At 51.4% G+C, this 57,671-nt stretch carries 47 protein-coding genes and 2 tRNA genes (2 of these 49 cut by a window edge); 32 read left to right on the top strand and 17 right to left on the bottom strand.

Features of this window, described 5'->3' with window-relative positions; genetic code table 11:
• Position 1, top strand: a tRNA-Arg gene (locus EHW56_RS07960) (it extends 76 nt beyond the left edge of the window).
• 26 nt (positions 2 to 27) lie between these two features.
• Positions 28 to 104, top strand: a tRNA-Arg gene (locus EHW56_RS07955).
• A 100-nt stretch (positions 105 to 204) separates the two neighbouring features.
• Here the strand turns inward: EHW56_RS07955 and EHW56_RS07950 are convergent.
• Positions 205 to 405: a hypothetical protein gene (locus tag EHW56_RS07950; RefSeq protein WP_077578931.1), complete on the bottom strand. Its 201-nt coding sequence runs from the start codon at positions 403 to 405 to the stop codon at positions 205 to 207.
• Between the two features lie 210 nt (positions 406 to 615).
• On the opposite strand from EHW56_RS07950, the gene EHW56_RS07945 reads away from it, so the two are divergent.
• From EHW56_RS07945 to EHW56_RS07895, 11 genes are all read left to right on the top strand, one after another.
• Positions 616 to 870 carry an OadG family transporter subunit gene (locus EHW56_RS07945; protein WP_077666525.1) on the top strand — a complete coding sequence of 85 codons (255 nt, stop codon included), beginning with the start codon at positions 616 to 618 and terminating at the stop codon, positions 868 to 870.
• A 32-nt stretch (positions 871 to 902) separates the two neighbouring features.
• A complete protein-coding gene (gene oadA, locus EHW56_RS07940) occupies positions 903 to 2,693 on the top strand; it encodes a sodium-extruding oxaloacetate decarboxylase subunit alpha (RefSeq protein WP_046074110.1) in 1,791 nt (596 codons plus the stop codon).
• Between the two features lie 9 nt (positions 2,694 to 2,702).
• Positions 2,703 to 3,833, top strand: a complete 1,131-nt coding sequence (locus EHW56_RS07935; RefSeq protein ID WP_152794928.1) for a sodium ion-translocating decarboxylase subunit beta — start codon at positions 2,703 to 2,705, stop codon at positions 3,831 to 3,833.
• A gap of 183 nt (positions 3,834 to 4,016) precedes the next feature.
• A complete protein-coding gene (locus tag EHW56_RS07930; RefSeq protein WP_077606151.1) occupies positions 4,017 to 4,973 on the top strand; it encodes an NADP-dependent oxidoreductase in 957 nt (318 codons plus the stop codon).
• 93 nt (positions 4,974 to 5,066) lie between these two features.
• Complete coding sequence (locus EHW56_RS07925) at positions 5,067 to 5,489, top strand: YqaA family protein (protein ID WP_152794926.1); 423 nt, start codon at positions 5,067 to 5,069, stop codon at positions 5,487 to 5,489.
• Between the two features lie 10 nt (positions 5,490 to 5,499).
• Positions 5,500 to 8,349 (top strand): pitrilysin family protein, encoded by a 2,850-nt coding sequence (locus EHW56_RS07920; protein ID WP_152799498.1) that lies wholly within the window; start codon positions 5,500 to 5,502, stop codon positions 8,347 to 8,349.
• A gap of 97 nt (positions 8,350 to 8,446) precedes the next feature.
• Positions 8,447 to 10,024, top strand: coding sequence for a glutamate--cysteine ligase (gene gshA, locus EHW56_RS07915; protein WP_152799497.1), 1,578 nt, complete (start codon positions 8,447 to 8,449; stop codon positions 10,022 to 10,024).
• Between the two features lie 14 nt (positions 10,025 to 10,038).
• Entirely contained in the window at positions 10,039 to 10,656 is a 618-nt protein-coding gene (locus EHW56_RS07910) for a hypothetical protein (protein WP_046074116.1), read from the top strand.
• Positions 10,657 to 10,685: 29 nt separating this feature from the next.
• Positions 10,686 to 11,204: an S-ribosylhomocysteine lyase gene (gene luxS, locus EHW56_RS07905; protein ID WP_046074117.1), complete on the top strand. Its 519-nt coding sequence runs from the start codon at positions 10,686 to 10,688 to the stop codon at positions 11,202 to 11,204.
• Positions 11,205 to 11,507: 303 nt separating this feature from the next.
• On the top strand, positions 11,508 to 12,554 hold the full coding sequence (locus EHW56_RS07900) for a substrate-binding domain-containing protein (protein ID WP_152795094.1): 1,047 nt from the start codon (positions 11,508 to 11,510) through the stop codon (positions 12,552 to 12,554).
• A gap of 3 nt (positions 12,555 to 12,557) precedes the next feature.
• Entirely contained in the window at positions 12,558 to 15,113 is a 2,556-nt protein-coding gene (locus EHW56_RS07895; protein ID WP_152799496.1) for a LuxQ periplasmic sensor domain-containing protein, read from the top strand.
• Between the two features lie 149 nt (positions 15,114 to 15,262).
• On the opposite strand, the gene EHW56_RS07890 is transcribed toward EHW56_RS07895, so the two are convergent.
• Together EHW56_RS07890 and EHW56_RS07885 are read right to left on the bottom strand one after the other, a co-directional pair.
• The gene (locus EHW56_RS07890) at positions 15,263 to 16,549 is read right to left on the bottom strand and encodes an HlyC/CorC family transporter (protein WP_046074119.1); all 1,287 of its coding nucleotides are present in this window, start codon (positions 16,547 to 16,549) and stop codon (positions 15,263 to 15,265) included.
• A gap of 101 nt (positions 16,550 to 16,650) precedes the next feature.
• Complete coding sequence (locus EHW56_RS07885; protein WP_152794917.1) at positions 16,651 to 17,448, bottom strand: inner membrane protein YpjD; 798 nt, start codon at positions 17,446 to 17,448, stop codon at positions 16,651 to 16,653.
• Between the two features lie 181 nt (positions 17,449 to 17,629).
• On the opposite strand from EHW56_RS07885, the gene ffh reads away from it, so the two are divergent.
• From ffh to EHW56_RS07850, 7 genes are all read left to right on the top strand, one after another.
• Positions 17,630 to 19,012, top strand: a complete 1,383-nt coding sequence (ffh, locus tag EHW56_RS07880) for a signal recognition particle protein (RefSeq protein WP_046074121.1) — start codon at positions 17,630 to 17,632, stop codon at positions 19,010 to 19,012.
• 205 nt (positions 19,013 to 19,217) lie between these two features.
• Positions 19,218 to 19,466: a 30S ribosomal protein S16 gene (gene rpsP / locus EHW56_RS07875; RefSeq protein WP_046074122.1), complete on the top strand. Its 249-nt coding sequence runs from the start codon at positions 19,218 to 19,220 to the stop codon at positions 19,464 to 19,466.
• A gap of 28 nt (positions 19,467 to 19,494) precedes the next feature.
• Positions 19,495 to 20,022, top strand: coding sequence for a ribosome maturation factor RimM (rimM, locus tag EHW56_RS07870; RefSeq protein WP_077666533.1), 528 nt, complete (start codon positions 19,495 to 19,497; stop codon positions 20,020 to 20,022).
• A 25-nt stretch (positions 20,023 to 20,047) separates the two neighbouring features.
• The gene (gene trmD / locus EHW56_RS07865; protein WP_046074124.1) at positions 20,048 to 20,803 is read left to right on the top strand and encodes a tRNA (guanosine(37)-N1)-methyltransferase TrmD; all 756 of its coding nucleotides are present in this window, start codon (positions 20,048 to 20,050) and stop codon (positions 20,801 to 20,803) included.
• Between the two features lie 28 nt (positions 20,804 to 20,831).
• A complete protein-coding gene (rplS, locus tag EHW56_RS07860; protein WP_046074125.1) occupies positions 20,832 to 21,185 on the top strand; it encodes a 50S ribosomal protein L19 in 354 nt (117 codons plus the stop codon).
• 214 nt (positions 21,186 to 21,399) lie between these two features.
• Complete coding sequence (locus EHW56_RS07855; RefSeq protein WP_046074126.1) at positions 21,400 to 22,824, top strand: carbon starvation protein A; 1,425 nt, start codon at positions 21,400 to 21,402, stop codon at positions 22,822 to 22,824.
• A gap of 150 nt (positions 22,825 to 22,974) precedes the next feature.
• Positions 22,975 to 23,361 carry a DUF2799 domain-containing protein gene (locus EHW56_RS07850; RefSeq protein WP_077650551.1) on the top strand — a complete coding sequence of 129 codons (387 nt, stop codon included), beginning with the start codon at positions 22,975 to 22,977 and terminating at the stop codon, positions 23,359 to 23,361.
• A gap of 13 nt (positions 23,362 to 23,374) precedes the next feature.
• Here EHW56_RS07850 and btsR read toward each other — a convergent pair whose 3' ends face one another.
• Positions 23,375 to 24,091 carry a two-component system response regulator BtsR gene (btsR, locus tag EHW56_RS07845; protein ID WP_152794915.1) on the bottom strand — a complete coding sequence of 239 codons (717 nt, stop codon included), beginning with the start codon at positions 24,089 to 24,091 and terminating at the stop codon, positions 23,375 to 23,377.
• Positions 24,088 to 25,785 carry a sensor histidine kinase gene (locus EHW56_RS07840; RefSeq protein ID WP_152794913.1) on the bottom strand — a complete coding sequence of 566 codons (1,698 nt, stop codon included), beginning with the start codon at positions 25,783 to 25,785 and terminating at the stop codon, positions 24,088 to 24,090. The genes btsR and EHW56_RS07840 overlap by 4 nt, the downstream gene beginning before the upstream one ends.
• 180 nt (positions 25,786 to 25,965) lie before the next feature.
• Here EHW56_RS07840 and EHW56_RS07835 point away from each other — a divergent pair, with 180 nt between their 5' ends.
• The 3 genes from EHW56_RS07835 (at position 25,966) to EHW56_RS07825 (ending at position 29,287) form a co-directional block, all read left to right on the top strand.
• On the top strand, positions 25,966 to 27,042 hold the full coding sequence (locus EHW56_RS07835; RefSeq protein ID WP_046074130.1) for a 3-deoxy-7-phosphoheptulonate synthase: 1,077 nt from the start codon (positions 25,966 to 25,968) through the stop codon (positions 27,040 to 27,042).
• 3 nt (positions 27,043 to 27,045) lie between these two features.
• Positions 27,046 to 28,179, top strand: a complete 1,134-nt coding sequence (tyrA, locus tag EHW56_RS07830; RefSeq protein WP_152794911.1) for a bifunctional chorismate mutase/prephenate dehydrogenase — start codon at positions 27,046 to 27,048, stop codon at positions 28,177 to 28,179.
• A 418-nt stretch (positions 28,180 to 28,597) separates the two neighbouring features.
• Positions 28,598 to 29,287, top strand: coding sequence for a DUF3800 domain-containing protein (locus tag EHW56_RS07825; RefSeq protein ID WP_152794909.1), 690 nt, complete (start codon positions 28,598 to 28,600; stop codon positions 29,285 to 29,287).
• A gap of 69 nt (positions 29,288 to 29,356) precedes the next feature.
• On the opposite strand, the gene pheA is transcribed toward EHW56_RS07825, so the two are convergent.
• The 4 genes from pheA to EHW56_RS07805 all read right to left on the bottom strand — a co-directional run bounded on the left by pheA (position 29,357) and on the right by EHW56_RS07805 (position 33,109).
• Positions 29,357 to 30,541 (bottom strand): prephenate dehydratase, encoded by a 1,185-nt coding sequence (gene pheA, locus EHW56_RS07820; protein WP_152794907.1) that lies wholly within the window; start codon positions 30,539 to 30,541, stop codon positions 29,357 to 29,359.
• Between the two features lie 259 nt (positions 30,542 to 30,800).
• Entirely contained in the window at positions 30,801 to 31,151 is a 351-nt protein-coding gene (hpf, locus tag EHW56_RS07815; protein ID WP_046074133.1) for a ribosome hibernation-promoting factor, HPF/YfiA family, read from the bottom strand.
• Positions 31,152 to 31,545: 394 nt separating this feature from the next.
• Positions 31,546 to 32,577 (bottom strand): 2,3,4,5-tetrahydropyridine-2,6-dicarboxylate N-succinyltransferase, encoded by a 1,032-nt coding sequence (gene dapD, locus EHW56_RS07810; RefSeq protein ID WP_074213325.1) that lies wholly within the window; start codon positions 32,575 to 32,577, stop codon positions 31,546 to 31,548.
• A gap of 223 nt (positions 32,578 to 32,800) precedes the next feature.
• Entirely contained in the window at positions 32,801 to 33,109 is a 309-nt protein-coding gene (locus EHW56_RS07805; protein ID WP_046074135.1) for a YebG family protein, read from the bottom strand.
• An 83-nt stretch (positions 33,110 to 33,192) separates the two neighbouring features.
• Between EHW56_RS07805 and EHW56_RS07800 the strand changes: the two genes are divergently transcribed.
• The 3 genes from EHW56_RS07800 (at position 33,193) to EHW56_RS07790 (ending at position 40,162) form a co-directional block, all read left to right on the top strand.
• Positions 33,193 to 33,876, top strand: a complete 684-nt coding sequence (locus EHW56_RS07800; protein ID WP_152794905.1) for a DNA-3-methyladenine glycosylase I — start codon at positions 33,193 to 33,195, stop codon at positions 33,874 to 33,876.
• Positions 33,877 to 34,010: 134 nt separating this feature from the next.
• Positions 34,011 to 37,391 carry an exodeoxyribonuclease V subunit gamma gene (gene recC, locus EHW56_RS07795; protein WP_172970001.1) on the top strand — a complete coding sequence of 1,127 codons (3,381 nt, stop codon included), beginning with the start codon at positions 34,011 to 34,013 and terminating at the stop codon, positions 37,389 to 37,391.
• Positions 37,392 to 37,915: 524 nt separating this feature from the next.
• Complete coding sequence (locus tag EHW56_RS07790; protein ID WP_152799495.1) at positions 37,916 to 40,162, top strand: CehA/McbA family metallohydrolase; 2,247 nt, start codon at positions 37,916 to 37,918, stop codon at positions 40,160 to 40,162.
• A 131-nt stretch (positions 40,163 to 40,293) separates the two neighbouring features.
• Here EHW56_RS07790 and EHW56_RS07785 read toward each other — a convergent pair whose 3' ends face one another.
• Positions 40,294 to 41,904 carry a methyl-accepting chemotaxis protein gene (locus EHW56_RS07785; protein WP_152799494.1) on the bottom strand — a complete coding sequence of 537 codons (1,611 nt, stop codon included), beginning with the start codon at positions 41,902 to 41,904 and terminating at the stop codon, positions 40,294 to 40,296.
• A 247-nt stretch (positions 41,905 to 42,151) separates the two neighbouring features.
• Between EHW56_RS07785 and recB the strand changes: the two genes are divergently transcribed.
• Both recB and recD read left to right on the top strand, forming a co-directional pair.
• Positions 42,152 to 45,733 (top strand): exodeoxyribonuclease V subunit beta, encoded by a 3,582-nt coding sequence (gene recB, locus EHW56_RS07780; RefSeq protein WP_152799492.1) that lies wholly within the window; start codon positions 42,152 to 42,154, stop codon positions 45,731 to 45,733.
• Positions 45,730 to 47,568: an exodeoxyribonuclease V subunit alpha gene (gene recD / locus EHW56_RS07775; RefSeq protein WP_152799490.1), complete on the top strand. Its 1,839-nt coding sequence runs from the start codon at positions 45,730 to 45,732 to the stop codon at positions 47,566 to 47,568. Before recB ends, recD begins: the two co-directional genes overlap by 4 nt.
• A gap of 15 nt (positions 47,569 to 47,583) precedes the next feature.
• On the opposite strand, the gene argA is transcribed toward recD, so the two are convergent.
• Entirely contained in the window at positions 47,584 to 48,909 is a 1,326-nt protein-coding gene (gene argA / locus EHW56_RS07770) for an amino-acid N-acetyltransferase (protein ID WP_172970000.1), read from the bottom strand.
• A 252-nt stretch (positions 48,910 to 49,161) separates the two neighbouring features.
• On the opposite strand from argA, the gene EHW56_RS07765 reads away from it, so the two are divergent.
• Positions 49,162 to 49,518: a DUF2850 domain-containing protein gene (locus EHW56_RS07765; protein WP_046074143.1), complete on the top strand. Its 357-nt coding sequence runs from the start codon at positions 49,162 to 49,164 to the stop codon at positions 49,516 to 49,518.
• A gap of 30 nt (positions 49,519 to 49,548) precedes the next feature.
• On the opposite strand, the gene EHW56_RS07760 is transcribed toward EHW56_RS07765, so the two are convergent.
• Positions 49,549 to 49,773, bottom strand: coding sequence for a hypothetical protein (locus EHW56_RS07760; RefSeq protein ID WP_046074144.1), 225 nt, complete (start codon positions 49,771 to 49,773; stop codon positions 49,549 to 49,551).
• A 235-nt stretch (positions 49,774 to 50,008) separates the two neighbouring features.
• Between EHW56_RS07760 and mltA the strand changes: the two genes are divergently transcribed.
• A complete protein-coding gene (mltA, locus tag EHW56_RS07755) occupies positions 50,009 to 51,088 on the top strand; it encodes a murein transglycosylase A (protein WP_172969999.1) in 1,080 nt (359 codons plus the stop codon).
• Between the two features lie 75 nt (positions 51,089 to 51,163).
• On the opposite strand, the gene EHW56_RS07750 is transcribed toward mltA, so the two are convergent.
• The 3 genes from EHW56_RS07750 to EHW56_RS07740 form a co-directional block, all read right to left on the bottom strand.
• Positions 51,164 to 52,135: a TAXI family TRAP transporter solute-binding subunit gene (locus EHW56_RS07750; protein ID WP_046074145.1), complete on the bottom strand. Its 972-nt coding sequence runs from the start codon at positions 52,133 to 52,135 to the stop codon at positions 51,164 to 51,166.
• Between the two features lie 142 nt (positions 52,136 to 52,277).
• Positions 52,278 to 53,105, bottom strand: a complete 828-nt coding sequence (locus tag EHW56_RS07745) for a 3-keto-5-aminohexanoate cleavage protein (RefSeq protein ID WP_152799488.1) — start codon at positions 53,103 to 53,105, stop codon at positions 52,278 to 52,280.
• A 40-nt stretch (positions 53,106 to 53,145) separates the two neighbouring features.
• Positions 53,146 to 54,471, bottom strand: a complete 1,326-nt coding sequence (locus tag EHW56_RS07740) for an aspartate aminotransferase family protein (protein WP_152799486.1) — start codon at positions 54,469 to 54,471, stop codon at positions 53,146 to 53,148.
• A gap of 99 nt (positions 54,472 to 54,570) precedes the next feature.
• Here EHW56_RS07740 and EHW56_RS07735 point away from each other — a divergent pair, with 99 nt between their 5' ends.
• Both EHW56_RS07735 and tcdA read left to right on the top strand, forming a co-directional pair.
• Positions 54,571 to 55,488: a LysR family transcriptional regulator gene (locus tag EHW56_RS07735; RefSeq protein WP_172969998.1), complete on the top strand. Its 918-nt coding sequence runs from the start codon at positions 54,571 to 54,573 to the stop codon at positions 55,486 to 55,488.
• Positions 55,489 to 55,520: 32 nt separating this feature from the next.
• Positions 55,521 to 56,336 (top strand): tRNA cyclic N6-threonylcarbamoyladenosine(37) synthase TcdA, encoded by an 816-nt coding sequence (tcdA, locus tag EHW56_RS07730; protein ID WP_077666548.1) that lies wholly within the window; start codon positions 55,521 to 55,523, stop codon positions 56,334 to 56,336.
• Positions 56,337 to 56,343: 7 nt separating this feature from the next.
• Here the strand turns inward: tcdA and EHW56_RS07725 are convergent, their stop codons facing one another.
• Positions 56,344 to 57,123 (bottom strand): ABC transporter substrate-binding protein, encoded by a 780-nt coding sequence (locus EHW56_RS07725; RefSeq protein ID WP_152799468.1) that lies wholly within the window; start codon positions 57,121 to 57,123, stop codon positions 56,344 to 56,346.
• 38 nt (positions 57,124 to 57,161) lie between these two features.
• Positions 57,162 to 57,671, bottom strand: the 3' portion of a protein-coding gene (locus tag EHW56_RS07720) for an ABC transporter substrate-binding protein (protein WP_172969997.1). It continues 207 nt past the right edge of the window; 510 of the gene's 717 nt are visible here — the last part of the coding sequence; its start codon lies off the right edge, out of view; it ends in the stop codon at positions 57,162 to 57,164.

Genomic DNA, 57,671 nt, shown 5'->3' with positions numbered 1-57,671 from the left:
ATCTTCAATCTTAGCCAATCAATCAGCGCGTCCGTAGCTCAGCTGGATAGAGTACCTGGCTACGAACCAGGCGGTCGGAGGTTCGAATCCTCCCGGACGCGCCATTTTGGCTCCCCTTCGCACATCGCCTCGCGACATGACTTGTCGCCAATCGGGCAAAACCGACCGTTTTCGCGTCTTCATCCTCGTTTCTGTGACGTCCTCTTATTTAAACACGTTTACCTTCTTGCTGTTTATCATCCCGGAATGTTTGTCGTGCCCGGCTTTCAACGATCTTGGTCGCTTTCGGAAAAACGCTTTTTCCATAAGTGCCACAGTCGTGAAGCTGGCATTGCTTTTCTTTACAGTCGCGCGCTGTCGCTCGCCGTTGTTATTCGCCTGCTGACCGTGAGTTTGCATAAACATCCCGTTGATCCGTCTTTTTTAATCAGTGAGTGAAAATGCCCATTAACGGACGTTATGAGGTAACAAAAACGCAATAGTCAGATTGTCATTTATGCGAATTGTTAGTATTTTGAACGCCGATGATGAATTTGCCACCAAGATAAACGGATAATAACGGGGGCAATCACTGCTTCGATGTAAGCAATAGTGAGTGTGACAAGGAAGAAAATCATGGATTTAGGCCCGCTTTTAGAACAGGCAATGATGCTGATGTTAACTGGCATGGTTGTTGTGTTTGTATTTCTCTCGATATTAATTTTTTTGGTCCGCCAACTGGAACGTTTTGGCGACCCTATCCCACCTGCCGCGGCGAACGCGGCCGCTCAGCCCAAAGCCCAAGCTGCACCTGACGCATCACAGCCGTCATCGGATGTGATTGCCGCGATTACTGTGGCTGTTCAGCAGTACCGCCAACGTCACCGTTGAGTGGTCAGGCACATATAAAAAAGGAGTTTGTTATGTCTACGCCGTTAGCTATTACCGATGTGGTATTGCGCGATGCCCATCAGTCGTTGTTTGCCACACGTCTGCGTTTGGACGATATGTTGCCAATTGCTGCCGAGCTGGATCAAATTGGTTTTTGGTCATTGGAAACCTGGGGTGGGGCGACCTTTGATGCTTGTATTCGCTATCTGGGTGAAGATCCTTGGGTACGCTTGCGAGAGCTCAAAAAAGCGATGCCAAATACCCCGATGCAGATGCTGCTACGTGGTCAGAACCTGTTAGGTTATCGCCACTACGCTGATGATGTGGTGCACAAATTTGTCGAGCGCGCACATGCAAATGGCATGGATGTGTTCCGAATTTTTGATGCCATGAATGATGTCCGTAACTTCCAAGCAGCAGTGGGGGCGGCGGTGGATGTCGGTGCGCATGCGCAAGGCACGATCTCCTACACCACCAGCCCAGTGCACACCATGGACACTTGGACAGATTTGGCCAAACAGTTGGAAGATCTTGGCTGTCACTCGTTATGCATTAAAGACATGTCTGGTTTATTAAAACCTTATGAAGCGCACGAGCTTGTAAGCCGCATCAAAGCAGCCTGTGATATCCCCTTATCCTTGCACTGTCACGCGACGACGGGGCTATCGACGGCCACGGCCGTCAAGGCGGTTGAAGCAGGCTTGGATGTACTCGATACTGCCATTTCTTCAATGAGCCAGACATACGGACACACGCCGACGGAAACCGTGGTGGCGATGCTCGAAGGCACTGAGCGTGACACGCAGCTTGATCTGAACAAGCTAGAGTCGATTGCGGCTTATTTCCGTACTGTGCGCAAAAAGTACGCGCAATTTGAAGGGCAGCTCAAAGGGGTCGACTCACGTATTTTGATAGCACAAGTGCCCGGTGGCATGCTGACCAATATGGAGAGCCAGCTCAAAGAGCAGGGGGCGGCCGACAAAATGGACGAGGTGTTAGAGGAAATTCCTCGGGTTCGTGAAGATTTAGGCTATATCCCCTTAGTCACCCCGACCTCGCAAATTGTCGGCTCTCAGTCGGTCATTAACGTGCTAACCGGTGAGCGCTACAAGAGCATTACCAAAGAAACGGCGGCCCTTTTGAAAGGGGAGTATGGGAAAGCCCCCGCGCCGGTTAATGCCACCCTCCAGGCTCGCGTGTTAGACGGCGAAGAGGCGATCACTTGTCGTCCTGCCGATAAACTGGCACCGGAAATGGATGCCCTGACCCAAACACTGACCGACAAAGCCGCGGCCGAGAATGTCACCTTGGCGGAGCAGACCATTGATGATGTGCTGACTTACGCCCTGTTCCCGCAGGTGGGATGGAAGTTCTTACAAAACCGAGGTAACCCTGAAGCATTTGAACCGGCACCAACCGGGGAGCCAGCCTCTGCGTCCGCCGCTCCTCAGCCATCAGGCAGTGGCGACGTGGAAACCTATAGTGTGCGTGTTAACGGCCAGGTCTATCAGGTAGATGTAGGGCCAGATGGGGCGCTGGGTGACATTCAGCCAGTGAGTCAGGTGTCAGCGTCGGCGAGTGCGCCAGCCCCTCAAGCCGCACCAAGCAACCTTGAGCCGGTAACGGCACCTTTGGCAGGCAACATCTTTAAAGTGATGGTGACCCCTGGTGAGCACGTGCAGGAAGGTGATGTCCTAATCATTTTGGAAGCGATGAAGATGGAAACCGAGGTGCGGGCAGCCCATGCGGGCACTGTCCAAGATGTACAAGTGAAAGAAGGCGATGCCGTGACCGTTGGCATGCCGTTATTGCACTTAGGATAAGAGGGCAGCATGGAAGGATTAATGATCCTGTGGTCGGAAACTGGACTGGCAAACTTCCAGTGGCCACAGCTTGTAATGATTGCCGTGGGCTGCCTATTACTCTTTTTAGCGATTCGGCGCGGCTTTGAGCCCTTGCTTTTGTTACCTATCGGTTTTGGGGCGATATTAGCGAATATTCCCAATGCGGGCTTTAACGAGCCGGGCGGCCTGCTTTACTACGTCTATCATGTCGGGATTGATACTGGCGTGTTCCCCCTCCTGATCTTTATGGGGGTGGGGGCGATGACCGATTTTGGCGCGCTGATTGCTAACCCGCGCACCTTGTTGCTAGGTGCGGCGGCACAGTTTGGTATTTTTGCCACTTTGTTTGGTGCCATTTTTCTTAACTTGGTGCCAGGCATGGCGTTTAGCCTGCAAGATGCGGCCTCCATCGCGATCATTGGTGGTGCGGATGGGCCGACGGCTATCTTCCTCGCCAGTCGATTATCGCCGGACTTGCTCGGGGCCATTGCCGTGGCGGCGTACAGCTATATGGCATTGGTACCGATTATTCAGCCCCCGATCATGAAGTTGTTCACCTCTGCAAGTGAACGCAAGATTGAGATGAAGCAACTTCGTCATGTGTCGAAAACCGAGAAAGTGCTGTTTCCGTTGGCGGTACTGATGATGACCATCTTATTTTTGCCCTCGGCAACGCCACTGGTTGGTATGTTCTGCCTCGGTAACTTGATGCGAGAGTGTGGCGTGGTGGATCGCTTATCGAGCACTGCCCAGAATGAGCTGATCAACATTGTTACCATTTTTCTCGGTCTGGCTGTGGGCTCCAAATTGGAAGCCGACAAGTTCCTCCAGTTTGAAACCCTAGGCATCTTGGTATTGGGCGCAGTCGCGTTCAGCATCGGGACGGGAACAGGTGTACTGATGGCTAAACTCCTTAATCGCTTTAGCCGCGACCCTATCAATCCATTGATTGGTGCGGCTGGGGTGTCGGCGGTTCCCATGGCGGCCCGTGTAGTTAACAAGGTCGGATTGGATGCTAACCCGCATAACTTCTTACTAATGCATGCGATGGGGCCAAATGTGGCTGGTGTCCTGGGGTCTGCGGTGGCGGCCGGTATTTTGTTGGCGCTGGTTGGCTAACCGTCAGTGATTTGACACCAAGCAGATAAAAAGAAAATAGCGGTAGGCATTGAGTCTGCCGCTTTTTTTGTTAAGACTAGAGGTTTACGCTTTGCAATGGCTCTGTGCTTAATCTCTTCGTTAAGGCAAATACCATTACTGTATACGCCAGCATAAGCACAATGGCATGCGAAAGGAGTCAATATGTCGAACAATCTCTCTCTTGCAATCACTGAATTTGGCGCACCAGAGGTACTTACCCCGGTCAACCGTTCGATTCCTTCTCCCTCTGAAGAACAGGTGCTGATTCAAGTGAAGGCTGCAGGCGTTAACCCCATTGATGCGAAAACGCGTGCCGGACTCGGCTGGGCCGCTGAGCATAATCGCGATCATTTGCCTTGGGTGCCTGGCTATGATGTTGCAGGTGTTGTGGTGGCGAATGGCACCAATGAAAGCAAGTTTGATGTTGGGGATCGTGTCGCTGGGATGATTGGCTTTCCGACCGAAGGCGGGGGATACAGCCAATATGTGGTCGCTGATGCCGGGTTATTATCAACAGTACCGCCAAGTGTGCCAATGGTGGATGCCGCTGCAGTGCCATTGGCTGGGCTGACGGCTTGGCAAGCGCTTGAGCATGGCAAACTGGTGCGTGATGAAAAAGTATTGATTTTAGCGGGCGCCGGCGGCGTCGGGCACCTTGCGGTGCAGTTGGCCGTGCGTCTCGGGGCGCAGGTTTATGCCACTGCCTCTGAAAACAATCATGCCTTTCTACGTCAACTGGATGCGACCCCGATCGATTACCATCAAGCGCATTGGGCCACCGGCAATGGTGAATTTGATCTGGTGATTGATTTGGTGGGAGGAGACACCGCCATTGATGCATTAGCAAGCCTAAAAACAGGTGGGCGTATCGTCACAGTCCCCACCAATACGCGCGATACCATTACCTCCGCCGCTGCCGAGCGAGGGCTGAAGGCGACAGGTATGTTGGTTGATCCAAATACTTGGCAGACCCAGCGATTGCTCGATATGCTGGACCAAGGTGAACTTAAGATCGATATCGCTGCGGTCTACCCGCTTGAGCAGGGCGCGCAGGCACATTACGCACTCGAGGCAGGCCATACTCGCGGTAAACGTGTGTTGGAAATGCCTTCGTCTTAACCTCAGGGCTTCGTCTTCCGGCTCTCGTCGAGTTGATGAGGCCGTGGCGTCGTAGAGAGTTCGCGCTGAACCAATGATAATACATGGGGTCGAATGGACGATTGGGTGCTGCTGGCAACGCTGTTTGCCACCAGCTTTTTAGGTGCGACCTTATTGCCAGGTGGCTCTGAGGCCAACTTGGTGTATTTATTAACTCAGCACTCATTCGCGGATGGGATCGTTGTGGCGATTGCCACGGTAGGCAACACACTCGGTGGCATGACCAATTACGCCATCGGGCGTTGGCTGCCTGATTATCAACCGCATCAATCATGGCACCGCCGAGCGCTCGCTGGGCTGCAACGCTATGGTTATGCTGCCTTGCTATTAAGCTGGGTACCGATTGTTGGTGATCCGCTTTGCGTGGTTGCCGGTTGGCTGCGCCTTCGACAATCTTGGTGCTGGCTGATTATCTTTGTTGCAAAAGCATCGCGCTACCTAGTGATTGTCATCTCAATCCGTTGGGTAGCGGGTTAGGAACTATCATATGCCACGTTTATTGCTTGCCACGTTTTTCTTTCTATCTGTGTTGTCTGGATGCCAGTTGACTGGCTCAGCCCCAACCCAAACACCTGAGGGCGTCACTTGGATTAAAACCGTCGCGCCTCCGCCAGGGAGTGCGCAAGTCCCGTATCAGCAATTTGAATTAGATAATGGACTGACGGTGTTGTTGCATGAGGATCACTCCGACCCTCTTGTCAACGTTGATGTACGTTACCATGTGGGCTCTGCCCGAGAAGAGCCGGGAAAATCAGGCTTTGCGCATTTTTTTGAACATATGATGTTTGAAGGCTCTGAGCACGTAGATGATCACGGAAAACGTATTAAAGAGGTGGGGGGCTATAACAATGGCTCGACCAATCGCGACACCACCCAGTATTACCAGACCGTACCGGCCAACGAGCTTGAGCGTGTCCTTTGGCTTGAATCTGATCGCATGGGCTTTTTGCTGGATGCGGTCTCTCAGCGCAAATTTGAAGTGCAGCGTGACACGGTGAAAAACGAACGGGCATTTCGGATAGACAATGTCCCGTATGGCCGCGTTAACGAGACCATTAATCAAGCACTCTACCCTGAGGGTCACCCATACTCATGGCCGGTGATTGGTTATGTTGAGGACCTTAACCGTGTCGATGTTGGCGATCTCAAGCAATTCTTCCTGCGCTGGTATGGGCCGAATAATGCCACCTTGACCATTGGTGGCGACATTGATGTTCAGACAACCTTAGCGTGGGTGAAAAAATACTTTGGTGATATTCCTCAAGGCCCATCAATACCCGAGGCGAAACCGCAACCGGTCACGCTGGACGGCTCTCGCTTTGTGACATTGGAAGATAAGGTATCGCAACCGGTATTGGTGATGACCTTTCCTACCAGTGTGCCTGAGACGGACACCACGACGCGCCTAGGGGTACTGGCCAATGTATTGGGGCAAGGGCGTGACAGTGTCCTTTATCAATCCCTCGTACAAACGGGGCAGCTGTTAAGTGCAGGCGCATCGCACCAGTGTGGTGAGCTAGCTTGTACGTTTGAAGTCTACGGTGTCGGTCGCCAAGGTCAATCTCTGTCTGAGATCCGTACCTTGTTAGCGAAAACCATGACGCAGTTTGAGGCAAAAGGCGTCAGTGACGAGGATATCAACCAAATCCAATCCATGGTGGAAGCCGATAATATCTTTGCGCTACAAAGTGTCGACGGTAAGGTCTCACAGCTGTCCAGTGATTATACGCTCTACGGTGATGCAAACCGTATGAATCAGCGCCTTTCACGCCTGAATGCGGTGACCCCTGACAAGGTGATGGAAAGCTATCGGCAGTGGATAAAAGATCAGCCCGCAGTAAATACCAGCGTGGTCCCTATTGGACGGACGGACTTGGTCGCTGCGCCCGCGAATTTTATCTATCAACGTCCAGAATATGAACAGGCACAGACGCAAAGCCAGCACGACACGTTAGCACGACGTGAACCCCCAGAAAATTTCGATCGCACCCAGATCCCGGCTCCTAATGGGAGTGTCACGGTGAATGTGCCACGCATTTATCGGGCCAACTTGGACAATGGGATGCATCTGGCAGGCACAGTGAGTCGCGAGACACCCACGGTCACTTTGCAGCTTCGTTTACCTGCCGGCACCTTGATGGAGCCTAACGATCAGCGAGGTATCGCTAACTTAACGGCAACCATGGTGACCGAGGGCGCGGCAGGTATGTCGGCCGCTGAGCTCACTCGAGCCCTAGACAAGCTGGGCAGTCAAGTCAATATCGACGCGGACAGTTACCATACACAAATCACGGTAACATCACTGAAAAAGCACCTGGGTGAGACCCTGAAACTCGTGAATAAAACCTTGCGCGCGCCGACCTTTGCAGAAGAAGATTTTGACCGTGTTAAAGCCCAGTTGTTGGAGGGGCTGGCATCTCGCGCCGATGATGCAGGCTGGCTAGCCAGCCAAGCGACAAACCAGCTGTTATATCAAGATGCCACCTTCCGAGCGCCCGAGGGCGGCGTCGCGGAAGATATTGCAGCGATGACACTTGACGATGTTAAACACTTCTATCGCCAGCACTACGTATTGCGAGGCAGCCAATTGATTGTGGTGGGCGACCTTTCTCGTGAACATGCGATCAATCTCGCTAACCGGATCACACCGTGGCAAGCGCAAACGCAGCCTACGGCTCAGGTGGCGCGTGCTGTCCCGAAAGACTACGACCAGGCACAAATTTGGCTGGTAGATAAACCGCAAGCCCCACAAACCAGTATTCGTATGGTGCGCCATGGTATGCCATACGATGCCACCGGCCCGATGTTTAAAACCCGCTTGGCCAACTTTAATTTAGGGGGCAATTTTAATGCGCGCCTGAATCAAAACTTGCGTCAAGATAAAGGTTATACCTATGGCGCGCACAGTGGTGTTTATGGAGGCCGGCAGACAGGCACCATAGAAGTCAGTACCGATGTACGTGCTGATGCGACGCACGATGCGATTAAAGCGCTATGGCAAGAGATGGCGCATGCACAAGAAAATGGCTTTTCGGCACAAGAATTGGCCTATCTGCGTCAATCGAGTGGTCAGCGTGATGCGCTGAGTTATGAAACGCCATGGGAAAAAGCAGGCTTGATAGCACATATTGAAGCCTTTGATTTAGACGACAACTACCGAGAGGCACAAAAAGCCTTATTGCAATCAATCTCATTGCAACAGCTGAATGCCCAGGCGGCACGTTGGTTTGATCCTAACGACTATCAAATTATTGTGGTCGGGGATGCCTCTCGTCTTGGTGATAGCTTACGTCAACTTGGCTTGCCAGTGCGCACGTTAGCGCTCGATTACCGATAAGCCTATTTGGATAAACTTACTCCGCTGCGTGATGGCTTTTGAGTAATAGCTTGTTTATATTGACCGCCACGCAGCTTAAAAAAATAAGAGATACATTTTGACTGACTTTACCCAACGGTTAGCGCGTTTAGCGCAAAACCCAGATGCATTAAAGGGGATTGGCCGCGGATTAGAGCGCGAGGCATTACGCATTACGCCAGCAGGCCATTTAGCGCAAACGGCGCATCCAGAGACACTTGGATCCGCGCTGACACACCGTTGGATCACGACGGATTTTGCTGAATCACTGTTGGAGTTTATTACGCCGGTTAACACGTCGGTGAAAGGGATGCTGGATGAGTTGCAGGATATCCATCGCTTTACCTATCAGCAAATGAGCGACGAACAGTTGTGGCCTATGTCAATGCCGTGCGTGGTGGCATCCGAAGATGATATCACCTTAGCGCAATACGGCAGCTCAAATATTGGGCGGATGAAGACCTTGTATCGCCAAGGGCTCAAGCATCGCTATGGCAGTGTGATGCAAGTGATCTCAGGGGTGCATTTTAACATCTCTTTGCCTGAGACATTTTGGCAGCATCTGTACCACTCAGACACGGTAAGCCAAGCGTCAGTCACCCAAGGTTACTTTGATCTTATTCGTAATTATTATCGCCATGGTTGGATGATCCCTTATCTATTTGGTGCGTCACCTGCGTTATGTGGCTCGTTTATCAAGCATGCGCAAAGCCAGTTGCCCTTTGAGCATATGCCGTCAGGTACGTGTTACTTACCCTATGCAACGTCGCTGCGCTTGAGTGATTTAGGGTATACCAATAATGCGCAAGCGGATCTGAAAATTGGTTTTAACACCCTAGAACAATACCTTGAAGGTTTAAGAAGCGCGATTCGTACTCCCTCAAAGGCGTTTGCCAAGCTAGGTATTCGTGATGGCGAGACGTATCGTCAGCTCAACACCAATGTGCTGCAAATTGAAAACGAGCTCTATGCGCCTATACGCCCCAAACGGAATGCCGACAGCGGTGAAAAGCCGACCGAAGCGCTTGAGCGAGGAGGTGTCGAGTACATTGAGGTGCGCTCTTTGGACGTCAACCCATACAGCCCGGTGGGGATTGAAGAGGATCAGATCCATTTTCTTGATCTCTTTGTCTCCTGGTGTGCGTTATCGCCTTCTGAGCCGATGACCGACCCTGAACTTAATTGCTGGCGTGATAATTGGAACAAGATTGTACTCGAAGGCCGCAAACCAGGATTAACCCTAACAACAGGATGTGAGGGCGAGACCCTGACGCAAGCAGAGTGGGGGTTACAAGTGATGGGTGAGCTTAAGCAGTTGGCGAAAGTCATGGATCGCGCGGTCGACGACCATCGCTATGAAACCGTATGTGATAAAATGATCGCCTGTTTTGATAACCCAGAACTCACGCTATCTGGTCGTGTTCTGGCAGACGTTATCGCGCAAGGCGGTATCGGCGGCCTAGGGCTAGGCCTTGCCCGTGACCATAAAGCGGCGCTAGCGGATGTGCCTTACAAGATCCATAGTGATGCCGAGTTTTTACAAGAAGCCAAAGAGAGCGTTGCGCGTCAAAAAGCGGTCGAAGAAAGCGATACACAAAGCTTTGAAGCTTTTTTGAATGCTTATTTTAAAGACGTGCCCATGGCCGAAAGCTGGTAATTGGACGGACGACGATGAGCAGGAAGCGCTTTTTCCGTCATATTGGCGCATTCTTCACCGTGGTGATGGTATCAGGATGTGCCACGCCACCACCGGATAATCCCAATAACCTCTGTGAGATATTCGACCAACACCCAGATTGGTTTGAAGCAGCGGTTGAGATGGAAGCGGATTGGGGAACGCCCATCCAAGTGGCCATGGCGTTCGTCAAGCAAGAGAGCGCGTTTGTGCATGATGCCCTGCCACCCCGTGATTATGTGTTAGGCATCTTGCCGTGGGGGCGTGTTAGTAGTGCCTATGGCTATGCGCAGGCGCAAGACCCGGCTTGGTCTGATTATCAAAAAGCCACAGACAATGGCGGCTCCCGCACTGACTTTGCCGATGCGTTGCAGTTTATTGGTTGGTATACCGATGCAACCTACCGCCAACTCGGGGTGTCTAAATGGGATGTGTATCGCCAGTATTTGGCTTACCATGAAGGTAGAGGTGGATTTCAGCGCGGCTCGTTTGAGGGGAAACCCGGGTTAAAACGCGTGGCGCGTAAAGTCGAACAACAAGCAAAGGACTACGGTTGGCAGCTAAAAGGTTGCCGACAACGACTCGAGGATAATCTGAGCTGGTGGCCATTTTAAGGGGCACTGCGAGGAATAAAGGAGGTAAGATGCCACTACTAGATAGTTTTACGGTTGATCATACACGTATGCATGCGCCAGCAGTGCGGATCGCCAAAACGATGCAAACACCCAGCGGTGATACGATTACCGTTTTTGATCTTCGTTTTTGTCGCCCTAACGAAGAGCACTTGACGGAAAAAGGGATCCACACGCTCGAGCACCTGTTTGCCGGCTTTATGCGTAAGCACCTTAACAGCGATAAGGTCGAGATCATTGATATCTCTCCTATGGGGTGTCGTACTGGCTTCTACATGAGCCTGATTGGGGAGCCCCAAGAGCCTGAGGTGGCGAAAGCATGGGAACTGGCGATGGAAGATGTGCTGGTTGTGCCATCGCAAGACAAGATCCCTGAGCTCAACGAGTATCAATGCGGGACGTATGAGATGCACTCACTCAGCGAGGCAAAAGATATCGCGCGAGCCATCATAGATGCAGGGGTGACCGTGAATAAAAACGATGATCTTTCCTTACCTGAGTCCATGCTACAAACGTTGCGCGTTGACTAGTGCGCCACTGTCTTGAACGTTAACGGCAGTCCTTATTGGGCTGCCGTTTTTCTTGGTATTCATGGCTTTCTCCCTTTTTTGTCTTGATTGCTAGATAAATGCCTGGGAAGTGTAGGCTTTGTTGCATCTTTTTTGCCTCATCAAGCACGCTTCTCGCTTTTCTCGCTGCGTCCGTGCACGGGTTTCGCTAAGCTGACACTGACTTGGAAACAAAAAGGCTGTGGGATAAAAGTGAGTTTACGCACCAGACACCTAAATGACGCGATCCGTTTTTTCCGTTGGTTGACTGGGCTCACCTTGCTGATGGTGATGTCCAGTGCCCACGGATCACTCAATGGCTTTTGGTCTTACGATGAGTACCTTGCCCTGCACCCTGAGCAAAAAAGCTTAACCACCGAATTGGACGCTCAGGTACAAGCAGAGCCGGTGCCTTTTTTAGGTGCCATGGAGCCAATAAAAATCTCTGTGGTGGTGCCAGGCGAGCAAATATCCGATTACTGGCAACGTAACGTACGTGCCTTCGAGCGGCGGCTGAATGCACTTAATATCCCTTACCAGCTCCAACAAGTCACGACGCGCCCCAATACCGATATTCGTGAACAAAGTGCCTCGTTGTATGCGGCGCTGCGTGATGGGGCCGATTACCTCATTTTTACCTTGAACAGTGTGCGCCATCGTAAGTTTATTAACCATGTGTTATCCCAGAACAAAACCAAGCTTATTTTGCAAAACATCACCACGCCCGTAAAAGCGTGGCAAGATAATCAACCATTCTTATATGTGGGGTTTGATCACCAACGTGGTAGCCGTGCATTGGCAACCTATTACCAAGAGCGATATCCTGAAGGCGTGAATTATTCGGTGCTTTATTTTTCGCAAGGTTATGTCAGTGATGCACGGGGAGATACCTTTATTGAAGCCATGAGCTCGCACGCTGATAGCAACTTGCTGTCTGCCTATTACACCAAGGGTGACCGAGAGTCGGGTTACCAGGCGGCCAAAGCGATGCTAAACAATAATCCAACGCTCGACTTTATTTATGCGTGTGCAACCGACGTCGCGTTTGGCGCTGTCCAGGCCCTCGATGAGCTAGGCCGTGACACGGTTGGACTCAATGGCTGGGGAGGTGGCTCAGCAGAGCTTGACGCGATTGCCGCCGGTCAACTTGATGTGACTGTGATGAGAATGAATGATGATACAGGTATCGCCATGGCCGAGGCGATCAAACGTGACATTGAGCATCAACCTGTGCCTGTGGTCTATTCTGGGCGGTTTGAAGTGGTCACTCGCTACGATGATCCCAAGCGAATAGAGGCACTTAAGAAAAAAGCATTTAGGTATTCGGACTAAAAAATGGCCATATCGGGATCGCCGAAGCTGTCACTGTCTCAATTACTGACCCGTTTGATTGTGGTCTTCTTCCTCTTTGTGACGGCCGGGGTGTATATACAGAGTTATCAGCTGACGTTGGCGGGGATTAATCAAGAAATCACCCGCACGCTGACGCAGACGTCTCGCCTGTTGCAAAATGTGTTTGATAGTCGCCTGACCTCGTTGCAAATTCATCAAAATACCAATGCGGCGAGTGTGACACTGCAGTCAATGGTGGCGAATGAGAACAGCGCGGCGTTGGATGACTATTTTATCGAACAAGAGCAACAAGACGTGGCCAACACCCCCGATTTCCGCTTTATCGCCAAAGACGATCGGGTGCTGTGGCATGACGGTAGCAGCCTCTTTCATGGTATTGATCGTGAGCAGTTAGAGCAGCTACGCCTCCAGTTAAGGGGGATTAATCGGTGGGCGTTAACCACCATCACCACAGAGATGGAGCAGAGCTACCTGTTAATGCGACGCACACCGATTGTGTTTCAATCTAACGGCAAGTTGGGGGGCTACTTATATGTGGTGGTGATGCTTAATGGCAACTTCTCGTTTGTCAAAAGTTTGCAGCGCGCCAGTGGCACGCAAGCGGTGTGGTTGTCTGCAGATAATGTCACTCTCGCTTCGACGCTGAGCAGCAACGATGAGATTGGTCGCGACCTTACGCTGCCCTCGCCAGGAGAGAGCCAGGCGTTTCGCCACTATTTGGTGAGCCAAGCCAAGTTACGCATCGCCGGTGAGCCTTCAAAAATTGCTCTGTTGTCGGCACAGCAAAATGACAATGTGGTGGCACTGCAACGGCAAATGGGGATTAACCTGCTGCTGACCACGATGGTGATTATCGTGGCAGCGATCTGGGTTAACCGATTTGTGCAAACGCGCATCGCGGATTCATTGGAAAAATTGATGCGTTATACCCAAGGCGCGCGCTCGCGACAGCGCACCTTGCCTTTTGCGGGCTCGGATATTGAAGAGTTTAACCATATCGGTAAGACGCTGGAGTCCACATTTGATGCCTTGTATGAAAAAGAGCGCTCCCTACAAGACCTGTTTGACTATGCCTTGTCGCCCATCATCGTTTGGGACACCCACTTTGATATCACACGTATTAACCCCGCGGCCAAACTAAAGCTTAACTATGACGAGCAAATCCATGCCTCTAGTTGGCTCTACGACCAGTTTATGTATGCGATTACCCCTCACCTACAACGCGCATTAAACGGGACGATTTTAAAAGGGGTGAATATCGAGATTGATCGTCGAGTTTACCGTTGGAACTTAGCGCCGTTAATGGTCGACAACCAAGTGAAAGCGGTGATTGGGCAGGGGCAAGAAATCACTTCTTTGATTGAGGCGGAGCAACAAAGCCAACGCGCTAAAGAGGCGGCAGAAGCCTCTGCCCGTGCCAAGTCTGAGTTCTTGGCTAAGATGAGCCATGAAATTCGAACGCCGCTCAATGGTATCTTAGGTATAACCCAGATATTGAGTGATAAGGCGAAAGAAAAAGAGCAAAAAGAGCTGCTAGGGAGTCTCTATCAAAGTGGTGAGCACTTACTTACTGTGTTAAATGATGTGCTTGATCTTTCCAAAATTGAACAAGGAAAGATGACTATCGAGCACGGCGACTTTTATCTGCACGACATGATTCGCACGGTTGAGAATATCTATACCCCGATTTGTGAGAGCAAACAAATTGCATTGACCATTGATGCTCCCGTCGCCGATGACACCATGGTGTGCTCTGATCAATCACGTCTGACTCAGATCCTGTTCAACTTGATGAGCAATGCGGTGAAGTTTACCCATGTTGGCAAGGTGGGGATGACCATCAAATTAGTCGAGTCGGGTGAGCAAACACGCTTACATATAGAGGTTAGTGACACGGGGGTGGGGATGAACCAACAAGCGCTATCATCCTTGTTTGATCCCTTTGTACAAGCCGATTCCAGCGTCACGCGCACATACGGAGGCAGTGGCTTGGGCTTATCTATCGTGAAAAGCTTACTCGACTTGCTCGGGGGAGAGATTGATGTGACCAGTGAGCCGGATAAAGGTAGCCGCTTTATGGTCACTGTGCCTGTGGCTGTGACACACGCTAAACCGGCGCAAACCGTAGAGGCCGACCCTTTTGACCCCGCGTCTTTGGGCATAGAGCGGTTGCTGCTGGTCGAGGATAACAAAATCAATGCCATGGTGGCTCAAGCCTTTTGCAAAAAATACCAGATTGATGTTGATTGGGTAAAAGATGGGGAGCAGGCCATCGAGCGTCTCCAACAAGCGCATTATGATCTGGTATTAATGGACAATCATATGCCGAAGCTTGGCGGCATTGATGCGACAAAAGCGATTCGTAAAACGTTGGGCCTCGATGTCCCCATTTATGCGTGCACGGCCGATGCGTACGGTCACGTTCATGAGGCTTTTTATCAAGCAGGTGCCGACTATGTGATTGTGAAACCGATCAAAGAGGCCAGCTTTATTGAAGCATTACGGCATTATACCTGTACGGAAAACAGCTCTTCATGATGGCAGTGGTAACGGGCGATCAGGTGATGGCCTAAAAAGGGCCAAGCACAAAAAAGTGGGGAGTACCCCACCTTTTTTGTGCGTTAATCTCATGGCATGGCTTTTTCAGCGTGCTAGTGCCGTGATATGGCTGATGCGAAGGTGCCCAACTAGCTGTTTACACTCGCTTGTGGTTGCTTAGCCGGCAACACCTTCACTTGCTTAATCATATTGTCTGCGACATCGACAATTTCAATATGGTGGCCATCAATCTCCACGCTTAAGCGGTTGTTAGGGATATCTTCCAAATGTTCGAGGATGAGCCCATTGAGGGTGCGCGGCCCATCGGTTGGTAAAGCCCAATTAAGGCTCTTATTCAAGTCGCGAATATTGGCGCTGCCCTCAATCAGATACCCACCGTCGGTCAATGGTGTGATTTCTTCTGCCAAGCTTGGAGACAATGATGTTGTAAATTCACCCACGATCTCTTCGAGAATATCTTCCAAGGTCACCAAACCTATCATGTCGCCATATTCGTCAACGACCAAACCAATACGTTGCTTATTGCGCTGGAACTTCAGCATTTGCACGTTCAGTGGTGTGCCTTCAGGAATGAAGTAAACCTCGTCGGCGGCACGAAGCAGCGTTTCTTTGTTAAATTCGTTTTTCTCAACCATTAAGCGGTACGCTTTGCGCACGCGCAGCATGCCAACGACTTCGTCGATGGTGTCGCGATAGAGTACCATCCGTCCATGCGGAGCATGAGTGAATTGGCGCATGATCGACTTCCAGTCATCATTGATATTGATCCCGGTGATTTCATTACGGGGTACCATAATGTCATCCACGGTCACTTCTTCTAGCTCAAGAATCGACAGCAGCATATGCTGGTGACGGCGAGGGATCAGACTCCCTGCCTCATTAACAATCGTGCGCAGCTCCTCGGTGCTTAAGCTGTCTTTGCCATCCGCCTTGGCGCCTAATCCCAGTATCCGTAAAAAGCCATTGGTAATAAAGTTCACCAAGCTGACCAACGGATAGAACACTTTCATCAGAATGGTCAGTACAAAACTGCTGATAAAAGAGACCCGTTCCGGGTAGAGGGCGGCGAGGGTTTTAGGGGTAACCTCAGCGAAGACCAAAATCACCATCGTCAGTACCCCGGTGGCGATCGCAATACCGGCATCGCCATAAAGACGCAACCCCAATACGGTCGCGATTGACGAGGCAAGAATATTTACCAGGTTATTGCCGATCAGGATAAGCCCAATCAATCGGTCTGGCCGAGTGAGCAGTTTTTCGACCCGCTTAGCGCCGCTATGGCCTGATTTAGAAAGGTGGCGTAACCGGTAGCGGTTAAGGGCCATCATGCCTGTCTCAGACCCGGAAAAATAACCGGAAATGACGATAAGCAATACCAAAAGGGAAATTAAAATTCCCGTCGATATGTCGTCCAACGAACTGTTCCTTACGTTTGTTTTAAAATCAGAGCCTATGCTCGAGTGTATACTACCGTCACGCGCTGGGGCCGGTTGCCCTCTGTGATGCGCGCGCTGCCTTAACCCGCGATCAGAATCTCACGGACAAAACGGCTGCCAAAATAGGCTAAAGTGAGTAGAAAAGCGCCCACAATACTAAACCAGACCACCCGGCGTCCACGCCAGCCTGATTGATAATGCCCCCAAAGGAGAACGCCATACACGACCCAAGCGGCCATAGAAAGGAAGGCTTTGTGCGCTTTCCCTTGCGCGAACATATCATCGACAAAAATAAATCCTGTCATTAGAGTGAAGGTTAATAGTACCTGACCCACCAAAATGATGTTGAAAAGCTGTCTTTCCACCATCATTAAAGGAGGGACATTGTGATTAATGACCTGGCGTTTTTTATGTTTGAGTTGATAATCCAACCAGGCCAACTGCAGCGCATAGAGCGTAGCGATCATCAAGGTTGAATAGGCGAACAGCGCCAGAAAAATGTGCAATAGCACCTCTGGGTGCGATTCGAGATGGGTAATAAAGGCACCGGGCAGCAGGGTCGCGCTCGCCAAGTTTAGCCCAGCGAAGGCATAAACCACCGGGAGCAAGAACCACAGCCGCAATCGAAAAATTAGCCCTGTGGTCATCATCGCAATGATAAAACTCACCAAGGAGGCGACGTTGAGCATGCTAAGATTCTGTCCTGTGCCGGATAAAATCAGGTCTTTTAACAAATAAGCATGCAGCGCCAGCGCAGCCACGGCGGTGAAAAAGACCGGCTTCGCACTAATTTGATTGTTGCTGGACAAGCCGGGGATGATCTGCAAAATGGCGGCCAGATAAAGCATTGATGCGAATAAGGCTGTCAGAATTTCCATCGTCACCGATCAGTCAGTTAATCAATAAGAATGAAGGTGTGAGTATACCTTGCCTCAATCTTCGTCGCTATCGATACATGCAAGCGATGGGGGGATTGCGGTATAATCTCAGTAATTTCGCGACAGCGATTGCACCCAGATGAAAAATCATGGGCCAATAGGACGAGTGGGCGAGTAACGCATGTTTGAAAACTTATCAGAACGTTTATCCCGGACGCTCAAAAATGTGAGCGGCCGTGGTCGGTTAACGGAAGACAATATCAAAGAGACCCTACGCGAAGTGCGTATGGCGCTGCTGGAAGCCGATGTCGCGCTCCCTGTGGTTCGTGATTTTGTCAAACGCGTCAAAGAACGCGCCGTTGGCATTGAAGTGTCTAAAAGCCTGACCCCAGGGCAGGAATTTATCAAGATTGTCCAAGCCGAGTTGGAAGCGGTGATGGGCGATGCCAATGAAAAATTGGATCTCGCGGCCCAGCCGCCCGCAGTGATTTTGATGGCAGGCTTGCAAGGGGCGGGTAAAACCACCAGTGTGGGCAAGCTGGGTAAGATGCTTACCGAGCAAGAAAAAAAGAAAGTCTTGGTGGTGTCTGCGGACGTGTATCGCCCTGCGGCGATTAAACAGCTGGAAACCTTGGCGGGTGAAGTCGGGGTGGATTTCTTCCCCTCGAGTGCTGACCAAAATCCCGTTGATATTGCCAAAGCGGCGGTTGATCACGGCAAGCTGAAGTTCTACGACGTGGTGATTGTCGATACCGCGGGTCGCTTGCACGTTGACGACGCCATGATGGACGAGATCAAGGACGTTCATAGTGCGGTCAACCCAGTAGAGACCTTGTTCGTGGTTGACGCGATGACAGGTCAAGATGCGGCAAATACCGCCAAAGCCTTTAATGACGCGTTGGCGTTAACGGGTGTGGTATTGACCAAAGTTGATGGTGATGCCCGTGGCGGTGCGGCATTATCGGTGCGCCATATCACCGGCAAGCCGATCAAATTCCTGGGTGTGGGTGAAAAAACCGACGCACTGGAGCCTTTCCATCCTGACCGGGTGGCATCCCGTATCTTAGGGATGGGCGATGTCTTGTCGCTTATCGAAGATCTCGAGCGTAATGTCGATAAAGACAAAGCCGAGAAAATGGCCAAGAAGTTTAAGCAGAAAAAAGGCTTCGACTTGGCCGATTTTCGCGACCAGCTTGAGCAGATGAAGGGCATGGGTGGCATGATGGGCATGATGGATAAGTTGCCTGGGATGTCGAATGTGCCCGACAACGTGAAAGATAACGTTGATGATAAAATGTTCTTGCAGATGGAAGCGATCATCAACTCGATGACACCCCGTGAGCGCCAGCGTCCAGAAATTATCAAAGGGTCGCGTAAAAAGCGGATTGCTGCGGGTTCAGGTACCCAAGTACAGGACGTGAACCGTCTTCTTAAGCAGTTTACCCAAATGCAGAAAATGATGAAGAAGATGCAAAAAGGTGGCATGCGCAACATGATGCGCCAAATGAAAGGCATGATGCCACCGGGTGGTGGCCCAGGTGGGCCTGGCGGATTCATGGGCTAATCAGATAGCGGACTTGCCTGTCAGCCCAGTGCTGGCAGGCAGATCAACTCGCTGTGAGGCTTGGGACAACTGGTGGAAATTTGACTAAACCAGTTGCATTCACAGCAATAAAGAGTAAAATTCCCGAGCTTTATTTTGGCACGAGGCCCCGCATTGCTTACGCGAAACGGGGCCAATTTTATTAAGTAATGCAAATGAGGACGATATGGTAACCATTCGTTTGGCACGTCATGGCGCGAAAAAACGCCCATTTTATCAAATCGTTGTAGCTGACAGCCGCCAGGCGCGCGACGGTCGCTTCATCGAAAAAATCGGTTTCTTTAACCCTGTAGCTCAAGGCCAGGAAGAGAAACTACGCCTTGACCTGGATCGCGTAAACCACTGGGTTAGCGAAGGCGCAACGGTTTCTGACCGTGTGGCTAAGCTAGTTAAAGACGCCGCGAAAGCAGCGTAAGTCTCCAGTGTCAGGGTTAAAAGAAGAAATGAGTGAGCAAGATACTATCGTGGTTGGCAAGCTAGGCGCGTCATACGGTATTCGTGGCTGGCTCAAGATTTTTTCTTACACTGAAGAAGCTGAGAGCATTTTTGCCTACTCTCCTTGGTTTATCCAGGTGCGCGGGCAGTGGCAACGTTTCGAGTTAGAAGACTGGAAACGCCACAACAAGGGGTATGTTGCCAAGCTCAAAGGGCTGGATCAGCGCGAAGACGCGCAGATGCTGACCAATGCTGAGATTGCAGTAGGGACTGAGTCGCTGCCTGCTTTATCAGATGAAGAGTTTTATTGGCGTGAGCTGTTTGGCATGGACGTGGTGAATGCGAAAGGCTACCACCTCGGTACGGTGACTGACATGCTCGAAACCGGCTCTAACGACGTACTTGTCGTCAAAGCCAACCTCAAAGATGCTTTTGGCAAAAAGGAACGCTTAATTCCGTTCCTTGAAGAGCAGGTTATCAAGTCAATTGATCGCACTGCTCAACGGATCGAAGTTGACTGGGATCCTGGTTTTTAAACTCCAACGGTAAGCGAGCGGAAATATGTGGGTTGGCATTATTAGCCTGTTTCCTGAAATGTTCCGAGCGGTCACTGATTTTGGAGTCACGGGCCAAGCGGTAAAAAAAGGGCTGTTAAACGTCGAAACGTGGAATCCGCGTGATTTCACCCACGACAGACACCGTACGGTTGATGATCGACCCTACGGCGGTGGCCCCGGTATGTTGATGATGGTTGAGCCGTTGCGCGATGCTATTCACGCTGCCAAACATGCCGCAGGCGATAAAGCGAAAGTGGTTTACCTCTCTCCGCAAGGGCGCAAGCTCGACCAAGCGGGGGTTGAATCACTGGCTAGCAATGACAAACTTATTTTGATTTGCGGCCGGTATGAAGGGGTAGATGAGCGCATTATTCAAACCCATGTAGACGAAGAATGGTCAGTGGGAGATTTTGTGCTCAGTGGGGGCGAGCTGCCCGCAATGACGCTGGTGGACGCGGTTGCTCGGTTTGTACCGGGTGTACTCGGCGACATGGCGTCAGCAGAGGAAGACTCCTTTGCTAACGGGTTGTTAGACTGTCCACACTACACACGTCCAGAAGTGTTAGACGGGTTGGGGGTACCAGAGGTGCTAAAATCCGGCAATCACAAGGACATTCGTCGCTGGCGATTAAAGCAATCGCTAGGTCGCACTTGGCTACGACGACCAGAGCTCCTGGAAAACCTAGCTCTGACTGACGAACAGGAATCACTACTTGCCGAGTTCATAAAAGAACACCGTGCAAGTGCCGAATCAAATTGAGTTTCAGTTTATTCTAGGGTTATAAACAATGAGTAACATCATCAAGCAGCTCGAAGAAGAGCAAATGAAAAAAGACCTGCCTGAGTTTCAAGCAGGTGACACTGTCCTGGTACAGCTTAAAGTAAAAGAAGGTAACCGTGAGCGTCTGCAGCCATATGAAGGTGTGGTTATCGCTAAGCGCAACCGTGGTCTACACACTGCATTTACCGTACGTAAAGTATCAAGCGGTGAAGGTGTAGAGCGTACTTTCCAAATCCATTCGCCAGTTATCGACAGCATTACTGTTAAACGTCGCGGTGCAGTACGTCGTGCCAAACTGTACTACCTGCGTGAGCGTTCTGGTAAGTCAGCTCGAATCAAAGAGCGTCTTAACAAGAAGTAATCGCCCTCGGCGTTTATTGCTCAAAAAGCCCGTCCACTTGGACGGGCTTTTTTATTGTCCTCAACTAACCGCTTAACCGCTCTTACAACCGTTTATTCGGCCATGCGACCACTCACCGACAAAGCAGATGAATGTGGCGGCCATGTAGGCAAAATGACATCTGTACCCTACTAAAAGATTGACAGCTTAGCTGCTAACGACACGGAGAACAGCGATGTCCTGGTTTTTATTATGCGTGGTGACCTTGATTGTGGGCTATTTCACTTACGGCACCTTCATTACCAAAATCTTTGGGCCTAAGCCGCAAAAAGCGACACCGGCCATGAGCATGAACGATGGCGTGGATTATGTGCCGCTGTCGGACAAAAAAGTCTACCTGATTCAGCTTTTGAATATTGCTGGGTTAGGTCCCATCTTTGGCCCGATTCTCGGTGCCTTGTACGGTCCTGTAGCCATGTTGTGGATTGTGTTTGGCTGCATTTTTGCGGGGGCTGTCCATGATTATTTCTCAGGCATGCTAAGTGTCCGCGCAAATGGCGCTTCTGTGCCTTCTGTGGTCGGCGAGCATCTGGGTAACTTCGCTAAACATTTTATGAACTTCTTTGCGGTGTTGCTCTTGATGTTGGTCGGAGTGGTATTTGTGCTCGGTCCCGCCAAGTTGTTGGGTAGCTTGTCAGAGATGAGCGTGGCGATGTGGGTGGGTATTATCTTTGCCTATTATGTGCTGGCGACAGTGGTACCCATTGATAAAATCATCGGCCGTTTTTATCCCGTGTTTGGTGCCTTGCTTGTCTTTATGTCGGTCGGCTTGATTATCGGCTTGGCCGTGAGCGATCACAGCTTCTACAGCCAAGGGCTAGACTTTGCGACTAACTTCCACCCAACTGATCTACCACTGTGGCCATTGCTGTTTATTACTATCGCTTGTGGAGCAGTATCCGGCTTCCATGCCACCCAGTCGCCATTGATGGCGCGCTGCATGCAAAATGAAAAGTCAGGGCGTTTTATCTTCTACGGCGCGATGATCGGTGAAGGTGTGATTGCACTTATCTGGTGTAGCCTGGGCTTGAGCTTCTATGAGTCGAGTGAGGCGCTTAATCAAACGCTGGCTAACGGTGGCCCGGCTGCGGTGGTGCATGAGGTTTCTACCTCGCTACTTGGCACCGTGGGAGGCATTATGGCGGTCTTAGGCGTGATAGTGCTGCCGATTACCTCGGGTGATACCGCTTTCCGCTCTGCGCGTCTGATTATCGCCGACTTTCTGAAAATTCAGCAAAAACCAATGGTGAAGCGCCTGATGATTGCAATCCCCATGTTTGTGGTGGGCTTTTTGATCACCAAAGCGGAGTTTGGCGTGATTTGGCGTTACTTCGGCTGGGCCAACCAAACCACCGCGATGATCATGCTATGGGCTGCGGCGGCTTACCTGATTAAACGTGATAAGTTGCACTGGGTGTGCACGATTCCGGCGATGTTTATGACCGCAGTGACTGTTACCTACTTAGCTAACGCTGAAATCGGGTTTAGCCTACCGATGAATATCGCTACCATCATCGGCGTGGGGGCGACAATTGCTGCCACTATCGCTTTCTTTGTCGGCTACAAACCGAATCCACAGTTGATCGCGGATGAGAAATGATGGTCATGTCATCAGAGCGACTAGCGTGTATGCCCATGGATTGATTTTTATCTAAATGATTGGTCTTACGGCAATATCTGCGCAAATACGCTAAGATCTAAGCCTCAGCTTCTGCTGGGGCTTTTTTATGTAGGGGAAGGGTTTAGCATGATAAAAACGTTTTTTGCACTATGGGGTGTCGTACTGTTGGTCGGATGTGCCGCATCGACTACCCAAGGCTTGGTTGATGAGCAGAACTGGTATGGACTTGGCGAGCAAGATGGACAGCGCGGGTTGCCACAGCGCTCGTTAAGCGATTTGCGGACGTTAGCCTCTGAGGCTGGCGAGACCATCAATGCCAACTATCTCGATTACGAGCAAGGCTATATTCATGGTATTGACGCCTATTGCGATCCCAAGCATGCCTACCAACTGGGATTAGATGGCAACCCCTATATGGGCGTGTGTGAAAGTCGCCCTGGCTCTCAGCGTTTTAGAATGGAGTGGCAGCGCGGCTACAACGACTTTCAAAGCCAAGCAAATGGGCTTTTCTACTAACGCGCGGTGAGAGTTACTGGCATAAGCCCAGCTTGTCTTTCAGTGTTTTGAGATAGCGGCGGCTCACAGGTACCACATAGGCAGATTGCGTGATCACTTCGGCAAGGCCGTTGTCGAGTAACTGGATTTCGCGGATAGTGGCCGGATGCACTAAGTATTGGCGATGACAGCGTATTAAGGGGGTTTTGTCTTCCAAAACCTTGAGTGAAAGGTGCGTGGTAGATTCGCCTTTTGCGGTGAGTAGCGCGACCCCACTTAGCGCCGTACGTGCGACCTCCACCTCTTGGTGAGGGATCAACGTAATTCGATTGTGTCCGGCGCAAGGGAGCAAATCCAACGCGGGCGTGATCACTTGGTAGTCGTGTTTCTGGCTCAGCTCACGGGTGAGTTTTTCCAGTGATTTCTTCAATCGTCCAGTTTCGACGGGTTTGAGCAAATAGTCGAATGCATTGTCCTCAAACGCTTGTACAGCGAATTCATCATAGGCGGTCACGAACACCACCTTGGGCATGGTGGCGGGGTCGAGCATCGCGAGTAGCTCTAAACCGGTCACGCGAGGCATCTGAATATCTAAAAACACCACATCGGGGCGGGTTTGATTGATGGCTTTCAGCGCGTCGATGGCATTGTTGCACTGTCCAACCACCTCAACGCCACCGAGTGCCAGTAACTCATCTTCCAAGGCTTCACGCGCATGAAGCTCATCATCAACAATCAATGCCTTGATCATCCCTGTCTCTCCTTGTTGGGGGCTTGATAGGTTAAGGGAAGAGTGACGGTTGCCCGCGTCCACACATCGGGCTGACAGGTCATTTTCAGCGCGTATTGGCTACCAAACAACCCGCGCACGCGCTTATCGACAATACGCATCCCTAGCCCTGAGTGTTGTGCTGCCGGTTGATAAAGCCCGGCATTATCTTCCACTTGTAAATACAGGCATTCGCCTTCTTGCCAGCCACGGATCACAATTTTACCGCCTGCCATCAATTGACTGATCCCATGCTTCACGGCGTTTTCAACCAAAGGTTGTAAGGTAAAGCTTGGGATCACCGCGTGTAAGATAGCCGGGTCAATCTGCTTTTCAACACTCATACGATCGGCAAAGCGGGCATGTTCTAGCTCTAAGTACGCATCAAGATGACTCAGCTCTTGCTCAAGCGACACCGTTTCGCGGTTTTGCTTGAGGTTGCTGCGAAAGAAGGTTGATAAGTGCTGGATTAATTGGCGAGCACGTTCCGGCTCACGCCTGACCACCGCACTAATGGTATTTAAGGCATTGAACAAAAAGTGCGGGTTCACTTGGGCGCGCAACAAGTTTAACTCGGCTTGGGTGAGCAAGCTTTGTTGGCGCTGATAACGCCCGGTCAAAATCTGGTTGGAGAGGAGTCGCGCGATCCCCTCACCCATGGTGACATTGATCGCCGAGAAGAGTTTCCGTTTAGGCTCATAAAGTTTCACCGTGCCTAGCACATAACCATCACCGCCGCGCAAAGGGATCACCAGCACTGAACCGAGTTTGCAGTAAGGTGATAGCGAACAGCAGTAGGGCGTATCGGCGCCATCGATATAAATTAATTGATCATCGGCAATCGCGCGACGGGTGTAATCTGAGGCAATGGGTGTACCGGGCAGGTGGTGATCATCGCCAATCCCGGTAAAGGCGAGGATCTTTTCGCGATCGGTAATCGCAACGGCGCCGACCCCTGTCTCTTGTTGAATAATGGCGGCGACCTGTTCACTGCTTTGCTGATTAAAGCCGCTACTCAAAATACCGACCGAGCGTTCAGCAATTTTTAGCGCCTTACTGGAAAACGCCGCTGAATAGCGTTCGAACAGGGTTTTGCGGTCGACAATAATGCTCATAAACATCGCGGCACCGACTGAGTTAGCGATCACCATGGGCGCAGCAATCGCGCTGACTAACTCGTATGCACGGCTAAAGGGCTCAGCCACCGCGAGAATAATCGCCATTTGCACCAGCTCGGCGACAAACGTCACCCCTAACACTACGGTAGGGGAAAATAAACGGCTGGTTTGGTTGCGGGACACTAAGTAGCGGTGCATTAAACCACCAATTAACCCTTCGGAGGTCGTCGATATAGCGCAGGCGAGATCGGTAAAGCCGCCTAAACTGTAACGGTGCAGCCCGCCTGTCAGCCCAACCAAAAACCCCACGACCGGCCCGCCCAGTAATCCTCCCATCACCGCGCCAATTGCGCGAGTATTGGCAATCGCATCTTGGATACTTAAACCAAAGTAGGTGCCGAGAATACAAAAGCCTGAGAAGAGGAAATAACAAACGACTTTATGCGACAGCCGTCCTGAGATACTCAGTAGTGGCATAAACGCCGGCGTTTTACTCAGCAAATAGGCGATCACTAGATAAACGCTCATTTGCTGCAAGAGGGAAAGAACCAGGGCCATAACCACCCACACAAAAATGACGGATAGGTTATAGTAACGATTGACGGTTTAAGACTCTATCTTAAATTAGACTGTAAACTTAAATTTACTAAGTAAATTAAATGATACACTCACTATTGCTTTTAGAATAGAGCCTGGTATTGTCTGTGTAAAACCTAATGAACAACTCAAGGCAAGGCTATGCAGCAAGACTCGGTAACCAATATCCACATTCGTGACGAGCAGGTGCTTCTCACACCAGAGCAGCTCCGTGCCCAGTTCCCGATTGAAAAAAGTACTCGTGCGGCGATCAGCCAAGCGCGACAAACCGTGGCGGATATTATTCACAAACGCGATCACCGCTTGTTAGTGGTGTGTGGCCCTTGCTCCATTCATGATGTTGAGGCGGCCAAAGATTACGCGCGTCGTCTGAAAGCCTTGTCGGATGAGCTGAGTGATCATTTGTTTATTGTGATGCGGGTTTACTTTGAAAAACCACGCACCACCACTGGCTGGAAAGGCTTAATCAACGATCCGCATCTGGATGGCAGCTTTGACGTGGAGTCTGGCTTAAAGCAAGCGCGTGGTTTGCTCACGGATTTAGCGCAAATGGGGATCCCGCTGGCCACTGAAGCACTGGATCCGATCAGCCCGCAATACATAGGCGATCTGTTTAGCTGGGCGGCGATTGGTGCGCGCACCACCGAATCACAAACCCATCGTGAAATGGCCAGTGGACTGTCGATGCCAATCGGCTTTAAAAATGGCACGGATGGCAATCTGGCCACCGCCACCAATGCGATGAAAGCCGCTGCGTCTGGGCACCGGTTTATGGGGATCAACCAAGCCGGCCAAGTAGCGTTATTGAATACCCAAGGTAACCCAAACGGCCATGTGATCCTGCGTGGCGGCAAGCAAACCAACTACGACTCAGTCTCCGTCGCTGAATGTGAGCAGCAAATGGAGGCCGCGGGACTAAATCCGTCTCTCATGGTGGATTGTAGCCACGCGAATTCACGTAAAGATTATCGTCGCCAACCGCTGGTGGCGGAAGATGTGATCCATCAAATTAAACAAGGTAACCGCTCTGTGATTGGCTTGATGATCGAAAGTCACCTCAATGCTGGCAACCAATCAGCGGATCTGCCGAAAGATGAGATGGCGTACGGTGTGTCGATCACCGATGCGTGCATTGATTGGGCGTCTACCGAACAATTGTTGCGTCATGCTCACCAAGAGCTGGCAACCTCTCTTCAACAACGTATTCAACAGGGCTAAATCATGGTGGCAGAACTGAGCCGATTGCGCGATCAAATCGATGATGTCGACAAACAAATGGTGAGCCTGCTCGCGCGCCGTTTAGAGCTGGTCGCAGAAGTGGGAGAGGTAAAAAGCCAACATGGCTTGCCCATTTATGCGCCGGACCGTGAAGCAGCGATGCTCGCTTCGCGTCGTCAAGAAGCACAGTCGCAAGGCGTGCCACCAGACTTAATTGAAGATGTCCTGCGTCGTACTATGCGCGAATCGTACAGCAGTGAAAACGACTCTGGCTTTAAGTGTCTAAACCCAGATTTACGCCAGGTCGTAGTCATTGGCGGTAAAGGGCAGCTAGGGGGATTGTTCGCGCGCTTGTTTGCGCTTTCTGGCTATCAGGTCACTGTGCTGGATAAAGACGATTGGGTGCATGCGGATACCTTGCTGGCTGACGCGGGTATGGTGGTGGTGTCGGTACCCATTGACGTTACGGAAGCGGTCATTAATCAATTGACCCAACTGCCAGATGACTGCTTATTAGTGGATCTCACCTCCATCAAATCAGGTCCGCTACAAGCGATGTTAGCCGCGCATTCAGGCCCAGTGGTTGGTCTACACCCGATGTTTGGCCCCGATGTGGCCAGCCTTGCCAAGCAGGTGATTGTTTATTGCGACGGCCGACATCCTGAGGCATACCAATGGTTGCTCGAGCAATTTCGGATTTGGGGCGCTGGGCTACATCGGATCAGCGCCATCGAGCATGATGAAGGCATGACGCTGATCCAAGCGCTGCGCCACTTTACGTCGTTTGTTTACGGGGTCCATCTGGCAGAAGAAAACCCCAATTTAGATCAGCTTACCGCGCTAAGCTCACCGATTTATCGCTTAGAGCTTGCCATGGTGGGGCGCTTGTTCGCCCAAGATGCGGGTCTGTATGCGGATATTATTATGTCCTCGCCGCAAAACCTGGCGATGATCAAACGCTTTTACCAGCGTTTTGGGGAAGCGATTGACTTGCTCGAACAACATGATAAGTCCACGTTTGTCGATGCCTTCGCGCAAGTGGAAAACTGGTTTGGCGACTACGCCCCGCGCTTTTTACAAGAAAGCCAAGGCTTGTTGCGACAAGCCAACGACGCCACCCACCGCACCGTGACCTAGTCAGGCTCACCTTTTCAAGGGGGCAGGAGGGTAGAGAGCCACACAGATAAAGTGAGATAGCGTGTATATCGATATGAGGGACTAAGAACTGGATCGCATGGATAAAGTGATAGGGTATTTATAATCAGGCTCGCACGTGGAAAAGTGAGTCTTTGTAGTAGTCTAAGCGGATTCGAAAGTATTATTTCGTCGCTATGAGATGTACGGTTATTGCGTGTTTGAGGCTACAGCAAGCGGTCGAAAGCGTATTAGAACTATCGTTGCAGAGTCTGTGATTTAGGGATATAGTTATCGAGCGGTTGGAAACAATCTATGGTGTGCTGCCTTGTTGTAGTGCGCTGAGCTCGTAGCTCTTTCCGCCGCCTTCTTTCCCCCATTTCCTTTCGTAGCGACTCTCTATTATCTTAGGGGTTCGTATATGTTTTTGTTGTACGCAGATGAATCCGGCACGCCTGGTGGCGCAGACCAAGAGCATTTTGTTCTCGCTGGCTTTAGTGTGTTCGAGCGCTCTGCACATTGGCTTTCTCTTGAGTTAGATAAAATCGCGGCAATCTTCAATCCACAAGACCCCCACGCTGTTGAACTCCACGGCGCCCCCATGCTTGCGGGGCGAGGCTTTTGGCGGAAGTTTGATAAAGAGTTGCGCCTAAAAGCGATCAAACAGGCTCTTAGCTTAATTGATGGGCGTAAATTTAGAATATTTGCATCAGTTGTAAGAAAAGGTGCCATCTCTCCAAATGATCCGGTTCATTATACCTTTCAACAAATTGTAACCCGCTTCGATCATTTCTTAGCCAGACAACATGTTCACTTCAATAATACCCAAAGAGGTCTGATTCTTTTTGACAAGAGCAGCAAAGAAGCACCGATTCAAGCACTCGCTAAAGCGTTTAAACTCGATGGTCATGACTGGGGGCGGCTGAGGAATATGGCAGAAGTCCCTGCCTTTATCGATTCTGAAGCAACAAGATTGATTCAACTCGCGGACCTGATTGCTTACGCGTTGTTTCGTTATTACGAAAAAAAGGACGGTCAGTTTTTCGACCTTATTGAGCGAAAATTTGACTATTTTGGGGGTGTTCAGCATGGACTTCACACGGTGGTTTAAGCGATATGATAATGATTAAAGCGCCAAAAGCCCACATCGTGGGCTTTTGGCGTTAATGGCTACTCGCGATTATTCGTTGCTGTCCGGCAGCGATACTTCGGTGGGGGAAATGGTCTCTGACGGGTAGCAACCGAGCACTTTTAGGTAACGGGTCAGGGTGGTGAGCTCGTCCAGTGCACTTTGCATCAGGTTGCTGGCCATATTAGCTTCAACATCGACGTAAAACATCTCTTCCCATGGGTTGCCAAGCACGGGCCGAGATTCGAGCTTGGTCATATTGATGCCGCGCTCGCGCAGTACCATTAAACACTCCACCAAGGAGCCAGCTTGCTGCGAGGTCGACATGATAAAGGTGGTCTTGGCAGGGGTCAGTGACGACACTTTAACCGGCTTGCGGGCCACGACAATAAAGCGGGTGTGATTTTGCTGTTGGTTGGCTATCTCGCTCTTAATCGCGGTTAAACCGTAAAACTCACCACTTGCCGCATGACCAATCGCGGCGACGTTGGGCTGGTTTAAATCCGCTACTTGTTGCATGGCTTCAGCGGTGCTGGAGCAATAAATCTTCTTCACTTTACCCAAGGTGTCAATGTATTCGCTGCATTGCTGGTGCGGCTGCGGGTGGGCATACAAGGTATCAATTTGACTTGGCTCTTGGTCACCGACGGTAAGCAGGCAATGGTCGATAGGCAGCGTGAGCTCACCGACAATCGATAAACGCGTGTGCTGCAGCTGATCGTACACTTCATTGATTGAGCCAGAACTGGTGTTCTCTACGGGTAAGATACCGTAATCGGCATGACCAGTTTCTACCGTTTCTACCACCTTTTTAAAGCTGTCGCAGGCCATTTCCACCAGTTCGGTTTGCTTGCGGCTAAAGTATTGGCGCGCGGCGAGATAGGAATATGAGCCCTGGCTGCCCAAGAAAGAAACCCGTGCCACTGGACGCTGATTGTCTGGGTTGGCCAGGTTTTGCAGATAGCGCTGCTGGATAAGTACCGAGTCTTCGATAATGGTGTGAAACAGACTCAATACATAGTGGGCGTCTAGCTGGTGATCTTGCGCTTTGGTCACCAGTTTTTCTAATAAGGCTTGTTCACGGGCTTGATCGCGAATCGGTTTTTGCACGGCGACTTTGTTTTTGGCGACATCTAGGCTTAAGCGACGGCGCTCGGCCAATAGTGTCAGCAGCTCTTGATCAAGCTGGCTTATGCGCGTGCGTATCTCATCCAGTGGGCGTGGTGTGTCTGGCATACATTATCCTTGTTCTAATACAAAAAAACCTCCCGGTTGGGAGGTTAGTGCGCCAGGCTGATTAGGCTTAGCACGCTTCCTCCCGCGTTGGCGAGATAAAAAAGAAGCGAAAAAAACGAACGAGAATCAGCATTGGGCGTTGTGTTGTTATGTTTGCGTATGGATTAACCATATGGGGCGCAGGCAGGCGTGTCAAGGATCAAAAAGCCCCGCGAGGGCGGGGCTAACATGTTTAGCGAGTTAGGTGTTGCGCTGAGGGTTAGATTTCCTCATCGGCTGGATTTTCTTCCATCGCAACCGTCGCGGCTGACTTATCGTTACGGCGCGCTTCGCCTTTGTGTTGGACCTTATTCAGTTGCTTCTCGAGTTTTTGGCCCACCTCGTTAATCGCTTTGTACATGTCGTCGCTTTCGGCAGAGGCAACCAGTGTTGAACCTGGTAGCCCAGCTTTCGCTTCCACTTTGAACTGGTGGTTTGGCTCCTTACTGATCACAGCATGAGGATTGATGAGTGCCACCTGCCACTTGGCCAGCTTTTCAAAGCGGCTTTCGATGCGCTCACGGATGGCGGGAGTGATTTCGATGTTTTTGCCTGCAATTTCCACTCTCATACTCTTTCCTCTTTGTTCCCCTGTATTAGGTTCATCTTCAGATTACCGCTTTCCATTATTGATAACGTGACTTAGCTCATGTTTAAAGGGGGGAAGGATATCGATAGAAGGATCTGTGAGCACCTGCGAATCCTGACACCGAAAAGGTCGGAAAAGCCTTGAACTCAATGCCAAAAATGCTACGTTGGGAGAGGTCACGAACGCTGATTTACCCGCCAGTCAGGGCCGCCTCGCGCCTGTTTATTTTCCTCGTTTTCGCTTGTGGTTAAAATGTGCCACAAACCTGCTTGTGCTTTTTGGCGTATTGCGGTGACGCGATAGTGATTCAAGCAAAGTAGACATAAAAAAGGCGACCAAGTTGGCCGCCTCTGAAAAGAACTAAAAGCGGGCTTGATTAGTTATTCGCGTGTAGCTCGTGGTTGAGCTCGACCGCCGTTTTGTTGGTTAAGCATTCAACCGCTCCCGTTTTTGAGTTGCGGCGTAGCAATAGGTCCGACTTACCGGCCAAATCACGTGCTTTGATGCTTTCGACCACATTGCCGTCAGCGTCGAGCATGGTGACTTTGGTGCCTGCGGTGACATACAGTCCTGACTCGATGGTGCAACGATCGCCTAATGGGAAGCCAAGGCCAGCATTGGCACCCAACAGTGAGTTCTCACCAATTGAGATCACAATCTGGCCGCCGCCACTCAGCGTCCCCATAATGGATGCACCGCCGCCAATATCGCTACCTTGACCGACCATCACACCCGCAGAGATACGGCCTTCAATCATGCTCTTGCCTTCGGTGCCGGCATTGAAGTTGATAAAGCCTTCGTGCATCACCGTAGTGCCTTCACCCACATGGGCGCCCAAGCGAACACGGGCGGTATCAGCAATACGCACACCGGCAGGCACCACGTAATCGGTCATTTTCGGGAATTTATCCACGCACTCAACGGTTAATGTTTCGCCTTTCAGACGCGCTTCCATCTGACGCTCAGGCAGTTCCGGCAAGTCGATTGGGCCTTGGTTGGTCCAAGCGATGTTGTGCAGCAGGCCAAAGAGTCCGTCTAGCACCACACCGTGTGGTTTGACTAAGCGGTGCGAGATCAGCTGAAGCTTGAGGAAGCCTTCAGCCACCGATGCGGGTTTGCTGTCGTTTTCTAGAATAACCAGCACCAGTGGCTGTGTGGTTTGTTGAGCCTTGCTCGCAAAGTTAGCTGCCTTTTGAGCGCCAGCGGCGGCGAAGGCTTCACTGATTGCAGCGCAGGTTTCTGGTGCAACCTCTAGTACCTGATTACCGGCGCTATAATCGGTTAGCGCGCTTAGGGCACTTACCAGATCATCACTAGGATTAAGCAGGGGCGCTGGGAAATAGGCTTCAATGATTTTACCGTCCTGGTTTTGAGTGGCGGTACCGAGTGCCAGAGCAAAGCTTGCCATTGGGGGGAATCTCCTTGTGTCGTTGGGCTTAAAACATCAAACACTTCATCTTAAAGACAAGCGGCGGTGGTTGGAAGCGCTTAACGGCTGGCGGAGGCAAAAACCGTTACAGGTCAGCGCACCGATTCATGTTGATGCATAGTCATCAGGAGACAGGCATAAAAAAAGCAAGCCAAATGGGCTTGCTCTTTCGCGGATGCTAAAAGGGTCAGCAATCACAACTTTAGGCCGCATCGGCGTCTTTGTCGTCGCGACTCTCGTCCGCTTTGTTCTCGCTTTTTGCCGGCTTTTTCTTTGCCGCCTTGCGTTTTGCGCCCAGTGCTTCAAGCACCGAGTCTTTGTGTTGAGCAAGGTATAGCGACAAGGCTTCACGCTTTTCTTCGTCGTCTACCAGTTCGCTTTCTCCAATTAGATCGAACATGGCATCCGCCATATCCAACATTTTGTCGTAGGCGTCGGCTTCAGCTTTGGAGGTAAATGTCATCTTTTCTTCTCCCTCGCGTTCGACCACGTACTTGACGATAACGGCCATAATTACCCTCTCTTCGTTGATTTACTGTCTTTTTATACAGTAGGATAAGGGCCATTGTCCACTGACCCGGCCATGATTGTGACATGAGAGAAAAATTTAGCACCATTTATCAACGTGCCGCTGAGCGCAAAGGCGGTCAACGCGAGGTAGAGCGCATGTTGGTGGCACCGCTTGCGCCTCATGCCTTGTGTGAGATACCAGATGATCGCTGGCTCGCAGCGTTTAGCCAGAAGGTGTTTCAATCGGGGATTAGTTGGCAGGTAGTGCGTAAAAAATGGCCCGGATTTGAAGAGGTGTTCTGGGGCTTTGATATTGATAAAATGCTGCTGATGCCGCCGGAAATGTGGGAAGAAAAAGCCACCAACCCAGCGATTATTCGTCATCTTACCAAGGTGATGACGATTCCGCACAACGCGGAAATGATCCACCGCGTGCAGCAATCGCACGGCAGTTTTAGCCAGTTTGTCGCCGATTGGCCCAGCGAAGATATTGTCGGGTTATGGCAGTATTTAAAAAAGCACGGTAAGCGTTTAGGCGGTAATACCGGTGCTTATACCTTGCGCCGAATGGGCAAGGACACCTTCTTGTTCACCCGTGATATCGAGCACTACCTGCGCGCGACTAAAATCGTTGATAGCGGTCGAGAGACCAAGCGGGCGATGCAAGCAGCGCAACAGGCATTTAATGAGTGGCAGCAAGAGTCGGGGCGTTCACTGAACCATATCAGCCAGCTGATCGCATTCAGTGTGGGTGACAATCGCGTTTAATCGCGCAGCGATTTGCTGTGCCATCACGCGCTTAACAAGTCGTGTGCGAGGTCGCGGCGTATCGATGGCGGTTTGCGCTTAGTACGGCAATCGGCCACAATCGATGCCAGTTATCTTTCCCATGTGAGCGCCTTGTGTTTACTGTTTATCACTCTAATCAGCTCGATCTGTTGAAGTCCTTGTTGGTCTCCCTAATCCAACAGCGACCACTGTCTGACCCTTTTCAAAAAGAACTTATTCTGGTGCAAAGCCCCGGCATGGCGCAGTGGTTAAAAATGGCACTCGCCAATGAGCAGCAGATTGTCGCGAACGTCGAATTCCCGCTTCCCGCTACCTTTATCTGGCAGCTGTTTGTGCGGGTGTTGGATGGCGTGCCTGAGCGCAGTGATTTCAATAAAGAGGCGATGACATGGAAGCTAATGGACATCTTACCCAGCTGTCTGGATGCGCCAGAGTTCGCTGATTTAGCCGCGTATTTGGAAGATAGCCAGGATCAGCAACGCGCCTACCAGCTGGCCGAAAAAGTGGCCGATATTTTCGACCAGTATTTGGTCTATCGCCCCGAGTGGGTGCTGGCATGGGAGCAAGAGCAACCGGTACCCGAGCTTGACGATGTGCAGCCTTGGCAGCAAAAACTGTGGCGTCGCTTATACGATCACACATTGGCGCTGGGCCAATCGCCTTACCATCGCGCCAACTTGTATCAAGAGTTTATCGATACCTTAACCAGCCATCAGCACAAACCTGAAGGGCTTGCTGATATTGAGAGGGTGTTTGTATTTGGCATATCCGCGCTCCCACCACGCTATCTGGATGCGTTGCAAGCACTGGGCGAGCATGTGGAGGTGCATTTTATGTTCACCAACCCATGCCGTTACTATTGGGGCGATATTCGCGACAAGCGCTATCTGGCTAAACGTGCCGCATTGGCGCGGGATAAAATCAGCCGAATTGAAGACATCCCCGCCGAGAGCCAATTGGCACTGGGGCTTGATGAGCCCGAGCACGGTGAAGTAGGGAACAGCCTGCTGGCGTCGATGGGAAAACTGGGGCGCGACAACTTACTGCTGCTCTCGGAAATGGCCTGTAATGAGATTGATAGCGGCTTTGTTGAGGTCAACCGCGATAATCTGCTGCATCATATCCAAGCCGATATTTTGGATTTGAATGAGCCGGGCGATCCCAAGCAGACTGAAACCAGTGCGGCGAAAACAGAAATCGAGCCAGATGATGCATCCATTGCAATCCATGCCTGTCACAGCCCGATGCGCGAAGTCGAAGTGCTGCACGATCAGCTACTCGCGATGTTTGAGGCCAACCCATCACTGAGCCCCCGCGATGTGATTGTGATGGTGGCGGATATCAATGCCTACAGCCCCGCCATTCAAGCGGTGTTTGGTAATGCGCCGAGTGAGCGTTTTATTCCCTTTTCCATCTCAGATCGCAGCGCCGATCAAGAAAGCCCGGTATTAGCCGCCTTTTTGCGCCTGCTCACCCTGCCTGATAGTCGATGCAGTGCGGCGGAGCTATTGGAAATTCTTGAGGTGCCGGCGGTGTCGCGCCGTTTTGCCATCGACAGCCAACAGTTTGATCAGATTAAGCAGTGGGTGGAAGAAACCGGCATTCGCTGGGGGCTTGATACCCATACTGCAAGCCAGTTTGCCTTGCCCGAGCAGTATCAGAATACGTGGCTATTTGGCCTGAAACGTATGCTACTCGGCTACGCGATGCCGAGTGAGGCCGGCTTGTTTGCAGACACCGTCCCTTATGATGAAGTCCAAGGGCTTAATGCGGAGCTGGCGGGGAGTTTAGGGCTGTTTATCGACACCTTAATTTACTACCAGCAGCAGTTAGCGATTGAGTGCGATGGCAAGGCGTGGGTGGCGCGATTGACCCAAATGCTGGATGACTGCTTCGCCATTGAAGGGGATGAAGAGTTAGCGGTCAAATTAATCCGTACTCAGTTAGACAGTTGGCTGACACAGCTTAGCGATGCCGCCTTTACCCACACGCTAACCTTGCCCGTGGTGCGCGATTACTTTAATGGTCGCCTCAACAACGAGCGAGTCAGCCAGCGCTTTTTGGCCGGTCAGGTCAACTTTTGCACCTTGATGCCGATGCGCTCTATTCCCTTCGATGTGGTGTGTTTGCTTGGGATGAATGATGGCGTGTACCCGCGCACTGTGCCTAGCGTCGGTTTTGATTTAATGGTGGGCCGCACGCGGGCAGGGGATCGCTCGCGTCGCGACGATGATCGTTACCTGTTTTTAGAAGCGCTGCAGTCAGCACAGCAGCGTTTATATATCAGTTATGTCGGGCGCTCAGTGCAAGATAACAGCTTAAAAGTCCCGTCGGTGCTGGTTACCGAGCTGCTTGAATATTGTACTCAAGGCTACTGTTTGGCCGGTGACCGCGATTTACCCGAAGTCCAGTCACGTCAGCGGCTGGAAGAGACGCTTATCCAGACGCATCCGCTCACTCCCTTTAGCCCAGAGGCGTTTGCTCATGATGGTAGCTACGCGCAAGAGTGGCTACCGGCTGCCAAAGGGCAAGGGACGCAACTGCCGGCATTTATGGATGATGCATTAAGCCCTGATCCGGATAGCCATATCGATCCTGTGATTGAGTTGGCTGAGTTGCAGCGCTTTTGGCGGTTGCCCGTGCGCTACTTTTTCCAACGCCGCTTGAAAGTCTTCTTTGAGCAGTTAGAAGCGCCGTTAGAAGAATTTGAACCCTTTCGCTTAGATACCTTGCACCGCTTTCAGCTGCGCGATCAGCTATTAGCCCACTTTATTGAGACTGATGATAGTCCCCAAAGCGTGAAGGATTTTATGGCCCGACAGCGAGGACAGGGCAAGTTGCCCTTAGCGTACTTTGGCGAATTGACCTTGGATACGCAAGTTATGGTGATCCGTGACATGTACCAACGCTTGACGCCTTTGCTCGCCGCGCCGCGCCCCGATCTTGAACTCAATCTGACCCTTCCTACTGCCTTGGGTGAGGTACAACTGCAAGGTTGGCTCAATCGGCGTTATCAAGACTGCTTGGTTCGCTTTCATTGTGGCGATCTGACTGTACGTCATCAGCTTTCAGTATGGATTGATCATTTATGCCAATGCGCAATGGGCGAAGCCGTGCCGAGTACGCTGGTGGGAGTGAAAGAAACCATTGAGTTTTCCCCACTCAGCAAAGATGACGCGCGAGCACACCTACAAGCCTTGGTTGAAGACTATCAACAGGGCCTGAATCAGCCACTTACCTATCTGCCAAGCTCAGTCGGGGCGGGGATAAAAGCCCGAGATAGTAAAAAAGGCTTTGATAACAGTGAAACCGGCCAAGACAAAGCGCTGAAATCGATACGCGATGCCTTTGTGGGAGGCTTTAATCCTGGTGAAGGACAAGACCCTTACGTTTACCGTGTTTGGCCGCAATGGCGTGAAAGCCTCGGCCAAGCGCTGTTAGCAACAGGCGATCGCCACTTAATGCCGATGTTAGCGCAGCGACAAAAACACTAGCATGCAGTGAAGCCCGCATCATAGGCGCGATGTGGCCTCTGTCTCTTCCTCTCCACGCTTCCCCCTGTTAGCCAAGTTGATACTTGGCTTTTTATTGTGCATCGATTGTCTTTAAAGCATGATTTTTGATGATCTGCTTGTCTTTTTATTCATTAAAGTTGAGTAAAAATCTAAATGTGCGCGCTAAATATCATTAAAGAGTGAGCAGGAGATGCGTCGATACGTCGGCGTTTAGCGTGATAATTGTTATCAATTTGTTGGTCAAAGATTGCGCGACTTGCGCCTCGTTAGGGGTCAATCTATTTGGGGTCTAAATATTTTTTAAACGATCATTTGAATAGTGGGTTTCAGAAAAAGTTATCATAATATCAGTATCTTGTGGTTTTTTAATTTGTTAGTGGACGTATTAAATGTGTGGTTTTGTAGGATTTTTACGATGTTTTTTATTTGAACGTGTAATTAACTTAACGCACAATGTCATCGAAAATTCACATAACAAACCATGAAAAAAAGGAAGTGCCTTCATGCATAAATTCTCAAAAAGCGCAGTGGCAACCTTAGTCTCTAGCCTTTTGTTGGGTGCCTCAGCGCACGCCGACGTCAGCATTACTCAAGGTAAGACTGCAATCCCAGATGGCGAGGCAACGCATGCCCAAGACATCACGGTAAAAAATGAGCATGTCGCGTTCGCATTGGCGGTTGAGTCTGCGCCACCATGGGGCGTGCCACGTGGTACCTTGGTGGACCTCGCGGCGGTGAAAAATGGCAAAATTGATCTAGACCGAGTCGCTTTTGCAGATTTCATCCCTAATAGCTGGTCGGCTTGGCCGAACGATCGTAAGTCGATTGACATTGTGGAAGACAGCGATGAAAAAGCGGTGATCAAAGTGAGCCGTAACTTCGACAAGGTCGACATTACCACTTGGTACACCTTGGAAGCGGGCTCTGATTCGATTGGACTCAAAACCGTGATGAGCAACCAAGGCGAAGACGACCTTGAGCTAGAATCAGGCCACACGATTTGGCCGGATACGGGCTATCAGTTCGCGGTACCAGGCCTTGAAGGCAATGAAGAAGCGATGGCCGATAATGCCCTAGCCGATCGCATGGTGGCGTATGACCGTGATTGGGCGTTCGCACTGCATGCGCCTTATTTTGATCGCATCAAATATAACGGCCGCGATATGTATTTGGGTCACACGCTTAAAGCGGGCGAGACCCGTACCTTTGACTCAAAGCTCCAGGTTGTTCCCAACGGCGATATGGCACCGATTGTCAAAGCGGAAGCTGAGCGTCATGGCGAAGCGACGGGCACCATTAGCGGCCAATTGCGCGCCGACAACGGTAACGTGCCAGCCGATGCGATTGTGATGATTGAAAAAGACGGTCACCCTTACGCGTGGACGCTTGCTAAAGAGGGTCAGTACAACATGGCATTGCCAGAAGGTAAGTACCAAGTGTATGGCACGGCAACAGGACATGCGAATAGCCAACCGCAATCCATTACCGTGAGTGCTGACAGTGAACAAACATTGGACTTCACATCGCTGAAAAGCCCAGCGACGCTTGCACTTAACGTGGAAGAAGCGGCCTCTGGTGTCGCCAAAGACGCGCGTGTGACTATCATTGAAGGCCAAGCGCCACCGGTTGAATTTTTGGGTAAGCGTACCTTCTTCACTGATTTGCTGCCTGCCGGCCATGCCGAGCTAAAACTGGCACCGGGTGAATACAAGTTAGGCATTAACGCCGGTGCGGGCTTTACTGCAGAATCACAAACTTTGGATGTAACGCTCGAGTCGGGCAAAACCAACCAACAAGTGGTGAAAGTGCCTCAGGTGACTTTCCCTAACCGTAACCATTGGTATGGCGCTGACTTGCACCACCACGGCAATGTGCTGGAAGGGGTAACACCTCCAGAAATCGTAGTGCGTGCTCAGTTGGCAACTGACTTGGATCTGACCTTTATCAGCGATCACGATTCCACCATTAATCACAAAGTGTTTGCTGACCTATCAGCAAAACGTGGCGTACCTTTCATTCCATCGATTGAGATCTCGCCATCGTGGGGACACATGAACCCATTCCCCATCGACAATGGCGCCGCGCTGACGGTCGATCCGGGTACTGATGACGTGCACACCTTGATTGATGCCGCGCATGAGATGGGCGCAGAAGTGGTGCCGATGAACCATCCATATAACGATTATGGTTACTTCACCAATATCGCTAAGGATGCGGTGCCGGGTGGTAAGACCGATCGTTTCGACCTGATGGAGCTCAACGCACGTGTCGATAACGAGCCGACCCTTGAAAAAGCGCACAAGCTTTGGGATCAAGGCGAAGCCATGTACCTCACAGCCGGTACCGATACTCATGATGCGTGGAACCAGCTTACCGGTCGTATTCGTATGATGGCCAATGTTGATGGTGAGCTAACGCCTCTTGCCTTTGCCAAAGCGTTGAAAGCGGGTCACGGCTATGCCACCCAGGGGCCCATTCTGTACCCACAAAACATCATGTTTGGTGAAACCGCCAAGGCCGGTGATAAATGGGATATCAATGTAGTCGCCGCTGATGGTCTCAAAGAAGTACGCTTGATCGGTCAAGGTGGTGAGGTGCTAAACAGCATCACCATTAACCCCGAAGAGAGTACACAGCGCCTTGAGCTATCACTGCCTATTCCTGCGGATGCAGAAGGTTGGATCAACCTAGAAGTGGAAGACAAAGACGGCAGCACGGCATGGACCAACCCAGTTTGGCTTCAGTCGTAAGCGTTACGTCTCAATCAATGAACCAAGGCCAGCCATGCTGGCCTTTTTAATGTTCGCTTTTTAGGGAGTCATCGCTCACCGCCAAGGAGCCACCAAGTCGTCTTGGTGATCCTTTCACTGTTAGGGCTTTATCAGTGTGAAAATAGCGAGAGACCTTGCTTTACACGCTGGCTGAGTGACAGTGCTTTATCGGTCAGTTCACGGGTATCATCGCTGGCTTGGGCATTTTGATGAGACACTTCGGTGATAGCTGCTAGGTTCTTGGCCACTTCCTCGGCGGCAGCTGCTTGCTGAGTGGTTGAAGTCGCCACTTGGCCATTCAAAGCGGCGAGTTCTTGAACCTGAGTTTGCAACGCGGCCATATCACGACGCGCCGCTTGTGCGTCATTGACACATGTTTGTGTTTGTTGTTGACCATCCACCATGCTGCTGACTGCATTGTCGGCCCGAGCTTGCAGCGTGCCGACAATATCACTGATGCGTGTGGTCGACTCTTGCGTGGATTGCGCTAATTGGCGAACCTCATCGGCAACCACTGCAAATCCACGTCCCGCTTCACCCGCTCGTGCTGCCTCAATCGCTGCGTTAAGGGCAAGTAGGTTGGTTTGCTCGGAAATGGTGTTAATGACGGTAGTCACATCACTGATTTGTTGGGTGGAGTCGGCGAGTTCACGTAAGATCTCAGACGTATCGTCGACGCGTTGCTGCACGGTTTCCATCGCGCTGGTAGCGCGTTGCAAACTGCCATCGACATCGTTGATGAGCTGTGTGGCGCTATCGGTTTGAGAAGCATTCGACTCGGTAAGGTATTGCACGTCACGTACGGCGGTAGAAAGCTCTTCGACGGCACTTGCCACAGAGTCGAGAGTGCGATTTTGTTCTTCAACCGCACGAGCGGTGCTGGCAGCCAGGCTTGCGACTTCTTCACTACCTTGATGCTGCTCGCTTACATTGGTATCTACCTGCGAGATCAGCCGCTGCAGCGCATCCAAAGCTTGGTTGGTATGCTGACTCATGTCGCTAATCTCATCGCGACCATACACGGTCGCGCGTTGAGTAAGATCGCCCTCAGCGAGTGAGGATATGACATGGCGCAGCGCCATGAGCGGTGTCAGCATCGCTCGGGAAAGGGCACTGGCAAGTACAATCATCACCGCGCTAATCAGAGCTGTCACTCCTGCTGCGTTGAGCGCTTGCTGCCACGCCTGTGCGCGTAGGTCATCCAAGTAGAACCCTGAACCTACCATCAAATCCCAAGGACCAAAACGCTTCACCACACTGAGCTTTTCTACCGCTTGATGACTACCGGGCTTTTGAAATGTATACCGCGCGATCCCCCCATTAGCTTGATTAGCGGCCTGGGTCAGGGCGGGTAAAATCGATTGGCCATCGGCATCAACAATTTGCCGCGTGTTTTTGCCTACTGCACTTTCGGCACCAGCAATCATCACATTATTGCGATCGACGATAAAAAAGTAGCCGGCTTGGCCATATTTGAGTGCGCTGACAGCATGAAGAACGGATTCGGGGGGCGTGTCTTGGTTGGGGTATTGTCGGTGCATAGCATCAAGATAGTGCCATGCCATATCGACCTTTTTGTGCATCTGGGCGATGCGCTCTTGCTTGATGGCCTCAAAATGGGAAAAAGAAAGGTAAGCGGCCAAACTGACGAGACTTAATACGGCTAAGCCAACTAAAAGTAAGAGCTTATTACGCACCGAGAGTCGGTGGATGAGTGGCATGGTGATACTCCCTGTATGAGTTTTATATGAGTGATAGTTATAAGCAGTCCATTATTAATAGAATTAAAACTAAATATCAAGTCATGATAATGAGTATTAATATCATTTGAGGGGTGTGAGCATGAATAACAGTCAATGAGTCGGGCAGGAAAATCTTAGCGAGCTCAGCACGGTTGTCTCGGCCTGAATATGTTTTCCCCCAAGGGGTTGCTACAATAGCGAGCAGACTAGGCGATGAAATAATGATATGGAACCGCAGATCCTCAACCCGCTCACCTTGCCACTTGATGGCGTCCGATTAATCGAAGCCTCCGCCGGCACCGGCAAGACGTTCACGATTGCTGGCTTGTACCTGCGATTGTTGCTTGGGCATGGCCGCGCGGCGCCGTGTCGGGTCGAGCAAATACTGGTGGTGACGTTTACCGAAGCGGCAACCCAAGAGCTGAAAGACCGTATTCGGCGCCGCATTCATGAGGCGCGTTTTGCCTTTATGCGCGGTGAGAGTGACGACCCTATCATTGGCCCTTTGCTGGCACAGGTAAGCGATCATAAAACCGCGGCGCAGCGACTGTTAGAGGCCGAACGTCAGATGGACGAGGCGGCCATCTATACCATTCACGGTTTTTGTCAGCGGATGCTGACCCAAAATGCGTTTGAATCGGGCAGCCTGTTCAGTCATGAATTTGTCACCGACGAGCGACAGATCAAAGCGCGCGCGGCGGCCGATTTTTGGCGTCGTCGTTTTTATCCGTTGCCTAAATCGTTAGCCGGTGTGGTGAGCAGCTACTGGCCCGCACCGGAGGCCTTATTAAAAGAGATTGCGCCCTATTTATCCGGGCCTGCTGTCACGGTCAAGGCGCCTGATCTCGGCGAAGATCTCATGGCGGCACACCAAGCGGCGATTGCCAAAATTGATGCGGTGAAGCGCGCATGGCGTGAGGCGGGGGAGCAGATCATCGACCAGCTCAGCGCCGCCAAGCTCGATGGCCGCAGTTATCGCAAAGACCATCTGGCGAACTGGCTGAATGCGATGGAACAATGGGCCAATGCCGAGACGCTTGATTACCAGTTGCCCGACAAGTTGGAAAAATTCGCTCAACAGACATTAGCGGCCAAGAGTAAAGCTGAGCCACCGAGTCTGGCGCTATTTGAGCAGATTCAGGCATTGGTTGATCAGCCGCCGACGTTAAAACCGGGATTGACCGCAATGGCGATCAAAGAAGTGCGGCAGCTGCTCCGCCAAGAAAAACGTCGCCAAGGGTGGCTCTCGTTTGACGATCTCCTTTCTCAACTTGCCAGCGCACTTGACCAAGATAGCCAAGGTCAGTTGGCTGCACGTATTCGCAGCTTATATCCGGTGGCAATGATTGATGAATTCCAAGACACCGACCCGTTGCAATATCAGATATTTAGCACTGTCTATCAGCCGCCAGTGGTGGATGGCGCCCCTGTATTCGAAGATCAAGAAGAAGGGGGGGAGCGCACCGGTTTAATGATGATTGGCGACCCTAAGCAGGCGATTTATGCCTTCCGTGGTGCCGACATCTTCACCTATATTCATGCCCGTGCGCAGGTGAGTGATCACTACAACCTTGCCACTAACTGGCGCTCGACAGATGGTATGGTGCGCGGGGTCAATGCCTTGTTCTCACGTGCTAAGGCGCCGTTCATTTATCAAGACAGCATTCCCTTTTTAGCGGTGGCCTCTTCGCCTAGCGCCAAACAAAAAGCGCTGGTGGTGGAGGGAAACGAGCAACCCGCGCTCACCTTTTGGCATCACAGCCCGGATGAATTGTGTGCCAAGCAAGATTTTGAACAGACGTTAGCGGTGAGTACCGCACAGCATATCACGCAAGTGCTCAACCAATCGGTGGCGGGCAATAGTTATCTACAAACGCCTTCCGGCCAAGCCGAAATTCAGCCGCACAATATCGCTGTGTTGGTGCGCACCGGACGCGAGGCACAGCTGATCAAGCAAGCGCTGGCCGAAAAAGGCGTGGCTTCTGTCTATCTTTCCAACCGTGATAATGTGTTCGCCAGCTCCGTCGCCAGCGATATTGAGCGCATCTTAGTGGCGGTGATGCAGCCTGAAAACGAGCGTAAGTTGCGGGCAGCGCTAGCCAGCCCCTTATTTGGCTTGACCGCCGAGCAGCTGGCGTTACTCAATCAAGACGAAGCCTTGTGGGAGCAAGAGGTGGTGGCCTTTAGCCATTACCGTGATACCTGGCAGCGCCGTGGCGTGATGCCGATGCTTCGCCAAGTCGCCAGTGCCCGCCAAGTGGCAGAAAACTGGTTGGCGATGCCGCAAGGCGAGCGCTGTGTGACCGACTTTTTGCATATCGCGGAGTTGCTGCAAAGTGCCAGCCAGCAATTGGACAACCCACACGCGCTGATCCGCTGGCTACAAGAGCGAATGGCCGAGCCTGCTCAACAATCGGAAGAGCAGCAGGTGCGGTTGGAGTCGGAGCGTGATTTGGTGCAAATCGTCACCATCCATAAATCGAAAGGCTTGGAATACGATCTGGTTTACTTGCCGTTTGCTTGTCAGTATCGCGAAAGCAGCCAACCGTTTTATCACGATGAACAGTATCAGCCAGTGCTGGCGCTGGATAATGTCGATGAAGGCAAAGAGCGGGCTGAAAAAGAGCGGCTGGCTGAAGATATCCGCTTGCTGTACGTGGCGGTGACCCGTGCCGTGTATGGGTGTTTTATCGGCTGTGCACCTCTTAAACAAGGCAACAGTCGGCAAAAAGATTCGGCCTTGCACCTAACGGCCCTTGGGTATTTGCTCCAGCATGGAGAAGCCGGTGATGCTAGCCTGCTGGCTGAGAGTTTGGCTGGATTAGCGAGCGCGAGCGATGCGGTGGCTGTGGTCGCCCCGCCTGAGCCGGATGATAGCCGTTATGCCCCTCAAACAGGTGCGTATGAGGCGCTAACCGCGCGTCAGTTTGGCGGCAAGATTGACCGTCAGTGGCGCTTAACCAGTTACTCAGGGCTGCTAAAACAAAGCCATCACATCAGTGCCTTGCCAACATTGGCCAGTTATGACTTGGACGCGGACGATGATCTCGCTGACGAGGAGACGGCGGATGTGGCGGTGGATCCTTGGTCGGTTTTTGCGTTTCCCAAAGGGGCGCGAGCCGGTACCTTTTTACATACCTTATTTGAAGAGGTGGACTTTACCGCCGACTTGATAAGTGAAGAAATCGCTGAGCTTATTACCCATCATCTTAGCTTGGAAAACTATGACCCACAGTGGTGCCCGATATTGCAGCAGTGGATGACACAGGTATTGAAACACCCGCTCAATGAGCACGGGTTGATGCTCAACCAAATTGATAATGCCAGTCGATTAACGGAGATGGAGTTCGTGATGCCTTTGGCCGCACTAGACTGCCAGCGATTGAACCGACTCGCCGCGCGATACGATGCGCTATCAGCGCGTGCTGGCCAGCTCACCTTTGACACGGCGCGCGGGATGCTAAAAGGCTTTATCGATTTAACCTTCCGCGCCGATGGTAAGTATTACGTGCTGGATTGGAAGTCGAACCATTTGGGGGATAGCGTGGCCGATTACCATCCTGAGGCGCTCAAAGAGGCGATGATCGCGCACCGATACGACTTTCAGTACCAAATCTATACCTTGGCGCTGCACCGCTTTTTGCGCCAGCGGATCCCAGATTATGATTACGACACCCATGTGGGGGGCGTGTTTTATTTCTTTTTACGGGGCGCCAGTGATAGCGGCGAGACCGGTGTGTTCGCGCACCGTCCCGACAAGGCGCTGATTGACGCCTTGGACAACCTCTTTGCTGGAGAGTCGGTATGAAACAAGCATTAATGGCACTATACCAGCGCGGGGAATTACGAGCGATTGATGTGCAATTTGCTTGTTTGATGGGCGAAGAAGAAACCCAATTAGATAAGGCTACTATCACAGTATGGGCGGCGCTGCTGAGCCGTGAAGTGGGCAAAGGCCATGTCTGCCTTGATTTGCACCAGTGGCAGCCGCCTAATGATGTCGCGTGGCAGCCCTTGCTGGAACATATTGATAGCCAAGCGCCAAGCGAGCAATTGGCGCAGGCCTCAGTCGTGTCCGATGGGATGCAGGCAACGCCCTTGGTGCTTGCCGGACACCGATTGTATTTGCATCGCTACTGGCATGCCGAGCAGCAAGTGGCGGGGCATATTCGCCAGCGCCTCACGGCGCTATCGGTACCGGATGAGGCCAGACAAACCCTAGATAACTTATTTGCCGCCTCACAGGCGGAGATTGATTGGCAAAAAGTGGCGGCAGCCACCGCGTTGACCCAGCCGTTTGCGGTGATTTCGGGTGGGCCGGGTACGGGGAAAACCACCACCGTCGCTCGTTTGTTGGCGGCGCTGGTGGCGTCGCACCACGCGGAGCGTACAACGTCTGCAGCGCTCACCATCAAACTGGTCGCTCCGACCGGCAAAGCGGCCAACCGATTGACTGAATCACTAGGACGGGCGATTGCCGCTTTGCCTGTTGATCATGACGTGAAAGCGGCGCTGCCGACCCAAGCCAGTACCATTCACCGATTATTAGGGGCGATTCCGCAGCGAGTGGCGTTTCGCCATCATAAAAATAACCCCGTGCATGCGGACGTGTTGATTGTCGATGAAGCCTCGATGGTGGATTTGCCCTTGATGGCACAGCTGTTCGATGCCTTGGCGTCCTCAACACGCATTATCTTGCTGGGGGATAAAGATCAGCTTGCCTCTGTGGAAGCGGGGGCGGTGCTAGGGGATATTTGTCAGTACGCCGAGGCGGGCTATCCATCGGCGCAAGCAGCGCGTTTAAGCCAGTTAACAGGCTTTGACGTACCCGAAAACCCACATGCGCCAGCGATCGCCAGTGCCCTTTGTCTGCTGCGCAAAAGTTATCGCTTTGATGCCCAATCCGGCATTGGCCAGCTCGCCTTTGCGGTGAACCGAGGAGAAATGGCTGAGGTGGGGGCGGTGTTAAAACGCGGCTATAGCGATATTGCCCACCATGTGTTGAGTGATGACAGCTATCAGACCCTGATGCAACAAGCGGTGACAGGATATCGCGATTACTTAACCACACTCGACAATGCAACGCTCGAAAATCCGTCATCAATGGCGGACGTGCTGAGTGCCTTTAGCCAATTTCGATTGTTATGTGCATTGACTGAAGGTCCGTTTGGCGTCGCCGGGCTTAACCAAGCCATTGAACAGCACTTAGCGTCGGCAGGGCTGATCGCCAAAGAGCGTGACACCTGGTATCACGGCCGACCAATCATGATTTTGCAAAACGATCATGCTCTGGGGTTGTATAACGGTGATATTGGGATTGCGGTGCAACACGCGGGGATCACCCGGGTGGCATTTGAAACCCACGATGGCGAGGTGCGCTATTTGCTTGCCAGCCGTCTGCCCGCCCATCAAACTGCGTTTGCGATGACGGTGCATAAATCACAGGGTTCGGAGTTTGCGCACACAGTGCTGGTGTGTCCGCCCACTATTTCACCGGTGATCACCCGCGAGCTGATTTACACCGGCATCACGCGGGCGAAGCGCCAGCTTGATCTTTACGCGTCTTGGCCGGTGCTGCGCCACGGTGTGGGCGCACGCACCGCCCGGTATAGTGGTTTGCCGGATGCTTTGATAGCGCCTTGATTGTAGCGAGATACGCTAAAGCGCTAAAGTCAGCACCTTAGAGCGCCGCTGATAGTTGTACAGCTCTTGGCGAGTGTTAGGGAGTGCTGACACATCAGAGAGCAAAAAGCCTTGTTCCAAAAACCAATGCAGACTGTGGGTGGTGAGCACAAAAATGGTTTCGAGCCCTTTGGCTTTGGCGCGTTGTTTGAGGTGATTGAGGAGCATGACGCCGCGGTCGCCATCACGGTAGTCTGGATGAATGGCGACGCATGCCATCTCGCCGGTGCGCGCTTCACTAAACGGATAGAGTGCGGCGCAGCCTATCACTAATCCATCGCGTTCGATGATGGTAAAGCGGGGGATTTCTTGCTCCAATTGTTCTCGCGAGCGGCGCACTAGGATCCCTTGTTGCTCCAAAGGTCGGATCAAATCCAAGATCCCACCGATATCGTCAATCTGGGCTTGGCGCACTTTTTCGGCACGCTCCATCACGATCTGGGTGCCGATCCCTTCAATCGAGAACAGCTCTTGGATCAAGGCGCCGTCTTTTTTATAGCTGATCAAATGACTACGAGTGACTCCCGCGCGGCACGCGGCAATCGCGCCTCGTAAAAAGCGACTGGTGCCAGAGTCGGTATCGCCAGCGGCTTCTCTCGCTTCTAGAAGTGGCTGGGCTTGGGTGGGCAGTAACTCAGAAATCACCTCATTGTCTTGGTTTAAGACCCCTTGCTCGGAACAAAAGCCAATTAACTTGTCTGCGCGTAACCGAATCGCGACTTGAGTCGCCACTTCTTCGGAGGTGAGGTTAAAGCATTCCCCCGTCACTGAGCTGGCTACCGGCCCCATTAGCACAATCGCGTTTTGATCGAGCTGGCGCTGAATGCCGTCAATGTCGATGCGGCGAATTTTGCCACTATGGCAGTAATCAATGCCCTCGTCGACGCCCAACGGTTGAGCAATAACAAAATTGCCACTGATCACATTAATTTGAGCGCCCGCCATGGGTGTATTGTTGAGCCCCATGGATAAACGCGCCGTAATGTCGAGCTGCACTTGGCCGGCGGCTTGTTTGACCACTTCAAGCGCGTGGCTGTCGGTGATGCGTATTCCTTTGTGATACGGTGTTTCCAGTCCGTACTGGTTTAAGGTGCGATTGATTTGCGGGCGGGCGCCGAAGACCAATACCAGCTTCATGCCTAGGCTATTGAGTAGAGCGATATCATTGACGATATTTTGAAAGTTCTCATCCGCCATGGCCTCGCCGCCAAGCATGATCACCGCGGTTTTATCTCGGTGAGCATTGACATACGGCGCCGATTGGCGAAATCCTTTAACCAGGGCGGTACTTCTTATTTTCACGCGCTCATCCGTTTAATTATTCACTAATATTGCCTTTTTATTCTTTTTGTTCGGTGCGTGTCAACCCCCAAGCAAGTAGATAATTGCAGAGGAGAGGCAAGGATGTACTCTGCATCGTGATGTTTTTTGCACTACGTTTATCATTATTCGCGCAATGTTTGGGAACTATCTCTCAAGATTCGCAAGTGGTTTATCAATGTGGGTCAGTTAGTTCGTTAAAATCACAATAAAACCAATAAGTGAGGTTGTAGCGTGCGGTTAACCAAACAATTTATCATGCTGGTGATTGTTCTCGTACTGGGCTGGGTGAGTTTTACCGTGGCCACCCGCCCAGAGCTGTTTGCGCCACATATGACAGACAAACAGCTTTATGGCGAATGGGTAGAACAAGATGTGGCCCCTTATGCAGCCGACCGATTTGAAATACGTCCTGATGGTGTCTACACCAATGGGAGTCGCGCCACCACGGAGTACCAGTTTGATGGCGATCAGCTTAAATACACGATAGGAACGGAAACCTACCTGTATCGGGTTGAAGACGCAAAGACGCTCGAGCGTATTGAACCTGCTCACTACACATCTTTTTTTGCTAAAGATAAACGCTCATAAGAGGAAGTGTTATCCCCAATGCGACCTGGATCAGTAGTGCTGTGATTCCAACGTGGTGAGCAGCTCGTTGACCGAGCACTGTTTCGTCGCCACCTTTCGCAAGAGATCGGCGGTTTGCGCATCACCACCCAGACAACGCTGAATACTGGCATTAATCACTTGGCGAGTGCAGCCTTCGCTGGCCATCATCCGGATCCATTGGTACTCCACTGCATCACTATCAAGTAGCGTTGAACGCCCAACTTTTAAATCCATCGCTGCTTTACTCCTTTATGTTGCACTTTCTATGCAGTTTTGTTGCAAGGACAGTACATAATAATTATATGACACTTTGATGAATGTCGCCTTGGTAAAGGAAGTAAGCTGAATAGGGTCACAATAAATCTGTATTGGTTTGCAGACAGTTACAAACTTAACGTTGAGAACTGATTGCGAAGCGGGGCGGTTTTTGCGAGCCTTAGCGCTATTAACTCACTGATTGGAATATGGTGTGAAAAAAGCGTTAGTCGTGATGGCGTGTGTGGCGGCACTCGCAGGGTGTATGCGTCCCACTGACCGGGGCCAACAATATGTGGATGGGCGATTTGAATCGATACTCACCCCGGTACCACAAGTGGTTTCTGAAAGCCCGCGAGACTTTAGTTTATTCAATGAGCAATTAGCGGAGGTGACTGCCAACTCACCCTCGTTAGTGGCTGAGCATCAAGCGGTTTATCAGCGTTTGCAAGCCTGGTTGGACGCGGGAGGCGAGATTGAGGCACTTGCGGATTATGGCTTAGGGGTGAACCAAATGGCAGGGGGAGATGATTTTGGTAACGTGATGTTTACCGGTTATTTCTCTCCTGTGATAGAGATGCGTCACCAACCGGATGCCCTGTTCCGCTATCCTGTCTACGCCAAGCCCCCTTGTGGTGAGGACTGTCCAGACCGTGCTGCTATCTATGCTGGGGCGTTAGATGGGCAGGGCTTAGAGCTGGGCTACAGCGCCTCCCTTATCGATAGTTTTATTATGGAAGTACAAGGCAGCGGCTTTGTGCATTTTGGCGATAACGACCAACTGGAGTATTTTGCCTACGGTGGCAAGAATGGTCACCCTTATGTCAGCATTGGAAAAGTACTGATCGAGAGGGGGGAAGTGCCGCGCGAAGAAATGTCGCTGAAAGCGATCCAAGAGTGGGTGGCTGCCCACAGTAAAGATGAAGTGCGTGAATTACTCGAGCAAAATCCCTCTTATGTTTTCTTTACCCCTAAGGCAGCTGATCCTGTCAGTGGTACGGCAGGTATTCCATTGAAAGCCGGGGCGTCAGTGGCGGCGGATAGACGTTATTTACCCATGGGCTCTGTGTTACTGGCTGAAGTGCCTCAGCTGGATGAGCAAGGCAAATGGACGGGCGAGCATGTATTAAAGCTTCTGATGGCATTAGATACCGGTGGCGCGGTGAAAGAGAATCATCTGGACTTGTATCATGGTATGGGCCGTAAAGCAGGCGAGCAAGCCGGGCACTACAAGCACTTTGGTCGGGTTTGGAAACTGGACGCCTTAGCGCCACAAATGGTGAGCCAGCCATAATAACGGGTTAGGTGAGGCCCTTAGTAAATAAAAAAGCGAGCGTCTAACGCTCGCTTTTTGGTAAGCGGGGTTTGATTACTCAATCAACCCGGCTTCACGGTAATAACGCGCTGCACCTGGGTGAAGTGGTGCAGACAGGCCGTCTTGTACCATTTCTTCTTTCTTCAGGTTAGCGAACGCTGGGTGGAGACGGCGGAAGTCATCAAAGTTTTCAAATACCGCTTTAACCACGTTGTAGATAACGTCTTCTGGGACTTGTGTGGAAGAAACGAACGTCGCACCCACACCAAACGTGGTGACGTCGTTGTCGTTACCGCGGTACATACCGCCAGGGATAGTGGCTTGGCGGTAATAGTCACGATCTTCAATCAGCTGTTTAGCTGCATCGTTCGCGACTTCAACCAATACGCTGTCACATGCGGTAGTCGCTTCTTGGATAGCACCACTTGGGTGACCCACGGTGTACACCATGGCATCAATTTTGTTATCACACAGCGCTTTGGATTGCTCGGCCGCTTTTAGCTCAGAAATTTGGCCGAACTTGTCCATATCCCAGCCCATTTGATCCATCAATACTTCGATAGTGCCACGTTGGCCCGAGCCAGGGTTACCAATGTTAACGCGCTTGCCTTCCAGATCATCAAAGGTTTTTACGCCTGCATCGGCACGTGCTACCACGGTAAACGGTTCTGGATGAATAGAGAAAACGGCGCGAAGCTCTTTAAATTCGCCCTGATCTTTAAATTTGCTGGTGCCTTTGTAAGCATGGTACTGCCAGTCAGATTGGGCGATACCCATATCGAGCTCGCCAGCACGAATGGTGTTGATGTTGTAGATTGAACCGCCTGTACTCTCTACCGAGCAGCGGATGCCGTGGTCATCTTTGCTTTTATTGACGAGACGGCAAATTGCGCCACCTGTTGGGTAATAAACACCAGTCACACCGCCAGTACCAATGGTCACAAACTGGTTCGCTTGCGCGCTTGCCGCGGTTCCTAGTGCGGCAGAAAAGCCGAGCGCAATCAGGGTAGGTTTCATCGCTTTCATGCTTAAGATTCCTTTTTAAGTTAGAGGTTGCTATCCGGGCGCACCCTCGAAGTTGTATAACACTCAATGACAATATGACAAAAAAGTGTCACCGCGCTATTTTTTCAATCTTTTAACAATATTTGCAAGCAATTGTATTGGGTTAAAACGATTGGGTCATGGTTTGCCTTAGTGCTTGTACAGGTTTAGTACAATATCCCAGCTTTTCCAGTGTGTTGCGTAAATCTGTGATCTGAGCTGCGTTATCTATGGCCTGGCGTTGATCAACGCGTTGGGTGTTGTTTTCAAAGCCGATTCGTATGTCACCTCCTAGGAGCGCGGTGGTCGTTAGACAGCGGATCTCATGGTGGCCAAATGCACAGGCTGACCATCGCAGGTTGTCATGGTCGGGGAGCGCTTGCCACATGGCGATGATGTCTTCTGGGTGGCCAAATGGGGGGCTTTGATCCCGGCCTGCGACGAACAGTAAATGGTGCCCCTTTGGCGGGATAATGCCGGAGTGACGTAGCTGACGATAGCGCGCCACATCTTGGGGGTGATAGAGAATAAACTGCGTGTAAACAGCATGGTGATGTAGCCACGCAAAAAATGTTCTGGCCTCGGTGGTTTCGGAGGGATCAGGTACCAGCTCTCTGAGCGCAATGGAGACGGCCTCAGGCTTTACGGCTTTCACTAACGCGATTTGCTCTGAGGGGCGATAGCGACCCACGGCTTCGGTCGTGAGTTGAATGACCATGCGATCACCGACCGCATCTTGGACTTGCTGATAAAGCCGATGATTGAGAATGGGGTCCAAACTATGCGCGCCAGACTCATCTCGTGCATGAATGTGCGCCATGGCGGCACCGGCGTCAGCGCATGCTTGCAGGCAGTTAATCAGTGATGGCGTATCAATGGGGACGGCATTATGCTGGGAAGGCTGCAGCCGCGCGCCATTGGGGGCAACCATGATGGTGCGTGTATCGGTCATCTTTTCTCCTTAAGCCTGGGTTGAGAGCAAGACAGACTGCTTAGTGTGGCAAACAGGTGTCTAAGGTTATCCTTAGTTTTTCGGCTATCTCATCAATGTGTGGCTGTTTAATGATGTAGGGAGGCGCCAATAAAATATGGTGCCCTTGTTTGCCATCAATGGTGCCGCCCATGGGATAGCACATCAGGCCGTTTTCCAGCGCAGTTTGTTTGATTTGTTTCGCTAGCGGCAATGTAGACGAAAAAGGCTGCTTTGACGCTTTATCTGCCACCAACTCAAGCGCGAGAAAGAGTCCTCGGCCACGAATGTCGCCGACAAAAGGATGGGAATGAAAATGATGAGTGAGGGTGGCTTTTAACGCCTCTCCCTGCTGGCCGGCGGCGTCTATTAGACTATCTTGCTGGATTGCTTTTAATGTGGCGAGCCCTGCAGCACAGGCAGTAGGGTGTGCCATAAAGGTGTGGCCATGTTGGAAAAAGCCCGAGCCGTTAGCGATCGCGTTGTAGATAGGGTCAGCCACAAGCGTCGCGCCAATAGGCTGATAACCGGCGGCTAGCCCTTTGGCGATAGCCACTATATCTGGAACGATATGTTCATGCTCAAAGGCGAAAAAGCGCCCAGTGCGTCCCGTACCGCACATTACTTCATCAAGGATCAGCAAAATATTGTATTGGTCGCAGATCTCACGAATACGCGTAAAGTAGCCTGCTTCCGCCGTCAATGCGCCAGCTGTCGCGCCAACGACAGGCTCAGCCACAAACCCGATGACATTCTCCGGACCTTTTTCTAACAGCATGGCTTCAAGCTCGTCGGCCACCCGCTGACCATATTCGTAAGCGGTCTCATCGGGACGCTGATCGCGATAGGCGTAACAGGGAGCAATCAGACTGGTATCCATTAATAAAGGTGCAAAGGGCGCACGACGCCATGCGTTACCTCCCACGGACAGCGCGCCAAGTGTGTTGCCGTGGTAGCTTTGGCGTCGGGCAATAAAGTGTTGGCGCTGCGGCTGGCCAACTTCCACCCAATATTGACGTGCCAGTTTTAATGCCGCTTCCATCGCCTCTGATCCGCCACTGACCAAGTAGGCATGATTGATCGTCGCCGGTGCTAAGTCAGTGAGTATGTCGGCCAGTGCTTCACTGGTCTCGGAGGTAAAAAAGCCAGTATGCGCATAGGGAATAGCCTCGAGTTGGGCGCGAATCGCATCCAATACTGCAGGATGATGATGACCAAGGCAAGATACCGCGGCACCACCACATGCATCTAGGTAGCGCTTTCCCTGCGTGTCAGTCAGATACATGCCGTGACCACTTGCGATAGTGGGAAGATATTGATGACAGTGGCGATGGAATACGTGGCTCATACGATTGCCTCATAGTGACGTTTGCACATGAGTATGAACCGATTGTATTTTGCGCGACAAAGGATATATTTTCACCAGGTATGAAAAAAAGGAATGGGAATGGAAGCGCGTTTGCCATCGATGCGAGCGTTACAAGCGTTTGTAGTGGTCGCCCAGCAAGGCAGCTTTTCGGAAGCGGCTAAGGTATTGCATGTCAGTCAAAGTACTATCAGTAAACAAATCCAACAGCTAGAGCAGTGGATTGGACAACCCTTGTTTGCGCGGACCGCGTATGGGGTGGTGCTCAATGCCATTGGAGAGACTTATCTTCAATCAGTCTCCTCAGGGATCCATGAAATTGCCAACGCGACGGCTTACGCACGTCAACAGAGTGTCCAGCAAGAGTCGGTCAGCTTGCTGGTGCCGCCATCTTTTGCCAGTCTGTGGTTAATCCCGCAACTACAAGACTTTAAAGCTCGTTATCCGTCGGTATCGGTGACGGTCAGCGCGAGTGATTCTATCCCGCAGGGGAAAGAAAAAGATGTTGATATCCTCATCCGTTGCCAGCCACATCAACAAGCAGGCTCCCAGTCAACCTGTCTGGCTAATGAACATCTATCCTTATTAGCCGCTGCCGCTATTGTCCCTCAGCCTATTGAGCGTGCGGCGCTACTTGCTACGGTGCCGGTGCTTTCTCACCTGACCAGGCCGACACTGTGGGAACATTTTTGGCTGCAATTTGGCTTAACGGATAGCAACCCGCAGTATGGCGCGGGGTTTGAGCACTTTTTTATGGCATTGGAGGGGGTGCAGCAAGGCATGGGGATGGCATTAATTCCTACCTTTATGGCGACAACCAGTCTACAACAAGGAAAAGTCGTGAACCCTTTGGGGCTAGGTATTGATAGCGGCTATGGTTATTACCTCTACAGTGCAAGCTACAAGCAGCGCGCCGCAGGCGTTAGCCAAGTTGTGCATTGGCTTTGTGACCGCTTTGCGCGGGATCCCGCTAGACAATTATCGAGCAAGTCGGTATAACGCCCCTCGGTTTGATGAACAAAGAGACGGGTATGACACGCCAGTTATCAGATGCCTATTGGCAACGTTTTGGAGGCACCGCAAGGCTCTACGGCCAGCGTGCGCTCGAAGTATTTAGTCAAAGCCACATCTGTGTGATTGGCATTGGTGGTGTTGGCTCGTGGGCGGCAGAATCGTTAGCGCGAACCGGTGTGGGGGCAATGACATTAATTGATATGGATGATGTGTGTGTCACCAACACCAATCGACAAATCCATGCTTTGAAAGAGACTATCGGCCAAAGCAAAAGCGAGGTGATGGCCGAGCGTGTCGCGGCGATCAATCCAGAATGCCAAGTGACTGTGATTGATGACTTTATCTCGCCGGATAATATTGCTGAGTACATCGACAAGCGCTTTGATTATGTGCTTGATGCTATCGATAGCATTAAGCCCAAAACGGCTCTATTGGCTCACTGCAAGCGGCACAAAATCAAAGTCATTACCGTGGGTGGTGCGGGTGGACAGATCGACCCCACTCAGATCCAAGTGGCGGATTTGACTAAAACGATTCAAGACCCGCTCGCGGCGAAGCTGCGTAACAACCTTCGTCGTTTTCATGGCTTCACGAAAACCCAGGGACGTAAGTTTGGCATTGATTGCGTGTATTCTACCGAGCAGCTCAAATACCCTCAGCCTGATGGCAGTGTGTGTGAAAGCAAAGTGTCAGCCGAGGGACCCAAACGCATGGACTGTGCCAGTGGTTTTGGGGCGGCAACCATGGTGACCGCGAGTTTTGGTTTTGTCGCTGTCTCGCGCATTTTACAAAAGCTAATCGCTGCTGATCAGCGTCGCGATCAGGCTAGCTGAGTCTGCTTTACTCTGGGGGAAGGGCGCGTAAGCCAAATTCGCCCATACGAAACGCACTCCATGCTCTTTGGTAATCGCCACTGCTTTTGAGTTGATGAATACCACGGTTTAAGCGTTCTACCCAGCGTGTGCTCTCAGGATGCTGGCGACTCAGTAGAACATGAAGGGGGGTGACACGCAGAGGGGTAGGGTGAAAAGTAATGTGCTGACGCGTGTCATCAGGCATCACAGTGCGTAGGATATCCATCACTACATATTGGTTACCAATAATCACATCGGTTTCGCCAGTGAGTAAGCTGCGCAGCTTCTCGACTTCGTTAGGATAGCGGCGTATCACCACGTCGCCACCTTGCTGATTAAAGTTTGCCAGCATGGCATCTTCTATATAGCTCTCGCTGATCCCGACGCGTAAGCCGTTTAGGCTGGCTAACGACTGCCAATCAAAGTGTCGGTTTTTGAGATGAAAAAACACCACGGTTTCGGTATAAATGGGAGCAGAGTAAACAAAGTCATTTTCACGTTTTGGGGTGTAGCCCCAGCCAACGGTCCCATGAACCGCGCCCTCTTTCGCCTTCATTTTTGCTTGCTGCCAAGGTGTAAACGCGATCTCTATCTCTAGTCCTTGTCGCTTCCCTGCTTCTTTAACGATATAGGCAACCACCCCTTGATGCGCTAAGCGATCTGAGAGGAAAGGGGGGTAATCGCCTGCCAACAATTTTAGCTGAACCTGTGCGGCGGCGATGGAAGGTAAATAAAGGAGTAGGGTCACGAGCAGTATTCGCCGCATAACACCTCCAAGATATAAAACGTCGTTACGGCCAAGGCCTAATGATTGTAGTGGGCGTGGCGAAAATGACTCCAGATCATTTGATACCGCCCATCCGCTTTGAGTCGCCGTAATGCTTTGTTAAAGCGCTCTGCCTGATCATAGCTTTGCTTTGTTTGTCGGCTAAATAAAACGTACAGCGGGGTAATTCTTATTGGTCGCGGATGATGGGCAACGTTTTGTTTTTGGCTAGGGGCCACCTCTTGTGCGATCACCCTTTTGAGTACGTCTATGTTGCCTAACGCCAAGTCGATTTGCTGAGCGAGTAGCGCATCGATTTTTGATTTTTCATCAAAGAATTCTTGGATTTTAACGTCAACGCCTGACTTTTGCAGTTCAGTCAGTGTCTTAACGTCAATAAAGCCTTTGGTCACCCCGATGGCAAAGCCATCTAGATCTTGTGGGGACTGCCAATCAAACTCGCGTTCGGTAAGGTAGAAAAAGCCAACGCTTTCGGTATAAATTGGGTCCGAGTAGATGAAGTTATTCGCACGTTCTTGTGTGTAGGC

Source organism: Salinivibrio sp. VGrn1 (genome assembly GCF_009377995.1).
GTDB classification, from domain to species: Bacteria; Pseudomonadota; Gammaproteobacteria; order Enterobacterales; family Vibrionaceae; genus Salinivibrio; species Salinivibrio siamensis.
Note: the sequence above shows the minus strand (reverse complement) of the source record. Positions and strands in the feature narration are given on the sequence as shown.

Excerpts from the sequence above, each read along its gene's own strand:
- EHW56_RS07835 (WP_046074130.1), top strand. The coding sequence starts at position 25,966 with ATGCAGCAAGACTCGGTAACCAATATCCACATTCGTGACGAGCAGGTG.
- recD (WP_152799490.1), top strand. The coding sequence starts at position 45,730 with ATGAAACAAGCATTAATGGCACTATACCAGCGCGGGGAATTACGAGCG.
- btsR (WP_152794915.1), bottom strand. The coding sequence starts at position 24,091 with ATGATCAAGGCATTGATTGTTGATGATGAGCTTCATGCGCGTGAAGCC.
- EHW56_RS07825 (WP_152794909.1), top strand. The coding sequence starts at position 28,598 with ATGTTTTTGTTGTACGCAGATGAATCCGGCACGCCTGGTGGCGCAGAC.
- EHW56_RS07910 (WP_046074116.1), top strand. The coding sequence starts at position 10,039 with ATGAGCAGGAAGCGCTTTTTCCGTCATATTGGCGCATTCTTCACCGTG.
- EHW56_RS07800 (WP_152794905.1), top strand. The coding sequence starts at position 33,193 with ATGAGAGAAAAATTTAGCACCATTTATCAACGTGCCGCTGAGCGCAAA.
- EHW56_RS07840 (WP_152794913.1), bottom strand. The coding sequence starts at position 25,785 with ATGGCCCTGGTTCTTTCCCTCTTGCAGCAAATGAGCGTTTATCTAGTG.
- dapD (WP_074213325.1), bottom strand. The coding sequence starts at position 32,577 with ATGGCAAGCTTTGCTCTGGCACTCGGTACCGCCACTCAAAACCAGGAC.
- EHW56_RS07760 (WP_046074144.1), bottom strand. The coding sequence starts at position 49,773 with ATGGATTTAAAAGTTGGGCGTTCAACGCTACTTGATAGTGATGCAGTG.
- EHW56_RS07925 (WP_152794926.1), top strand. The coding sequence starts at position 5,067 with ATGGACGATTGGGTGCTGCTGGCAACGCTGTTTGCCACCAGCTTTTTA.
- EHW56_RS07950 (WP_077578931.1), bottom strand. The coding sequence starts at position 405 with ATGTTTATGCAAACTCACGGTCAGCAGGCGAATAACAACGGCGAGCGA.
- recB (WP_152799492.1), top strand. The coding sequence starts at position 42,152 with ATGGAACCGCAGATCCTCAACCCGCTCACCTTGCCACTTGATGGCGTC.
- tcdA (WP_077666548.1), top strand. The coding sequence starts at position 55,521 with ATGACACGCCAGTTATCAGATGCCTATTGGCAACGTTTTGGAGGCACC.
- rplS (WP_046074125.1), top strand. The coding sequence starts at position 20,832 with ATGAGTAACATCATCAAGCAGCTCGAAGAAGAGCAAATGAAAAAAGAC.
- EHW56_RS07750 (WP_046074145.1), bottom strand. The coding sequence starts at position 52,135 with ATGAAAGCGATGAAACCTACCCTGATTGCGCTCGGCTTTTCTGCCGCA.
- oadA (WP_046074110.1), top strand. The coding sequence starts at position 903 with ATGTCTACGCCGTTAGCTATTACCGATGTGGTATTGCGCGATGCCCAT.
- pheA (WP_152794907.1), bottom strand. The coding sequence starts at position 30,541 with ATGCCAGACACACCACGCCCACTGGATGAGATACGCACGCGCATAAGC.
- EHW56_RS07885 (WP_152794917.1), bottom strand. The coding sequence starts at position 17,448 with ATGGAAATTCTGACAGCCTTATTCGCATCAATGCTTTATCTGGCCGCC.
- rimM (WP_077666533.1), top strand. The coding sequence starts at position 19,495 with ATGAGTGAGCAAGATACTATCGTGGTTGGCAAGCTAGGCGCGTCATAC.
- EHW56_RS07805 (WP_046074135.1), bottom strand. The coding sequence starts at position 33,109 with ATGGCCGTTATCGTCAAGTACGTGGTCGAACGCGAGGGAGAAGAAAAG.
- EHW56_RS07740 (WP_152799486.1), bottom strand. The coding sequence starts at position 54,471 with ATGAGCCACGTATTCCATCGCCACTGTCATCAATATCTTCCCACTATC.
- ffh (WP_046074121.1), top strand. The coding sequence starts at position 17,630 with ATGTTTGAAAACTTATCAGAACGTTTATCCCGGACGCTCAAAAATGTG.
- EHW56_RS07935 (WP_152794928.1), top strand. The coding sequence starts at position 2,703 with ATGGAAGGATTAATGATCCTGTGGTCGGAAACTGGACTGGCAAACTTC.
- EHW56_RS07725 (WP_152799468.1), bottom strand. The coding sequence starts at position 57,123 with ATGCGGCGAATACTGCTCGTGACCCTACTCCTTTATTTACCTTCCATC.
- hpf (WP_046074133.1), bottom strand. The coding sequence starts at position 31,151 with ATGAGAGTGGAAATTGCAGGCAAAAACATCGAAATCACTCCCGCCATC.
- EHW56_RS07930 (WP_077606151.1), top strand. The coding sequence starts at position 4,017 with ATGTCGAACAATCTCTCTCTTGCAATCACTGAATTTGGCGCACCAGAG.
- EHW56_RS07855 (WP_046074126.1), top strand. The coding sequence starts at position 21,400 with ATGTCCTGGTTTTTATTATGCGTGGTGACCTTGATTGTGGGCTATTTC.
- EHW56_RS07790 (WP_152799495.1), top strand. The coding sequence starts at position 37,916 with ATGCATAAATTCTCAAAAAGCGCAGTGGCAACCTTAGTCTCTAGCCTT.
- EHW56_RS07900 (WP_152795094.1), top strand. The coding sequence starts at position 11,508 with ATGGTGATGTCCAGTGCCCACGGATCACTCAATGGCTTTTGGTCTTAC.
- trmD (WP_046074124.1), top strand. The coding sequence starts at position 20,048 with ATGTGGGTTGGCATTATTAGCCTGTTTCCTGAAATGTTCCGAGCGGTC.
- EHW56_RS07895 (WP_152799496.1), top strand. The coding sequence starts at position 12,558 with ATGGCCATATCGGGATCGCCGAAGCTGTCACTGTCTCAATTACTGACC.
- EHW56_RS07785 (WP_152799494.1), bottom strand. The coding sequence starts at position 41,904 with ATGCCACTCATCCACCGACTCTCGGTGCGTAATAAGCTCTTACTTTTA.
- EHW56_RS07735 (WP_172969998.1), top strand. The coding sequence starts at position 54,571 with ATGGAAGCGCGTTTGCCATCGATGCGAGCGTTACAAGCGTTTGTAGTG.
- rpsP (WP_046074122.1), top strand. The coding sequence starts at position 19,218 with ATGGTAACCATTCGTTTGGCACGTCATGGCGCGAAAAAACGCCCATTT.
- EHW56_RS07945 (WP_077666525.1), top strand. The coding sequence starts at position 616 with ATGGATTTAGGCCCGCTTTTAGAACAGGCAATGATGCTGATGTTAACT.
- luxS (WP_046074117.1), top strand. The coding sequence starts at position 10,686 with ATGCCACTACTAGATAGTTTTACGGTTGATCATACACGTATGCATGCG.
- tyrA (WP_152794911.1), top strand. The coding sequence starts at position 27,046 with ATGGTGGCAGAACTGAGCCGATTGCGCGATCAAATCGATGATGTCGAC.
- EHW56_RS07745 (WP_152799488.1), bottom strand. The coding sequence starts at position 53,105 with ATGACCGATACACGCACCATCATGGTTGCCCCCAATGGCGCGCGGCTG.
- EHW56_RS07920 (WP_152799498.1), top strand. The coding sequence starts at position 5,500 with ATGCCACGTTTATTGCTTGCCACGTTTTTCTTTCTATCTGTGTTGTCT.